Annotated in this window: 61 protein-coding genes and 2 tRNA genes (1 of these 63 cut by a window edge); 32 read left to right on the top strand and 31 right to left on the bottom strand. The window is 57.3% G+C overall.

Going from position 1 to position 55,363, the window contains the following annotated elements:
- Nucleotides 1-33: 33 nt before the first annotated feature.
- The 5 genes from CC94_RS21500 to CC94_RS0111355 form a co-directional block, all read right to left on the bottom strand.
- A complete protein-coding gene (locus CC94_RS21500; RefSeq protein ID WP_036303935.1) occupies nucleotides 34-552 on the bottom strand; it encodes a DUF2199 domain-containing protein in 519 nt (172 codons plus the stop codon).
- Nucleotides 553-611: 59 nt separating this feature from the next.
- Nucleotides 612-1,052 carry a PDDEXK-like family protein gene (locus tag CC94_RS0111370; protein ID WP_031430900.1) on the bottom strand — a complete coding sequence of 147 codons (441 nt, stop codon included), beginning with the start codon at nucleotides 1,050-1,052 and terminating at the stop codon, nucleotides 612-614.
- 240 nt (nucleotides 1,053-1,292) lie between these two features.
- Nucleotides 1,293-1,865 carry a UbiX family flavin prenyltransferase gene (locus tag CC94_RS0111365; RefSeq protein WP_031430898.1) on the bottom strand — a complete coding sequence of 191 codons (573 nt, stop codon included), beginning with the start codon at nucleotides 1,863-1,865 and terminating at the stop codon, nucleotides 1,293-1,295.
- Between the two features lie 11 nt (nucleotides 1,866-1,876).
- Nucleotides 1,877-2,845, bottom strand: coding sequence for a prolyl aminopeptidase (pip, locus tag CC94_RS0111360; protein WP_031430896.1), 969 nt, complete (start codon nucleotides 2,843-2,845; stop codon nucleotides 1,877-1,879).
- A gap of 111 nt (nucleotides 2,846-2,956) precedes the next feature.
- Complete coding sequence (locus CC94_RS0111355; RefSeq protein ID WP_005369924.1) at nucleotides 2,957-4,429, bottom strand: helicase HerA-like domain-containing protein; 1,473 nt, start codon at nucleotides 4,427-4,429, stop codon at nucleotides 2,957-2,959.
- Nucleotides 4,430-4,668: 239 nt separating this feature from the next.
- Between CC94_RS0111355 and CC94_RS0111350 the strand changes: the two genes are divergently transcribed.
- The 6 genes from CC94_RS0111350 (at nucleotide 4,669) to CC94_RS0111325 (ending at nucleotide 8,668) form a co-directional block, all read left to right on the top strand.
- Entirely contained in the window at nucleotides 4,669-4,968 is a 300-nt protein-coding gene (locus tag CC94_RS0111350) for a DUF6763 family protein (RefSeq protein WP_005369922.1), read from the top strand.
- Between the two features lie 18 nt (nucleotides 4,969-4,986).
- Nucleotides 4,987-5,832 carry a P-loop NTPase family protein gene (locus CC94_RS0111345; RefSeq protein ID WP_005369920.1) on the top strand — a complete coding sequence of 282 codons (846 nt, stop codon included), beginning with the start codon at nucleotides 4,987-4,989 and terminating at the stop codon, nucleotides 5,830-5,832.
- A 12-nt stretch (nucleotides 5,833-5,844) separates the two neighbouring features.
- The gene (gene metA / locus CC94_RS0111340; RefSeq protein ID WP_005369917.1) at nucleotides 5,845-6,909 is read left to right on the top strand and encodes a homoserine O-succinyltransferase MetA; all 1,065 of its coding nucleotides are present in this window, start codon (nucleotides 5,845-5,847) and stop codon (nucleotides 6,907-6,909) included.
- The gene (locus CC94_RS0111335; RefSeq protein ID WP_005369915.1) at nucleotides 6,906-7,376 is read left to right on the top strand and encodes a nucleoside deaminase; all 471 of its coding nucleotides are present in this window, start codon (nucleotides 6,906-6,908) and stop codon (nucleotides 7,374-7,376) included. The genes metA and CC94_RS0111335 overlap by 4 nt, the downstream gene beginning before the upstream one ends.
- Before the next feature lie 81 nt (nucleotides 7,377-7,457).
- The gene (locus CC94_RS0111330; RefSeq protein ID WP_005369913.1) at nucleotides 7,458-8,066 is read left to right on the top strand and encodes a hypothetical protein; all 609 of its coding nucleotides are present in this window, start codon (nucleotides 7,458-7,460) and stop codon (nucleotides 8,064-8,066) included.
- Nucleotides 8,067-8,266: 200 nt separating this feature from the next.
- Nucleotides 8,267-8,668, top strand: a complete 402-nt coding sequence (locus tag CC94_RS0111325) for a C40 family peptidase (RefSeq protein ID WP_245549464.1) — start codon at nucleotides 8,267-8,269, stop codon at nucleotides 8,666-8,668.
- 61 nt (nucleotides 8,669-8,729) lie between these two features.
- On the opposite strand, the gene CC94_RS0111320 is transcribed toward CC94_RS0111325, so the two are convergent.
- Nucleotides 8,730-9,476, bottom strand: coding sequence for a phosphate/phosphite/phosphonate ABC transporter substrate-binding protein (locus tag CC94_RS0111320; protein WP_005369909.1), 747 nt, complete (start codon nucleotides 9,474-9,476; stop codon nucleotides 8,730-8,732).
- Nucleotides 9,477-9,488: 12 nt separating this feature from the next.
- Complete coding sequence (locus tag CC94_RS0111315; RefSeq protein WP_005369907.1) at nucleotides 9,489-9,965, bottom strand: PAS domain-containing protein; 477 nt, start codon at nucleotides 9,963-9,965, stop codon at nucleotides 9,489-9,491.
- A gap of 292 nt (nucleotides 9,966-10,257) precedes the next feature.
- Here CC94_RS0111315 and CC94_RS22360 point away from each other — a divergent pair, with 292 nt between their 5' ends.
- The 4 genes from CC94_RS22360 (at nucleotide 10,258) to CC94_RS0111295 (ending at nucleotide 13,125) form a co-directional block, all read left to right on the top strand.
- Complete coding sequence (locus tag CC94_RS22360) at nucleotides 10,258-10,704, top strand: hypothetical protein (protein WP_157203425.1); 447 nt, start codon at nucleotides 10,258-10,260, stop codon at nucleotides 10,702-10,704.
- A gap of 128 nt (nucleotides 10,705-10,832) precedes the next feature.
- Nucleotides 10,833-11,777, top strand: a complete 945-nt coding sequence (gene miaA / locus CC94_RS0111305) for a tRNA (adenosine(37)-N6)-dimethylallyltransferase MiaA (protein ID WP_031430891.1) — start codon at nucleotides 10,833-10,835, stop codon at nucleotides 11,775-11,777.
- Nucleotides 11,778-11,860: 83 nt separating this feature from the next.
- Nucleotides 11,861-12,430: a DUF447 domain-containing protein gene (locus CC94_RS0111300; protein ID WP_031430890.1), complete on the top strand. Its 570-nt coding sequence runs from the start codon at nucleotides 11,861-11,863 to the stop codon at nucleotides 12,428-12,430.
- Nucleotides 12,427-13,125: a (5-formylfuran-3-yl)methyl phosphate synthase gene (locus CC94_RS0111295; RefSeq protein ID WP_031430889.1), complete on the top strand. Its 699-nt coding sequence runs from the start codon at nucleotides 12,427-12,429 to the stop codon at nucleotides 13,123-13,125. Before CC94_RS0111300 ends, CC94_RS0111295 begins: the two co-directional genes overlap by 4 nt.
- A 32-nt stretch (nucleotides 13,126-13,157) precedes the next feature.
- Here the strand turns inward: CC94_RS0111295 and CC94_RS0111290 are convergent, their stop codons facing one another.
- Nucleotides 13,158-15,206 (bottom strand): sensor domain-containing diguanylate cyclase, encoded by a 2,049-nt coding sequence (locus CC94_RS0111290; RefSeq protein ID WP_051911474.1) that lies wholly within the window; start codon nucleotides 15,204-15,206, stop codon nucleotides 13,158-13,160.
- Nucleotides 15,207-15,439: 233 nt separating this feature from the next.
- Here CC94_RS0111290 and CC94_RS0111285 point away from each other — a divergent pair.
- The 5 genes from CC94_RS0111285 (at nucleotide 15,440) to CC94_RS0111265 (ending at nucleotide 20,725) form a co-directional block, all read left to right on the top strand.
- Nucleotides 15,440-15,517 (top strand) — tRNA-Arg (locus CC94_RS0111285).
- A 164-nt stretch (nucleotides 15,518-15,681) separates the two neighbouring features.
- A complete protein-coding gene (gene purE, locus CC94_RS0111280) occupies nucleotides 15,682-16,191 on the top strand; it encodes a 5-(carboxyamino)imidazole ribonucleotide mutase (protein WP_005369894.1) in 510 nt (169 codons plus the stop codon).
- Nucleotides 16,188-17,282, top strand: coding sequence for a 5-(carboxyamino)imidazole ribonucleotide synthase (locus CC94_RS0111275; RefSeq protein WP_005369892.1), 1,095 nt, complete (start codon nucleotides 16,188-16,190; stop codon nucleotides 17,280-17,282). The genes purE and CC94_RS0111275 overlap by 4 nt, the downstream gene beginning before the upstream one ends.
- Nucleotides 17,283-17,480: 198 nt before the next feature.
- Nucleotides 17,481-18,869, top strand: a complete 1,389-nt coding sequence (locus CC94_RS0111270) for an MFS transporter (RefSeq protein ID WP_084675335.1) — start codon at nucleotides 17,481-17,483, stop codon at nucleotides 18,867-18,869.
- Between the two features lie 281 nt (nucleotides 18,870-19,150).
- Nucleotides 19,151-20,725: a carbon starvation CstA family protein gene (locus tag CC94_RS0111265; protein WP_031430885.1), complete on the top strand. Its 1,575-nt coding sequence runs from the start codon at nucleotides 19,151-19,153 to the stop codon at nucleotides 20,723-20,725.
- A gap of 150 nt (nucleotides 20,726-20,875) precedes the next feature.
- On the opposite strand, the gene CC94_RS0111260 is transcribed toward CC94_RS0111265, so the two are convergent.
- On the bottom strand, nucleotides 20,876-21,832 hold the full coding sequence (locus CC94_RS0111260) for an IS5 family transposase (protein WP_005369238.1): 957 nt from the start codon (nucleotides 21,830-21,832) through the stop codon (nucleotides 20,876-20,878).
- Nucleotides 21,833-21,913: 81 nt separating this feature from the next.
- Between CC94_RS0111260 and CC94_RS0111255 the strand changes: the two genes are divergently transcribed.
- Nucleotides 21,914-22,393, top strand: coding sequence for a carbon starvation CstA family protein (locus CC94_RS0111255; RefSeq protein ID WP_031430884.1), 480 nt, complete (start codon nucleotides 21,914-21,916; stop codon nucleotides 22,391-22,393).
- A complete protein-coding gene (locus CC94_RS0111250) occupies nucleotides 22,393-22,590 on the top strand; it encodes a CstA-like transporter-associated (seleno)protein (RefSeq protein WP_005369875.1) in 198 nt (65 codons plus the stop codon). Before CC94_RS0111255 ends, CC94_RS0111250 begins: the two co-directional genes overlap by 1 nt.
- Before the next feature lie 73 nt (nucleotides 22,591-22,663).
- On the opposite strand, the gene CC94_RS0111245 is transcribed toward CC94_RS0111250, so the two are convergent.
- The 7 genes from CC94_RS0111245 to CC94_RS0111210 form a co-directional block, all read right to left on the bottom strand.
- Nucleotides 22,664-23,392 carry an esterase family protein gene (locus tag CC94_RS0111245; RefSeq protein ID WP_031430882.1) on the bottom strand — a complete coding sequence of 243 codons (729 nt, stop codon included), beginning with the start codon at nucleotides 23,390-23,392 and terminating at the stop codon, nucleotides 22,664-22,666.
- A complete protein-coding gene (locus tag CC94_RS0111240; protein ID WP_031430880.1) occupies nucleotides 23,389-24,330 on the bottom strand; it encodes an acetylxylan esterase in 942 nt (313 codons plus the stop codon). Before CC94_RS0111240 ends, CC94_RS0111245 begins: the two co-directional genes overlap by 4 nt.
- A 96-nt stretch (nucleotides 24,331-24,426) precedes the next feature.
- A complete protein-coding gene (locus CC94_RS0111230) occupies nucleotides 24,427-25,014 on the bottom strand; it encodes an NADPH-dependent FMN reductase (protein WP_031430879.1) in 588 nt (195 codons plus the stop codon).
- A 42-nt stretch (nucleotides 25,015-25,056) separates the two neighbouring features.
- Nucleotides 25,057-25,653 carry a DUF502 domain-containing protein gene (locus CC94_RS0111225; protein ID WP_005369870.1) on the bottom strand — a complete coding sequence of 199 codons (597 nt, stop codon included), beginning with the start codon at nucleotides 25,651-25,653 and terminating at the stop codon, nucleotides 25,057-25,059.
- A 156-nt stretch (nucleotides 25,654-25,809) separates the two neighbouring features.
- Complete coding sequence (phoR, locus tag CC94_RS0111220; protein WP_031430876.1) at nucleotides 25,810-27,087, bottom strand: phosphate regulon sensor histidine kinase PhoR; 1,278 nt, start codon at nucleotides 27,085-27,087, stop codon at nucleotides 25,810-25,812.
- A 12-nt stretch (nucleotides 27,088-27,099) separates the two neighbouring features.
- A complete protein-coding gene (gene phoB / locus CC94_RS0111215; RefSeq protein ID WP_031430874.1) occupies nucleotides 27,100-27,792 on the bottom strand; it encodes a phosphate regulon transcriptional regulator PhoB in 693 nt (230 codons plus the stop codon).
- A 124-nt stretch (nucleotides 27,793-27,916) separates the two neighbouring features.
- Entirely contained in the window at nucleotides 27,917-28,384 is a 468-nt protein-coding gene (locus tag CC94_RS0111210; RefSeq protein ID WP_031430873.1) for a nucleoside deaminase, read from the bottom strand.
- Between the two features lie 105 nt (nucleotides 28,385-28,489).
- Between CC94_RS0111210 and mscL the strand changes: the two genes are divergently transcribed.
- From mscL to CC94_RS0111160, 9 genes are all read left to right on the top strand, one after another.
- Entirely contained in the window at nucleotides 28,490-28,897 is a 408-nt protein-coding gene (gene mscL / locus CC94_RS0111205) for a large-conductance mechanosensitive channel protein MscL (RefSeq protein ID WP_031430871.1), read from the top strand.
- Nucleotides 28,898-29,202: 305 nt separating this feature from the next.
- Nucleotides 29,203-29,289, top strand: a tRNA-Leu gene (locus CC94_RS0111200).
- A gap of 651 nt (nucleotides 29,290-29,940) precedes the next feature.
- A complete protein-coding gene (locus tag CC94_RS0111195; protein WP_051040461.1) occupies nucleotides 29,941-30,399 on the top strand; it encodes a C40 family peptidase in 459 nt (152 codons plus the stop codon).
- Between the two features lie 312 nt (nucleotides 30,400-30,711).
- A complete protein-coding gene (locus CC94_RS23745; protein ID WP_169740953.1) occupies nucleotides 30,712-30,894 on the top strand; it encodes a hypothetical protein in 183 nt (60 codons plus the stop codon).
- A 76-nt stretch (nucleotides 30,895-30,970) separates the two neighbouring features.
- Entirely contained in the window at nucleotides 30,971-31,306 is a 336-nt protein-coding gene (locus CC94_RS0111185) for a phage holin family protein (protein WP_005369856.1), read from the top strand.
- 252 nt (nucleotides 31,307-31,558) lie between these two features.
- A complete protein-coding gene (locus CC94_RS0111175; protein WP_005369854.1) occupies nucleotides 31,559-31,738 on the top strand; it encodes a hypothetical protein in 180 nt (59 codons plus the stop codon).
- A 57-nt stretch (nucleotides 31,739-31,795) separates the two neighbouring features.
- Nucleotides 31,796-32,104, top strand: a complete 309-nt coding sequence (locus tag CC94_RS0111170; protein WP_005369853.1) for a hypothetical protein — start codon at nucleotides 31,796-31,798, stop codon at nucleotides 32,102-32,104.
- 29 nt (nucleotides 32,105-32,133) lie between these two features.
- Nucleotides 32,134-32,733 (top strand): c-type cytochrome, encoded by a 600-nt coding sequence (locus tag CC94_RS0111165; protein WP_005369852.1) that lies wholly within the window; start codon nucleotides 32,134-32,136, stop codon nucleotides 32,731-32,733.
- A 2-nt stretch (nucleotides 32,734-32,735) separates the two neighbouring features.
- Nucleotides 32,736-34,229: a cbb3-type cytochrome c oxidase subunit I gene (locus tag CC94_RS0111160; protein ID WP_005369851.1), complete on the top strand. Its 1,494-nt coding sequence runs from the start codon at nucleotides 32,736-32,738 to the stop codon at nucleotides 34,227-34,229.
- A gap of 353 nt (nucleotides 34,230-34,582) precedes the next feature.
- Here CC94_RS0111160 and CC94_RS0111150 read toward each other — a convergent pair whose 3' ends face one another.
- The 12 genes from CC94_RS0111150 to CC94_RS0111095 all read right to left on the bottom strand — a co-directional run bounded on the left by CC94_RS0111150 (nucleotide 34,583) and on the right by CC94_RS0111095 (nucleotide 46,853).
- On the bottom strand, nucleotides 34,583-35,425 hold the full coding sequence (locus CC94_RS0111150; protein WP_005369850.1) for a sulfite exporter TauE/SafE family protein: 843 nt from the start codon (nucleotides 35,423-35,425) through the stop codon (nucleotides 34,583-34,585).
- Between the two features lie 9 nt (nucleotides 35,426-35,434).
- The gene (locus CC94_RS0111145; protein ID WP_005369849.1) at nucleotides 35,435-37,888 is read right to left on the bottom strand and encodes a heavy metal translocating P-type ATPase; all 2,454 of its coding nucleotides are present in this window, start codon (nucleotides 37,886-37,888) and stop codon (nucleotides 35,435-35,437) included.
- A 248-nt stretch (nucleotides 37,889-38,136) separates the two neighbouring features.
- Nucleotides 38,137-38,742, bottom strand: a complete 606-nt coding sequence (locus CC94_RS0111140) for a hypothetical protein (RefSeq protein WP_005369848.1) — start codon at nucleotides 38,740-38,742, stop codon at nucleotides 38,137-38,139.
- 95 nt (nucleotides 38,743-38,837) lie between these two features.
- The gene (locus tag CC94_RS24735; protein WP_236994373.1) at nucleotides 38,838-39,026 is read right to left on the bottom strand and encodes a hypothetical protein; all 189 of its coding nucleotides are present in this window, start codon (nucleotides 39,024-39,026) and stop codon (nucleotides 38,838-38,840) included.
- A 345-nt stretch (nucleotides 39,027-39,371) separates the two neighbouring features.
- Nucleotides 39,372-39,551: a heavy metal translocating P-type ATPase metal-binding domain-containing protein gene (locus CC94_RS23075; RefSeq protein WP_005369835.1), complete on the bottom strand. Its 180-nt coding sequence runs from the start codon at nucleotides 39,549-39,551 to the stop codon at nucleotides 39,372-39,374.
- A 331-nt stretch (nucleotides 39,552-39,882) separates the two neighbouring features.
- A complete protein-coding gene (locus tag CC94_RS0111120) occupies nucleotides 39,883-40,080 on the bottom strand; it encodes a hypothetical protein (RefSeq protein WP_005369833.1) in 198 nt (65 codons plus the stop codon).
- A 298-nt stretch (nucleotides 40,081-40,378) separates the two neighbouring features.
- Nucleotides 40,379-41,419: an ATP-grasp domain-containing protein gene (locus tag CC94_RS0111115; protein ID WP_245619743.1), complete on the bottom strand. Its 1,041-nt coding sequence runs from the start codon at nucleotides 41,417-41,419 to the stop codon at nucleotides 40,379-40,381.
- Nucleotides 41,420-41,619: 200 nt separating this feature from the next.
- A complete protein-coding gene (locus CC94_RS0111110) occupies nucleotides 41,620-41,889 on the bottom strand; it encodes a hypothetical protein (RefSeq protein WP_031430865.1) in 270 nt (89 codons plus the stop codon).
- 386 nt (nucleotides 41,890-42,275) lie between these two features.
- Entirely contained in the window at nucleotides 42,276-43,613 is a 1,338-nt protein-coding gene (gene trhP, locus CC94_RS0111105; protein ID WP_005369828.1) for a prephenate-dependent tRNA uridine(34) hydroxylase TrhP, read from the bottom strand.
- A 137-nt stretch (nucleotides 43,614-43,750) separates the two neighbouring features.
- Nucleotides 43,751-43,948 carry a hypothetical protein gene (locus CC94_RS23740; protein ID WP_157203423.1) on the bottom strand — a complete coding sequence of 66 codons (198 nt, stop codon included), beginning with the start codon at nucleotides 43,946-43,948 and terminating at the stop codon, nucleotides 43,751-43,753.
- Between the two features lie 100 nt (nucleotides 43,949-44,048).
- Entirely contained in the window at nucleotides 44,049-45,704 is a 1,656-nt protein-coding gene (locus CC94_RS22355; RefSeq protein WP_051911472.1) for a TIGR03118 family protein, read from the bottom strand.
- 606 nt (nucleotides 45,705-46,310) lie between these two features.
- The gene (locus CC94_RS0111095) at nucleotides 46,311-46,853 is read right to left on the bottom strand and encodes a flavin reductase family protein (RefSeq protein ID WP_005369819.1); all 543 of its coding nucleotides are present in this window, start codon (nucleotides 46,851-46,853) and stop codon (nucleotides 46,311-46,313) included.
- 308 nt (nucleotides 46,854-47,161) lie between these two features.
- Here CC94_RS0111095 and CC94_RS0111090 point away from each other — a divergent pair, with 308 nt between their 5' ends.
- Nucleotides 47,162-47,554, top strand: a complete 393-nt coding sequence (locus CC94_RS0111090; RefSeq protein ID WP_213069450.1) for a DUF4143 domain-containing protein — start codon at nucleotides 47,162-47,164, stop codon at nucleotides 47,552-47,554.
- Nucleotides 47,555-47,653: 99 nt separating this feature from the next.
- Nucleotides 47,654-48,847 (top strand): CCDC34 family protein, encoded by a 1,194-nt coding sequence (locus CC94_RS0111085; protein WP_005369817.1) that lies wholly within the window; start codon nucleotides 47,654-47,656, stop codon nucleotides 48,845-48,847.
- Nucleotides 48,848-49,118: 271 nt separating this feature from the next.
- Here CC94_RS0111085 and CC94_RS0111080 read toward each other — a convergent pair whose 3' ends face one another.
- From CC94_RS0111080 to CC94_RS21490, 3 genes are all read right to left on the bottom strand, one after another.
- Complete coding sequence (locus CC94_RS0111080) at nucleotides 49,119-49,985, bottom strand: hypothetical protein (protein WP_157203422.1); 867 nt, start codon at nucleotides 49,983-49,985, stop codon at nucleotides 49,119-49,121.
- Nucleotides 49,986-50,094: 109 nt separating this feature from the next.
- Nucleotides 50,095-50,319 carry a hypothetical protein gene (locus tag CC94_RS24300; RefSeq protein WP_051040305.1) on the bottom strand — a complete coding sequence of 75 codons (225 nt, stop codon included), beginning with the start codon at nucleotides 50,317-50,319 and terminating at the stop codon, nucleotides 50,095-50,097.
- Nucleotides 50,316-50,819 (bottom strand): FRG domain-containing protein, encoded by a 504-nt coding sequence (locus tag CC94_RS21490; RefSeq protein ID WP_215731676.1) that lies wholly within the window; start codon nucleotides 50,817-50,819, stop codon nucleotides 50,316-50,318. The genes CC94_RS24300 and CC94_RS21490 overlap by 4 nt, the downstream gene beginning before the upstream one ends.
- An 826-nt stretch (nucleotides 50,820-51,645) precedes the next feature.
- Between CC94_RS21490 and dusA the strand changes: the two genes are divergently transcribed.
- From dusA to CC94_RS0111050, 4 genes are all read left to right on the top strand, one after another.
- Nucleotides 51,646-52,617 carry a tRNA dihydrouridine(20/20a) synthase DusA gene (dusA, locus tag CC94_RS0111065; protein ID WP_051911469.1) on the top strand — a complete coding sequence of 324 codons (972 nt, stop codon included), beginning with the start codon at nucleotides 51,646-51,648 and terminating at the stop codon, nucleotides 52,615-52,617.
- Nucleotides 52,618-52,658: 41 nt separating this feature from the next.
- A complete protein-coding gene (gene folE / locus CC94_RS0111060; protein WP_005369809.1) occupies nucleotides 52,659-53,201 on the top strand; it encodes a GTP cyclohydrolase I FolE in 543 nt (180 codons plus the stop codon).
- 7 nt (nucleotides 53,202-53,208) lie between these two features.
- On the top strand, nucleotides 53,209-54,177 hold the full coding sequence (hemH, locus tag CC94_RS0111055) for a ferrochelatase (RefSeq protein WP_005369807.1): 969 nt from the start codon (nucleotides 53,209-53,211) through the stop codon (nucleotides 54,175-54,177).
- 216 nt (nucleotides 54,178-54,393) lie between these two features.
- A protein-coding gene (locus tag CC94_RS0111050; RefSeq protein ID WP_005369806.1) for a MutS-related protein crosses the window boundary here: on the top strand, nucleotides 54,394-55,363 show its 5' portion. The gene runs 602 nt beyond the window's last position; the window shows 970 of its 1,572 coding nt (coding positions 1-970); the start codon lies at nucleotides 54,394-54,396; its stop codon lies beyond the right edge, outside the window.

Here is a 55,363-nt window from a genome sequence, read left to right as displayed (position 1 = left end):
ACGCCGCGAAGCGGTGTCGGCTTGAACGAATTGTTAGGCACCAGGCTCGTCATGTAATGCGCTATGAATCAATTCATGCGCACGTGCCATGGTGATTCCTTGCTTCTGGTCAACTGTAAGAGGGTGATGCTCTTCGATGATCTCGATTTGAGGCCGATCTCCCACCGGGCGGGTATGCATCATTGCTTTGATGTTGATCGTGTTTGGGTAGCCCGGGATTTGATTGTTGAGCCAGCTAAAGTACGGCGGTTCTGACTCGCGTCCTTCAGTTCTCCACAGATCGCATGCGCGGTCAAAGTTGCTTTGAGAAAGTGAGCCCCAGACAGACCATATGAGCGTCTCATTGCTACCAGTAATTGGCACTTCGATGTTGCCAAGAATGAAGAAATCCTTTCCGTCTACTACGCACTGATCTGAGCCTCGATCCACGTGCGCACTAAATTCTTCAGGGGACAGTCCAGAAATACAGGCTGGCACTGGGGAAATAAAGGCGGTTGGCATTTCATCGTGAAATGCGCCGCAGCAAGAGCAGTGATAGCCATGATCTTTCATCTGGTGCCTAACGCCTACATTAAGCCGCGCCGCGTAGCGGCGTCGGCTTGAATGAATTGTTAGCGCTCAGCAAAGAGATGCCAAGCGTTCTCAAAGCCTTGTTCTTGCAAGATGCGCCAATTAAACCCTGGGAACTTTGGATCTAGAAACCAGTGCGTGAATCTCTCAGGCTCATTTGCAAGTGTAGTGCCAGGCACAATGAAGTACTGAACCGCCTCGCCGGGCTGATTGAGGACAACAAAGACGTAAACGTGGGCAGGCTGAATCTTGTTATGCGAAATGGGAAAGACGTTCTTCTTGCGGATTGCCTTGACCTGAATTGTAAAGTTGCGACCCGTGTCCGGGTTGTGCGCAAGCAAATCAATTGCTTTGGCATTGCCGAAAGTGATGGATGTCTGAATCCCCCGCTTCAACAACTCGGCAGCTACAAACAGTTCGCCAGCTAAGCCAGTGATCTGGCCGTCGGCTCGTTTCGGCTTTGGGGTCACGGAATCATTCATATGAGCGCTAACTACAATTAGCCATCCTAAATGACGCAAAACATTGCGTCAAAGGGTTGCCTAAAAAGTTCTCTAAAACTAAAATTCTAGTTAAATCATTCATGTGCAGAAATTTAGCATATTCTAAAAATCATGCAAGATCGATCAAAAACTGTTTCTGGTCAGTCGCCTATAAGTGGCCAGCCCAAATTCTGGCGCCAAGACTTAAAAAACGCGGGATTTAGTAAACGCACCGCGTATCTACAGCCCATCCCAGGGTGTGTACAGGCCATCGACATTCACCCCAAACAGATCAAGCACCCGCCCAACCGTCTCATTTACCATTTCCGCCAACGACTCCGATTTGCTGTAAAACGCAGGCATCGGCGGAAAGATGATGCCGCCCATTTCGGTGACCGTCGCCATGTTTCGAATATGCATCAGGTTCAGCGGCGTTTCGCGGGGCATGATTACCAGGCGCCGCCGCTCTTTCAGCACCACGTCGGCCGAACGCGAGATCAGGTTGTCGCCGAAGCCGTGCGCGACCGCCGCCAGCGTCTTCATCGAGCACGGCGCGATGATCATTCCCTCGGTCTTGAAGCCGCCGCTGGCAATGGTCGCGGCAATGTCGCCGATTCCGTGCGTCACATCGGCCAGCCGGCTCAAATCGGCGCGCTTCATGCCCATCTCGTGCTTCAGGTTCACGACCCCCGCATCCGAGACGACCAGATGCGTTTCCCATTCCGGCTGCGGCTTGAGGTGCTCCAGCATCCTGACCCCGTAAACCGCGCCGGTCGCGCCGGTCATCGCGATGATCAAGCGTTTTTTCGGCATCCGAGCCTCCTTCATGTTCCGGCCGCCGCACCGGCCGCGAGCCGCTCCGCGAACCGGTCGGTAGCGGACAGCAAGGCGTCGATCATCTCGTCGCTCTGGGCGATATGACCGGCGTTGGGCAGTACGGTCATCTCCGCCTCCGGCAATGCCCGGTGCAGGCTGAACGCGGCTTCGATCGGGCAGACCAGATCGTTGCGGCCGTGAATGATCACGGCCGGAATGTCCCGCAGTTGATCGCAATGGTCCAAAATCCGGTTTTCCTCGATGAAATAGCCGTGCTCGGCATAATGCAGTTCCATCGCCGCCTGCAGCACCATCTGTTCGGTCACATGGCCGCTTTCATCCGCCTGAAACGCATTGCCGAGCGCCACCTGCGCGCTCCAGGCCGACCACTCGCGCGCGACCCGGCGCCGGGCAACTTCATCCTCGCCCGTAATCGCATGGCAGAGCCCCTGCAGCAGATTGATGCGGTCGCGCGAAGGAACGCTTTCATAGAGGCGCTGCCATTGTTCGGGATAGATTTTCCCCGCGCCGTTTTTCAGAAACCAGTCCATATCCGTCTGCCGGGCCAGAAAGACGCCGCGCAGGATCATTCCGAGCACGCGCTCCGGATGCTGCTGGGCATACAGCAGCGCCAGCGCGGCGCCCCACGAACCGCCGAACAACAGCCATCGGTCGATGCGCAAATAGGCGCGAATCCGCTCCATGTCATCGATCAGATCCTGCGTGGTGTTGTTGCCGATTTCACCGAACGGCTTGGACTGGCCACAGCCGCGCTGGTCGAACAGGATGATCCGGTAACGCTCGGGATCGAAGAAGCGCCGATGGTCCGGCCTGGTGCCGGAGCACGGACCGCCGTGCAGGAAAATCACCGGAATACCGCTCGGATTGCCGCTTTCCTCGACGTAAACCGAATGCGCACTGCCGGTTTCAAGATAAAAAGTACGGTTGGGATTGATCTCTGAATACAGTGTTTTCATGCAGTAACTGAGCGAATGCCTTTTTGCGTAGGGTACGCTGCGCGTACCTTTTTTCAATATTGAAACGACCATCAATAATGGTACGCGCAGCGTACCCTACTTCGGCTTGAGTCAGCGCCGCCCGCCCAGCAAAGAGCCCAACACGCCGCGCACGATCTGTCGTCCGACCTGGCTGCCGATGCTTCTCGCGGCGCTTTTGAGCAGTGCTTCGGTCGCAGTTTCGCGACTGCGCGGCTGACGCGCGGGAGCGGAACGTTTGCCGCCGATCCGGTCGGAAATGTCCCGCAAATCTTCCGCGCTGGCCACTTGCGCTTTCTGTTTGAGCATTTCGTAAGCGGACTCGCGGTCGACGGCCTGTTCATAGCGCCCCTTGAAGGGCGAGCGGTTCAGCATTTCCTGGCGTTGTTCCTCGGCCACAGGCCCGATCTGCGATTCGGGAGGACGGATCAATACCCGTTCGACCGGCGTCGGAGCGCCGTCCGTATCGAGCACCGACACCAGCGCCTCGCCTTTTTTCAGTTCCAGTATCGCGGTTTGGGTATCGAGGGAGGGATTGGTGCGGAAAGTGCCCGCGACGCTTTTGAGGGCCGCCTGGTCTTTCGGCGTAAACGCCCTGAGCGCATGCTGGATTTTGAGTCCCAGCTGGCCGAGAATTTCCTCCGGGATATCGAGCGGATTCTGGCTGATAAAATAAATCCCCACACCTTTCGAACGGATCAGCCGGACGATCTGCTCGATCTTGTCGACCAGCGCTTTCGGCGCCTGATCGAACATCAGGTGCGCCTCGTCGAAGAACAGCGCCAGCTTCGGCCGGTCGGCATCGCCGGCTTCGGGCAGATTCTCGTACAGTTCGCCCAACAGCCAGAGTAGAAAGGTCGCGTACAGGCGCGGCGACTTGCTGGTCAGTTCGGTGGCATCGAGCAGGCTGATCACACCGTTGCCGGAAAAGTCGGTTTTCATGATGTCTTCGAGATCCAGCGCCGGCTCACCGAAGAAATGCTCGGCGCCCTGCTGTTCCAGCACCAGGAGCTGCCGCTGAATCGTCCCCAGGCTCGCGGAAGCGATCATGCCGTATTCGGCCTGCAATGCCTTCGCATGCTCGCCCATCCAGATCAAAAGCGCGCGCAAGTCTTTCAGATCGAGCAGCAGCATCCCGTTGTCGTCGGCGATTTTGAAGGCGCTGTACAAGACGCCGCTTTGCGTGTCGTTCAGTTCCAGCAGATTGCCGAGCAACAGCGGGCCGATCTCGGCGATGGTCGTACGGACCGGATGGCCGGTCTTGCCGAACACGTCCCAGAACACCGCCGGATTGCCGCGTGGCTGGAAATCTTCCAGGCCGACCTGTTTGACGCGTTCGCCGATCCGCTCGCCGGCCTGGCCGGGCAGCGCAATGCCGGACAGGTCGCCCTTGATGTCGGCCAGAAACACCGGCACGCCGATCCTTGAAAACCCTTCGGCCAGAACCTGTAGGGTCACGGTCTTGCCGGTTCCGGTCGCGCCGGAAATCAGCCCGTGGCGATTACCCATCGCGGCATTCAAGAATACCTTGACGCCGTTCTGCCCACCGATAAATAATTTCTGCATGTGAAACCCGCTGAAGAGTCGTAAGTGTGCGCATCCTAGCACAGCCCCACCTTGCAAGAAAGCAACACTTCCTCTACAGCTGGCGAAAACTGTCGGCCCGGTTGAACTGAAGCCGGGCAGGACGCATCCATATCGTCATCAACGGAACGATGATTGCGCTGTCGGTCAGGAGCGCGATTGAAATCCTGCCGTTTTTCATTCAGATACAGCACAAACTCAATTTATCGGAGGTAACTCGCATGGCAACCGTGGCAGATCCCATCGTCGGAAACTGGTACAAAGATTTGGAAAACAATCTGACTTTCAAGGTCATCAATATCGAGGAAGGCGAAGATTCGATCGAGGTCCAGTATCTCGACGGCGACATCGGCGAATACGACCATGAGAGCTGGTATAATTCGACCTTCGACTATATTGAAGAACCGGAAGACTGGAGCGCCCCTTTCGACGACCTCGAAGACGACGATCTGGGCTATACCGACCTGGACGAACATCGGCGCAACCCCGATGACATCGATTTCGAGGATTATTTGGACTGAAGCGGGAAATAAAACTTTATGAAAATGGACCCCCAGGAATTCCTGGACTGGGAAACGAAGCGGATTACCTTGCTGGCGATGTCCGGCGCCGGTAAGACCACCCTCGCCAACAAACTGCCCAAAGCCAAATGGTTTCATTATTCGGGCGATTACCGGATCGGCACCCGTTATCTCGAAGAACCGATCATGGACAACATCAAGCGCCAGGCGATGCATGTGCCTTTCCTGCGCGACCTGCTGCTCTCCGACTCGATCCGGATCAGCAACAACATCACCGTCGAGAATCTCGCCCCGGTATCGAGTTTCCTCGGCAAACTGGGCAATCCCCAACTCCACGGGCTTCCCCTCGAAGAATTCAAGCGCCGGCAGAAGCTGCATCATCAGGCCGAAATCTGCGCGATGAACGATGTGCCGGACTTCATCCGCAAGGCCGAGGATATCTACGGCTACAAGCATTTCATCAACGACGCCGGCGGCAGCGTTTGCGAGCTCGACCGCCCCGAAGTGCTCGAAACGCTGGCCAAGCATACGCTGATCGTCTATATCGAAATCCCCAAGGATCTCGAACAGACGATCATCCGGCGCTCCAAGACCGACCCGAAGCCGCTCTATTACCGGGAAGCCTTTCTCGACGAGAAACTCGCCGAGTTCATGGCGCTGAAAAACTATCCGTCGACCGAGGCGATGCCTCCCGACGAATTCGTGACCTGGGTATTTCCGGAATTGTACCGGTCCCGCCTCCCGCGCTACCGGGCGATCGCCGACCGGTACGGCTATACGGTCAATGCGCACGATGCGGCCAAGGTGCGGAACGAAGACGATTTTATCCGGCTCGTCGCCGCCGCGATCGCGGCTCGGCAGTGAGGGATTCGGACGATGCCCTTAGTCGCCCATACCGATTTACCGACGTTCGCCCGACTCAGGGAGGAAGGCGAAGAAATCCTGGAAGTCGACCGCGCCAGCCGACAGGACATCCGCGAGATGCACATCGGCCTGCTGAACATCATGCCGGATGCCGCGCTGGAGGCTACCGAACGGCAATTCTTCCGGCTGGTCGGCGCCTGCAACCAGATCGCGCAGTTCCACGTCCATCCGTTTACGATCGACGGCCTGCCGCGAGGCGAAGCGGCGCAGGCGCATATCGCCCGCTATTACGAGCCGTTCGAAAAAATCAAGGAGGACGGCCTGGACGCGCTGATCATCAGCGGCGCGAACGTGACCCATCCGCACCTGCCCGAGGAAAACTTCTGGCAACCGTTGACCGAGGTGTTTACCTGGGCCAAGGAAAACGTCACTTCGGTGCTGTGTTCGTGCCTGGCGACGCATGCCTTGATCGAGTTCTGTTACGGCATCGAGCGCACCCGGCTGCCGGACAAGCGCTGGGGCGTTTTCTCGCATCGACTGGTCAATCGTTCGCATCCTTTGGTCGCCGAGATCAACACCCGCTTCGACGTGCCGCATTCGCGTTTCAATGAAATTTTTCGGAAGGACATGGAGGCAAAGGGACTTAAGGTGCTCGCAGTCAGTCCGGATGCGGGCGTGCATCTGGCGGTCAGCCCGGACGGATTCCGGGTCGTGTTCTTCCAGGGCCATCCCGAGTACGACGATATCAGCCTGCTGAAGGAATACAAGCGCGAGGTCCTGCGTTACTACCGCGCCGAAACCGACGGCTATCCGCCGTTTCCGGTCAATTATTTCACTCCGGAAGCGCAGCGCGTCTTCACCGACTATCGGGAGCATGTGATCGCCGCACGGCAAGCGGGCTCTCCTCTTGACGAGTTTCCGGAAAACCAGGTGCTTGGCACGATCGACAACACCTGGCGCGATACGGCCAGAGCGGTATTCGACAACTGGCTCGGCAAGGTATATCAGCTGACCAATCAGGATCGCCGGCTGCCGTTCATGGACGGGATCGATCCGGACAATCCGCTGGGTCTATGACGCATCAAAAATTTTTACAGCAGGCGATCGATCTGGCGGTAGAGAATGTCGAATCGGGACAGGGAGGCCCTTACGGCGCGCTGATCGTGAAGCGGGGCGAGATCATCGCGCGTAGCGGCAACCGGGTCACCCGCCGCCTCGATCCGACCGCGCACGCCGAAATCATGGCGATTCGGCTTGCCTGCCGGAAACTGCAGGATTTTCAGCTGACCGACTGCATCCTTTATACCAGCTGCGAGCCCTGCCCGATGTGCCTCGGCGCAATTTACTGGTCCAGGCTGCACAAGGTTTACTTCGCCTGCGACCGACACGATGCGGCGGCCGCGGAGTTCGACGACAGCTTCATCTATGACGAGTTGGCCGTTCCGCCCGCCGAGCGAAGGATCGCGATGCTGCGTCTCGACCTGCCGGATGCGTTGCGGCCGTTCGCTGCCTGGACGCAGAAAGGCGACAAGGTGCGTTACTGACCTGGAGGCATTTTTCGTTCGATTCCGCCTCTTGCGCATAAAACCTTGTCGGGGGTTACCGCTATTACCTGGAGGTTTCGAATGATTACGACAACCCTATCGCCGCGGATCTTTCTTTATCCTCTAAAAGAAAATCCGGCCCGCTTCGCGGGCTTGTTCGGTTTGTTGTTCCTATTGAACGGCTGCCAGAGCGGCCCACCGCCGGAAAAAGTAGCCCAGGCGTTCTGGGAAGCGATGGCGCAAGGCAATCCCGAAATCGCCAGAACTTACACGACTCAGGTTTCTCAATACCTGGTCACCCAGCAACCCGAACTGGAACAGGCATCCGTTCGAACCGGGGCCGTCAAGGTCGACGGTGACAACGCCAGGGTGGCGACCGTCCTGACGCTGAAACCACCCGATCACAGGACGGTCGCTTTCGATACCGTACTGGCCGAAGAAGACGATCAATGGAAAGTCGAGTACCTGCAGACGATGAACAACTTTCTTCATCTGCCGTTCGGAGAGATTTTCAAAAGCCTGCAGGGAATCGGCGAGGCGATCAACAGGAACCTGCAACAGCATCTTCCGGAACTTGAAGAGCAGCTGGAAGGCTTCAGCGACGGCTTGCTGCAGCAACTGGAAGACTTTCGCCGCCGTTTGGAAAAGTCCGTTTCGCCCGAACCGCCGCAGCGGGATCGAACGATTTAATCACGCCACGTACCTTTGGGAGTATTTATGCGTCATTTTAATCAACGGGTCTATTTTTAAAGTGCATAAAAATACGAGCGGGTACGGTGAAACATCAGACTGACTTCCTTCCAATCGCCCTCCCTCCCCAGCCGGCGCTCGCGGCAGTTTTCGCCTTGCTGGCCGCCTGCTCGAGCGCGCCGAAGATGCCCCCCGCCCCGATGCCCTCACCGGCTGCGCAGGCGCATCTTCCGCCGGTTACCCGCTATGCGCTGAGCCTGGTCGGAGCGCCCTACCGCTACGGTGCGGCATCACCGGGTGAGGGCTTCGATTGCAGCGGCTTCGTGCGCCATGTCTATCAGCGGCACGGCATCCTGTTGCCGCGCACGGCCGGAGAGATGGCCGGAGCCCTGCCCCGCGCCGATGACTTGCGCTCGGGCGACCTGGTCTTCTTCAACACCGACGGCGGCGCGTTTTCGCACGTCGGCCTGTTCGTCAGCGGCGACCGGTTCGTGCACGCCGCCAGCCGCCGAACCGGAAAGGTGCTGGTTTCGAGCCTGAACAATCCCTACTGGCGCAAACATTTCACCGGCATCCGCCGGCCGGCTGCCGGTGCGCATTGAGCCTCCCGGCCGGAAGGCTGCCGGTCCTCGGGAAAAATCCTCCGGAGAACCTCTCAAGCGCTCAGAGGGTGAGCGTATCCATCAGGTCGATCATGAACTCCATTTCTTCGTCATCGACCTTTTCCCAGGCCCTGAAACCGAGGCTTTCCAGCACGCCCCGCCCTTTTTCGTCTCCGGTCATGCCGAGCAGGCATTGCTGAAACTGTTCGCGCTTGTCCAAAAGCCCGGGGCCGATCATCAACGAGTGATGGATCACGCTGATCTGGCTGCGCACCAGGATTTTCAACTGTTTCTTGATCATCTCGGAGAGGCCGTCGTAAGCCTCGGCCAGGAAGATCCCGACATCGGCCTCGCCCCGTAGCAAATGCTTGGCGACCTGGACATAGGCGTCGCACGGCATGCTTTGCATATTGCCCACATCCAGATCGCCCGGTTCGAGCATGATCATTCCCATCATCTTGACATCCGGATCGTCGGTAAACGCCAGCCGGATACCCGGCGTCAACTCCGCCGCGTCACTGACCGGATTGCTCGCGGAAACCGCAATGATCGCCTCGTCGGATTCGCCTACCGGCTTGGCCAGCGGCAGAAAACCTTTCTCTCTGACCAGCATTGCCGCGTCGTAAGGATTCGCATAAATCAGGTTGACCTTGTCCTGGCTGATCGCCTCGCGTTGGGCGTTGAAACCGTTGTACATCTCCAGATGGATCGCGACGCCGGTTTGCTTTTGCAGCCACGTGTTGAAAATATACCAGCCGGACAAGTGGTCGGGCGTAAAATCAGGACTGACGGTAAACAGAAACGACATAGGATTTCCTGATCAAAAAAGTGTCGGATAAAGCGCGATGCATTCTTCCACCTTCGTGCGGGAAGGCTTCCGGCGCACGGACGTATAACCGACGACCACGCCTTTGCGGATATTCGGAACCACGGTCGCCTTAACCCAGTAATAGCCGCCGTCCTTGCGCAGGTTTTTGACGAAACCCTGCCATTTTTCACCTCTTTCGACCGTATCCCACAAATCTTTAAAGGCGGCGGAAGGCATGTCGGGATGCCGCAGTATCGAATGCGGCGCCCCGATCAGTTCTGCCTCGGTATAGCCGGACATATCGATAAATGCCTGGTTCACATGGGTGATGATGCCGGTCGGATCGGTTGTCGATACGATCAGTTTGCCGTCCGGATAAGGGGTTTCGATCCCGGTATAAAACACTTTACGCTGCATGCCGCCGTACAGATTCAGTACGGTTTCCCGGAATTCGCCGACAATGTCCCGCGGATTCATATCATTGATCATAATAGTCTCCCAACCACGACCTCCATTTGATAAAATGACGAAAAAACCGCCGGCTCTCTGTACCCGCTGCCTATCGGGCCGGCATCCGGCGCAGCCTGCCGGGTTCGAACAAAACGAATAGGACCCGCTATAAACTCTATCGTTCATAGGGTTATTGATACGCAAGTATAGCAGCCGATAAAAATTTGGCTGACGCGAAGCAATTTTTTTCAAACCGTGCGGAACCGGCTTGACACCGGCAGCGAACTCCACTACCTTCGGAAATTCATTGCAAAACAGGGTTTATAACATGATGAAGCTTGTTCATGGCGCCATTATCGCGCTATCGGTAGCGGCCAGCTTGCCCCTGCGCGCCGAGGAGGTTACGGCGCAGCAAAACAATCCGCCGCCCGCCGCGTACCGGCCCACAGCCCCCGCTGCGGCTCCGTATTATGCTCCGCCGCCGTCCGGCTACCCGCCTCCGCAAATGCCGGCCTACAGGCTGCGCCCGTTCAAGGCGGACCCGGCCTTTACGCTGCTGGACGTCCTGATTTACAGGCCGATCGGTCTGGCGGTAACCCTGGCCGGCATGGGCTTGTTCGTGGGCATGTCGCCACTAACCGCACTGGCGTCGATCCCGAGACCGCACGATGCGTTCCCGCAAGCGTTCGACATTCTGGTCAATACGCCGGCCGCTTATACCTTTGCCCGGCCGCTGGGGGACAGATCGGTTCCTTACCAATACCTGCAGCACTACTGATACCCGCGCTGTTGGCTTCACAACAAACCCGATTCGCATAGCTTCCGCACAGCCGCTGCGATAAGTCTTCGCCACGCGGAGCCTTACCGCAACCCTGCCGTCCTCCTGTTTCCGATTTCCTGTCACGCATGCCCGACCGTTCCTCCCTGCCTCCCGCCGTTTTGTTGATGGGGCCTACCGCGTCGGGAAAATCCGCGCTGGCCGTCGAGCTGGCCGCCGCGCTCGGCGGTGAAATCATCAGCGTCGATTCGGTACTGGTATACCGGGGCATGGACATCGGCACCGCCAAACCGACCCTAGAGGAACGCCGCGGCATTCCGCACCGCCTGATCGACATCCTCGACCCGGCCGAAGCGTTTTCGACCGGACAGTTCAGGGCGCAGGCGCTGAAACTGATGGAAGAAATGACCGAGCGCGGGAAACTGCCGATCCTAGTCGGCGGCACGATGCTGTATTTTAACGCCTTGACGCAAGGGCTGGCCGCGCTGCCGAAGGCCGACCCGGCCATTCGGGCCCGCCTCGATAAAGACCTCGCCCGGCTCGGATCAGGCGCCCTGCATCAACGGCTCCTAGAAATCGATCCCGAAGCCGCCGCCCGAATTCACCCGAATGACCCGCAGCGCATCCAGCGCGCCCTGGAAGTTTTCGAAGTTAGCGGCATGCCGTTGTCTTCGTTTTTCGATAAAACGCCGGCGGAAACCATGCCCTACCGCCTGATCAAGCTGATCATCGCGCCGGAACAGCGCGCCGCGCTGCACGATCTGATCGCCGCACGCTTCCGGCAAATGCTCAAAGCCGGCCTGATCGAGGAAGTGGAAGCGTTATACCGGCGCGGCGATCTGAGCGAGAAAATGCCGTCGATCCGTGCAGTGGGCTACCGGCAAGTCTGGGCCTATCTCGCCGGCGAATACGACCGGGAAACGATGACCGAAAAAGGCATCATCGCGACCCGGCAGCTGGCCAAACGCCAGTTTACCTGGCTGCGCCGGGAAACGGACGCCTTGCGCTACCCGGCCGGCCGGCCGGACCTGCTGCGGCAGGCACTCGCCGACATTCGCCGCCGGCTGGAGTAACCGGCATCCTGCTCGGTATTTTTAATGACTCGGACCCGATCTTGCTCTAGGATGGGTTCCCCTTTGCATCGATTTATTGATTCATGATTCTGGAAACGATTGTCACAACCCGAAACCGCGCCGGAAACCCGCATATCGCGCCGATGGGCATTCACGCGCAAGGCGAAGAACTGGCGATATTGCCTTTTCATCCCTCCGCAACGCTCGACAATCTGGCCGCAACCAAAACGGCCGTGATCAATTACTGCGACGACGTGCGCATCTTTGCGGGCTGCCTGACCGGCCGGCGCGACTGGCCGCTCAAACCGGCCGAAAAGATTGCCGGCCACGTGCTGGCCTCGGCGCTTGCGCACACCGAGGTCGAAGTCGTGCGGATCGAAGCAGACCCGCTCCGCCCGAAATTTTTCTGCCGCCCGGTAACCGAAGTCAATCATGCGCCGTTCAGAGGTTTCAACCGCGCCCAGTATGCGGTGCTCGAAGCGGCCATCCTGGTCAGCCGCCTGAGCAGGCTGCCGCTCGAACGGATCGAACTGGAGATCGGCTATCTGCGGATAGGCATCGAAAAAACCGCCGGTCCCCGGGAGCTGGAAGCCTGGAACTGGCTGATGGCGCACATCGAATCGTTCAAGGCGAAAGGAGAACCCCGCTCATGACCCGAATGCTGGCCAGCGTCAACAGCCTCGCGGAGGCGCAACTCGCCTATCGGGCGGGCGCCGACATCATCGACCTGAAACAGCCGGCTGCCGGCGCACTCGGCGCGCTGCCCTCGGAACAAGTCGCCCGGATTCGCGCCTGGTGCGCGGACAAAATCCCGGTCAGCGCCACGGTCGGCGACCTGCCGATGCTGCCTGACTTGGTCTTCGATGCGGTGCAGGCAATGGCGGCAACCGGGGTCGATTATGTGAAAATCGGCTTCTTTCCGGGCGGAGATTGGTCCGGCGTCGCCCACCGCCTGACGGTGCTGACAGAACGAGGGCATGCCTTGATTGCAGTGTTGTTCGGCGACGCGTCGCCCGATTCGGCTTTCATCCCCACCTTGCAGCAGGCCGGCTTCGCGGGCGTGATGCTGGATACGATGGATAAAAGCCGGGGCTCGTTGCCCGAGATCCTGACGTCCGCCGAAATCGAACGCTTCGTCGAGGCAGCCAGGGCCCGCCATCTGCTCTGCGGACTCGCCGGCTCGCTGCGCTTGAAGGATATTCCAACGCTGCTGCGCTACAGGCCGAATTACCTGGGTTTCAGAGGCGCCTTATGCGTTCGGCACCATAGAACCGCCGAGCTGGACGGCGAGGCGGCCGCACTCATCAAACAGGCTATCCGGAACGGCACCGCGCTGGAAACCACCTGAAAGTCTACCGGCAGCGAAGCGGAAAGTCTCTCTCATGCCTCCTGTTTCGGCGAGCTGGCCGGCGCCCCATCGCCAGCCGGAAGATCGTCGAATAAAACGACACGGTTGCGGCCGGCCATTTTCGCGCGGTACATCGCCCGATCGGCAGCGTCGATCAATTCGTGATAACTCCCGAAGTTCGGCCGATACAGCACCACGCCGATGCTCACCGTCAGTTCCAGTTGCCGAAACCTCGGCTTCAGGGTTTTCCCGCGACGCTCGATTTCCGAACGGATGCGCTCGGCATAAGCGCGCACATCGTTTTCGTCGGTATCGGTCAGCACGAACAAAAATTCCTCGCCGCCGAAACGGCCGACCAAATCGCCCGGCCGGGTCAGGCGCTTCAGCATATCGGCGACCAGCCGGATGATTTCATCGCCTTTTTGATGCCCGCACCGGTCGTTGAACAGCTTGAACCGGTCGATATCGACAAAACCCAGCGCCACGTTTTGCAGTTCCCCGGCAGGGCGGCGGCAAATCCGGTTCAACGAGAACTCGAGCATACCTCGGTTGTAAATCCGGGTCAGGGGGTCCAGTTGCGCCTGATGCTTCTGTATTTCGTAATGCCTGGCATTGGCCAGCGCGACGCCCAATTGAGCGGCAACCGCGACGATCTCCTCGAGAACCCGGGCGTTTATCGGTTTACGGCTGAGCCCGTAATCCGCGTAAATGATCCCGGCGAGCCGGCAGTGGCTGAGTACCGGCACCGCGATGAACTCCGCCGCACCGAACTGCCCGACCAGCGGATTTTCCGGTTCGAGCGCCGCAGGGATCAGCACCGCCGTCTTCTCGCGAAAACAATGCAGCAATTTGCCCGATACGCGGCCGATGTCGATTTCCAGTCCCGTTTCGCCAGCTTCCGGACAAGCATGGGAAACGACCAGACTACGGCGCTGCGGATCGATTCTGAACAGAAGCACGCGGTCGAAATCGAAATCATGCCTGATCGATTCCAGTGTCCAGGGCACGAAATCCGCCGGTTCCAGACTTTGATGCGGCGCCGTCAAACTGGCCGAAATATTGCGTACGACCGCCGGAGAAACAGGTTTCTCCGAAGTGTGATGACTCCGGCTCATCGCGATGCTCGCCTGCAGAAGCTTGGCCCTGAGGCGGTTGACGTCCGGAAATTCGATGCGGTAAAACTGGCGCGCGGCGCGCATTTCCTTGTCGGTTTCTTCCATCAGGCCGTCCAATTCGAGCTCATCGACCGGCAGCCACTCGAATACCTGAGGAGGCAATTGCGGCGGGCCGGTATGGCGGGTCGAGGAAATCCCCTGCAGCGAAGCGATATAGTTGGCAAAAGCGACGATCGCGATTTCGGTCCGGTAGGGATAAAAAGGCGAACCGGGGTCCGGCAATACGTGATGATGCGAAACCACGCCGGTAATCGGCATTGGCAATTGCCATTCCAAGCACAACGCCAACCCCATTTCGGCATGAGTGATGCCGAAAAAATGTTTTTCCTCTTCAAGCGGCGGGTGGGAACTGTTATGCAGGGAACCGATAAACTGGCTGTAAGTCAGCTTGCCGTGAACTTCAAAGGCCAGCTTGCCGATATCGTGCAGCAGCCCCGCCGCATACACCATTTCCGGGTCGGGATGCCGCAGGGTGGAGGCAATCCGCCGGCTCAGCTCGGCGACGAACAGGCAGTGCTGCCAAAAGAACAGACAATCGAACCGGCCGGATTTGCGCTGGATCATCTTGCTGAACAACAGCATGGTCAACGCGATCCGCCGAACTTCATCCACTCCCAAAAGATTCACCGAACGGCTGATCGAAGTCACCTTGGCGGGCAGACAAAAAGCCGCGGAATTGATCGTCTGCAAAACTTTCACGGCCAGGGCGGGGTCGGTTTCGATAATTTTCGCCAGCGCCTCGATACGTACATCCGGATCGTAAGTCAAATTGACCAGTTTGACGGCGATCACCGGCACCAGTTGCAGATTCAGCGATTCGTTTTTGAGGATCGCTCGCGTTGCTTTCTTGATGTGTTCCAGTTTATTGTCCATTTCGATCATACTCAGTCCGCTTTCAGCTTTCATCCCACCGTCTCTATCATTCATTGTATTGCATGACACAATCATATTTTCCGAGATGCATTACAAAGTTTTCGAATCAGGCAAGTTCGGCTCGCTCTTCCCTAAAGCCGGCTCCCGGCAAACGTGTAACCCGGCCATTTCGCCGGTAAGAATATACACATTTTCTCCATAGCTTGAGAGCCAGTCTCCGTCGTCGGCTTGTTATGAGCGAGCCAGTCTTGTTAGAATGGGCCGATGTCCCCGTAGCATAAGCCGGATAATGCACCTTCCTCCTAAGAAGGCGACTGGGTGTTCGAATCACCCCGGGGACGCCACTTCTTACAAGGCGGATTCTCCGATTCCGCATCTTCCCGGCCTCCCGTTCTTTTTCACTTTAAACGCTACATCGCCCGGTATTTATGCGATAATTTTCCGCTTCATTTATCGACCGGACCGGGAGCGCTGGCCGCATCCCGCTTTTTATCTTCAGGAGTACGACATGACAGCACTGGTTGGCATCATAATGGGCTCGACCTCTGACTGGGAAACGATGCGCTTCGCCGCGGAAACGCTGCAGGAACTGGGCATTCCGCACGAAGTCGAGGTCGTCTCGGCGCATCGGACGCCGGACAAACTGTTCCATTATGCCGAAACCGCCGAAACCAAAGGCCTGGAAGTGATCATCGCGGGCGCGGGCGGCGCGGCGCATCTGCCGGGCATGACCGCCGCCAAAACGGCGGTTCCGGTGTTAGGCGTCCCGGTGCAGTCGAAAACCCTGAATGGTCTGGATTCCTTGCTGTCGATCGTGCAAATGCCGGCCGGCATTCCGGTCGGCACGCTGGCGATCGGCAAGGCGGGCGCGATCAACGCCGCCCTGCTCGCCGCTTCGATCGTCGGAAACAAGCACAACACCTACCGTTCCGCGTTGAACGGCTATCGGCAGAAGCAGACCGAATCGGTCCTGGCCGGCTCGGATCCGCGCGGCACTGGCGAAGGCAGCCTCCTATGAAAGTCGGCATCCTCGGCGCGGGCCAATTGGCCCGCATGATCGCGCTGGCGGGTTATCCCCTGGGCATCGACTTCATTTTCCTCGACCCGGCCAAAGATGCCTGCGCCAATACGCTCGGCACGCATCTGCACGGCGATTACGACGACCCGGCGCTGCTCGCCCGGCTGGCCGAAATGTCCGATGTGGTGACTTACGAATTCGAAAACGTGCCGGCCGATGTCGCGCATTTTCTGGCGACCCACACCGAAGTGCATCCGTCGCCCAATGCGCTGGCGGTCGCGCAGGACCGGCTGGTCGAAAAGAACTACTTCAACTCGATCGGCATTCCGACGCCGAAGTTTGCGCCGATCGAGAGCCTGGACGAATTGTCCCGGGCAATGGAAACGATCGGCTGGCCTGCGATCGTCAAAAGCCGGCGGATGGGCTACGACGGCAAAGGCCAAGCTTTCGTCAGAACCCCCGAGGATCTGCCAAAGGCTTGGGAGTCCATGACGGGCGTCCCGGCCATCGTCGAAGCGTTCGTCCCGTTCGACCGCGAAGTCTCGATCATCGCCGCGCGCAGCCCGCAAGGCGAGATCGCCTTTTATCCGTTATCGGAAAACCTGCACAAAGGCGGCATCCTGCGCGTTTCCGAATGCCGCGAAGCCGATCCGATGCAGGCGCAGGCGGAAGATTATGTGACGCGCCTGCTCGAAGGGCTGGATTATGCCGGCGTGCTCGCGCTCGAGCTGTTCCAGGTCGGCGGCCGGCTGGTCGCAAACGAATTCGCGCCGCGCGTGCACAACTCCGGCCATTGGACCATCGAAGGCGCCGAAACCAGCCAGTTCGAAAACCACTTGCGTGCGATTCTGTCGCTGCCGCTGGGCTCCACCCGGCCGGTCGGGCATCCGGCCATGGTCAACTTCATCGGCGGCCTGCCGGCAACGGCCGAAGCGCTGGCGGTCGAACATGCGCATCTGCATCTGTACGGCAAGGCGCCCCGCAAAGGCCGCAAGGTCGCGCATGCGACTATCCGGGCGGAATCGCGCGCGCAGTTGTCCGCGCAGTTGAAAAAGCTGAGCGATTTGGCGGAACGCGTCGACGATTCCTGAGTTCCAGATTCAAGCATAAACGCAGGCCTGCTCCCCACGCGCCTCGGCGCGCGCCGGGAAACAGCCGTGCGATGACAATCATTCGCTCCCGCCGAGCCGAGCCCCTTCCGGCGAACCCTGCCGGAAAGCGCCCGGCCGCTCCATGCACGGCGGCATCAAAGGTAGACCTTATCACGACATCATGAGGAGATTCCGGTTGTGAACCCGATACAGGACATCGCCAGCCCGATGACGCGGCCCGAAAAACGCGCCACTTGGTCGCTGGCCAGCATTTATGCATTCCGGATGCTCGGCCTGTTTTTGGTCATGCCTGTTCTTTCCCTGTTTGCCGAACAGATCGAGGGCGCTACCCCCGCGCTGATCGGCCTGGCGATAGGCATCTACGGCATCGTGCAATCCGTTTTGCAAATCCCGTTCGGACTGGTCTCGGACCGCTTCGGCCGCAAGAAAGTGATCGTCGCGGGCCTCCTGCTGTTCTTTGCCGGCAGCGTGATCGCCGCGCTGTCGACCGACATTTACGGGATCATCATCGGACGCGCGATCCAGGGCTCCGGCGCGATCGCCGCCGCGGTGATGGCACTGGTCGCCGACCTGACCCAGGAAGTGCACCGCACCAAAGCGATGGCGCTGATCGGCGCGAGCATCGGCGTTTCTTTCGGCGTCGCGATTACGGCAGGGCCGGTGATCGCCTCATTCATCGGCGTACACGGCATTTTCTGGCTGATTGCGGGGCTGGCGCTGCTGGCGATCCTGATCGTTCTACTGCTGGTCCCGAATCCTCGGCTGTCCAGAAAGCACCGCGAAGCGCAGGTGATTCCGAGCCATTTCAGCGAGGTACTCACCCATCCCGAACTCTTGAGGCTCGATTACGGCATTTTCATCCTGCATTTGGTGATGACCGCAAGCTTCGTAGTCGTGCCGCTTCTGATGCGCGATGCGGGCCTTATTCCCGCACGGCACTGGATGGTGTACCTGCCGGTTTTCGTGCTGTCGCTGGCCTTCATGATTCCTTTCATCATCCTGGCCGAAAAGAAACAAAAAATGAAAGGCGTGTTTCTCGGCGCCGTGTCGATCTTGATCCTGGCCTTTCTGGGCCTGTCGCTGTTCCATGCTTCCTTGTTCCAGGTGATCGGCTTGCTGCTGCTATTCTTCAGCGGCTTCAACCTGCTCGAAGCCACTCTGCCGTCGCTGATTTCGAAAACTGCGCCGGGCGACCTGCGCGGCACCGCGATGGGCATCTACTCGACCTGCCAGTTCATGGGGGCCGGCATCGGCGGCGCGGCCGGCGGCTGGTGTTACGGCCATTACGGCGCCGGCGGCTTATTCATGGCCTGCGCCGCGCTGGCAGCAACTTGGCTGCTGCTCGCGTTCGGGATGAAAACGCCCCGGCATTGGACCAATCTGCTATTGTCTCTGGAACGGATCGAATTACAAAAATTCGACGAATTCGAACAGGAGATACTGGCAATCGACGGCGTCGAAGACGTGACCCTGCATCCCGAAGAAGCGGTGGCTTACCTGAAAGTCGACAAGCAGCAGTTGAATACCGACGCGTTGCAGAATCTGATTGTGCAGTACAGCAGATAAGAGGCATCCCTTCGGGAAAGTCTGCTGTACCGTCCCCGGCGCTTTGGCCGCCTTGAGTTTTGCACGCCGCTTAACAGGCAGGAACACGATCCGCTCGGCCAGATCCGCCTTGCCGATTCGGTTTCCGAACGCCGATCGATTGTTTTTGCCCCGCACTCCACGGCGTTTTGCTATGAAACCGACTTTTTAGCCAGCTCGCTGTGCATTCATGATTTTTTTCGCGTATAACTACGCCGGGGAAACCGGCATACCTTACTTTTCAATTCGACACGGGCAAAGTCATGCTTAAAATTCTACTCTGGATACTGGTCGGAGGGCTCGGTGCGTCGGCGGTCGGCGGCATCGCCCTGCAGCGCGGCGAAACGGTCAATTCGCTCTGGTTCATCATCGCGGCGGTCTGCGTCTACGCGCTGGCCTACCGCTTCTATGCGGCCTGGATTGCGGCCAAGGTGCTGGCCGTCAATCCGACCCGCGCAACCCCCGCCGAACGCCTCGACAACGGCCGCGATTTCGTGCCGACAAATAAATGGATCGTGTTCGGTCATCACTTCGCGGCAATCGCCGGTCCCGGCCCGCTGGTCGGCCCGACGCTCGCGGCGCAATTCGGCTACCTGCCCGGCACGCTCTGGATATTGATCGGCGCGGTGCTCGGCGGCTGCGTGCAGGACATGGTCACGCTGTTTTTCTCGACCCGACGCAACGCGCGCAGCCTCGGGCAGATGGCCCGCGACGAGATCGGCGTACTGGGCGGCACCGCCGCCCTGGTTGCAACCTTCGCGATCATGATCATCCTGATCGCGGTGCTCGGGCTGGTGGTCGTGAATGCGATGAAGCATAGCCCGTGGGCGACCTCGACCGTCGCCGCGACGATTCCGGTCGCGATGATCGTCGGCCTGTACATGCGCAGCATCCGTCCCGGCCGCGTGCTCGAAGCGTCGATATTCGGCGTGGCCTTACTGCTCGCCTCGGTCGCTTACGGCGGCTTCGTCGACCGCAGCGAAACCTGGCGCGTGGTGTTCGATCACGACGGCCTGACCCTGGCCTGGGCCGTGATCGCCTACGGCTTCGCGGCGGCGGTGTTTCCGGTCTGGCTGCTGCTCGCGCCGCGCGATTACCTGTCCACTTTCGTCAAGCTCGGCACGATCACGCTGCTCGCGATCGCGATCGTGATTCTGCGGCCCGACGTGAAGATGCCCGCGCTCACCCCGTTCATCGACGGCACCGGCCCGATCTTCGGCGGCAAGCTGTTTCCGTTCGTGTTCATCACCATCGCCTGCGGCGCGATTTCAGGTTTCCATGCGCTGATTTCCTCCGGCACCACGCCGAAGCTCTTGACCAGCGAGCGCGACATCCGGATGATCGGCTACGGCGGCATGCTGCTCGAATCGTTCGTCGCACTGATGGCGATGATCGCCGCGACCGTACTCGATCCCGGCGTGTTTTTCGCGATCAACAGCCCCGCCGGCGTGGTCGGGGCGGACGCGGCCGCCGCGGTCGCGAAGATTTCTTCCTGGGGCTTTCCTGTGACGGCCGAGCAGATGCAGGCCCTGGCCGCGCAAATGGGCGAAGCGAGCCTGTTCGCGCGCACCGGCGGCGCGCCGTCGCTGGCGGTAGGCATGGCCAGCCTCTTCGGCAGCGCGTTCGGCAACGGCTTCCTGGCCCTCTGGTATCACTTCGCGATCATGTTCGAAGCGATCTTCATCCTGACCACGCTCGACGCCGGCACCCGCGTCGGCCGCTTCATGCTGCAGGACATGCTCGGCAATTTCTGGCCGAAGCTCGGCGAAACTTCCTGGACGCCGTCGGTGATGCTGAGCAGCGGAATCGTCGTGGCCGGCTGGGGTTATTTCCTTTAGGAAGCTCTGAATAAGTGGTTTTTATAAGCGACACCGTGCGACATCCGTGGCACCTCGCCGAAAATGGGCAAATCCTTCCCGGCAGCGCCCGCTATCGGGGTGATTTCACTCAGTGTTCTCGGTTTTCCAGGGCGAAGGACAAAGGTCTCCCTAGGTCGGCTGCAGCGCCTGCCGAACGTGATAAAGATTGCCCAGGGCAAACAGCAAGTAGAGTTGTTGGGCATTCTTGAACAGCCCCCGGTAACGCACTTTGGTATAGCCGAACTGGCGCTTGACGATCCGGAACGGATGTTCGACCATGGCGCGTAACGGCGCCAGCATGTGGTTGTGAAGGGCTTGCTCTACCGGCAACTCCTCACCCTTCCCCCGCTTGAACGGAAAGGCCCAAACCGGCTCACCTTCCAGGCGATCCGCCGCCAGATTCCGGTCCTTGCGGGTATAGGCCCGATCGCCCAGCACGACCCGTTCCTCGCCGTGCAGCAACGCCTCCGTCATGACCCCATCCGCCACCTTGGCGGTGGTCATCTCCACAGTATGCACTAACCCCGACTCGGCATCGACCCCAATGTGCGCCTTCATCCCAAAGTGGTAATTGTTCCCTTTCTTGGTCGAACTCATCTCGGCATCCCGTTTGCGCGCCCGGTTCTTGGTGGACGGCGGGGCAGCGATTAATGTCGCATCGACGATCGTGCCTTGCCGTAGCAACAGGCCTTTTTCGGCCAACAGCGCCGCCGTTTCATCAAATAGGGTTTGTGCCAACTGATGGCGTTCCAGCAGATGCCGGAACTTGAGGATCGTGGTTTCATCCGGCAGGGCGTCCTCGCCCGCATCGAGCCCGGCAAACTCGCGCAGCAGCGGCATGTCGTGCAATACTTCCTCCATCGCCGGATCGGAATAGCCGAACCACTGCTGCATCAGGTGAATGCGCAACATCGTCGCCAAGGGAAAGGGGCGGCGGCCTCGGCCCGCTGTCGGGTAGTGCGGCGCTATCCGGCTCGTCCACAAACTCCAAGGCACTACCTGCTCCATCTCTTGGAGAAATTGCTGCCGCCGAGTCTGTTTCGGTTTCTTCACAAACAGTGGGGCACTGAGTCCGAGTTGCTTCATGGCGGGCACCTATCGAAAATGGCAAGCTGCGGATATTTTATCCCAGGCGTAGGACTTATTCAGAGTTTCCTTTACATCGGCGTGATCGATCCGAACGGCGGCGTGAACATCCTCTGGCCTTTGTTCGGGATCGCAAACCAGATGCTCGCCGCGATCGCGCTCTGTGTCGCGACCGGCATCCTGGTCAAGTCGAACAAACTCCGCCATGCCTGGATCAGCGGCGCGCCGCTGGCCTGGCTGGTCACGATCACCTCGACGGCGGCCTGGGAAAAACTGGTCAGCCCGGACGTTCGGATCGGCTTCTTCGCCGCCGCGAATGACCTGAGCGCAAAACTGGAAGGCGGCTTGCTGCCCCCGGAAAAAGCCCATATCGCGCCGCAGCTGATCCTCAATCTGCACCTGGACGCGGCGATCACGCTGAGCTTCGTCGTGCTGCTCTGGCTGATCGTACTGGACATGTTGAGGGCCGTCTACCGGCATTTGTCCGGCAGGCCGGCGCTGCCGCTATCCGAAGCGCCGCACTGTCCGAGCCAACTGATCGAGAACTGGGTACGGGACTGATGCTCAAACACCTGAAAACCTTCTGGCAGGCCGTCCGCCGCCTGAGCGGCGACGACGCTTACGAACGCTACCTTGAGCATTATGCGCACTGCCACACGCATGAAGACCCCCACGAATGCGAGGGTCCCTTGAGCCGGGCCGAGTTTTTCAAACAGTGGCAGGATCAAAAATGGAACGGGATCAAACGTTGCTGCTGAAAATGATCCTGGGCGGCTCTCCAGACCTGCCAGGTTTTTAAAACCCGGCAGGTCCATATCGCTCAAGTCCGCCTCAGACATAAAGACTCGACATCCGCCGCCAGTACCGGCCGCGATGCGCGCGCCCGTCCCATTCGTGCAGTTCGTGCCGGATGCCTTTGGACCACAGGATGCGGCTCAAATGGCGATTGTTGTCGAGAAAGGGATCGTCCCGGCCGATCGCGAAGATCATGTCCATCTGCCGCAACTGTTCTAGTCTCCGTTCACAGTCGAGCTGGGGCAGAAAATGCGTGGGCGTATGAAAATAAATGTCGTCGTCGTAGTAGCCGTCGAACAGGTTGCCAAAATGCTCGACCGCCAGCGTCAGATCGTACCGGCCCGAAAACGCGCACAATTTTTGAAACAGATGGGGATGGCGGAAGGCGAGCGTGGCAGCTTTATACGCGCCGAGGCTGCAGCCGTAGGCGATCGTGCAGGGATACGGATTCTTTTTTTCCATAAACGGCAGCACGTCTTTCAGAATATAGTCCTCGTACTGGATGTGCCGCCGGATCCGCCCGGAAGGATGGCACCAGCCGCAATAAAAACTCTCGCCGGCAATACTGTCCACGCAATACAATTGCAGATGGCCGGCTTCGATTTTGTGCTGCAGCGTTTTTACGACCCCGATGTTTTCATATTCGTAAAAACGGCCCTCGCGGGTCGGAAACATCAGCACTTTCGCTCCCTCACCGCCGAATACCAGGAGTTCCATCTCGCGTCCCAGCTCGGGACTGTACCAACAGTGATATTCCCGCTTCATAAGTTGCCGAAAAACTCTCCCAACTCCGCGATCAACGCGTTTTCCTGCATTGCCTTGTCCGGATAGTCCGCGTGTCCCCAGTCGAGAACGAACAGGCGCTTTTCCCCGGCTAACGCGTTGTAAATACTGAACTGGCCGGGCGGCGCCACCACCGGATCGGCCAGCGCCGCGGCCACATGGGCCGGCGCCCGGATATACCGCGCCGCGACGGCCGCATCATAGTAGCGCAATGTTTCGAGAACATGACCGTCATGGTCGCGCTGGTAGTTTTGCACCGCCGCCGCGCTGCCCCAGGTCGGCAGCTTCAGGCGCAGCGGATGGTCGCCGAAACTCGGCACGTTGAAATGGGCGCGCCGGATGCGCCCGTCCCAGGGCATCGCCAGCGCCCCGATCCCGCCGCCGAAGCTGATGCCGAGATAGCCGACACGGCCTTCTACCCCGGGAAACAACGCCAGCAAGGCGGATACCGCCAGCCACAGGTCTTCGACGCAGCCGCCCAGGATATAACGGTCTTTCCGGTCGATGTCGTGCAGAACGTGGTAAGCCGGATTATCCGAAATCGGCCAGCGCCGGCTGCGGGACAAGCCGCGGAAACACGGAAACAAAAGCACCGCATTCGGGATCGGCAAATGGAAATCCGGCCCTTCGCGCCCGCCGTAACCGTGGCCGACGATCACTCCCCGTTCCACCGGCTGGTGCTTCGGAATCAACGCCCAGCCCCGGATATCGAAGTCATCGGTGGAACGGTAATAGAGATCGCAACACTCGAAATCGGGATGCGGCCAGCCGCACGGCCTGAGGCGCTGGCGCGGGTCCAGCGCCAGCGCCCGCCGGTAGCGTTCCTCCCAGAATGAGGCAAAATCATCCGGCGGCAACGGCGGCATGATCCGCAGTAACTGATCCAGTGAATAGCCGTAGGAAGGGTCAAAGTCAGGCATCGAAAAAGCGGGTTATCGATTCGGGCGGAGAATAGTATTTCATCGGCCTGCCCGGTTCAATCATCCCGTGCAGGCAACGAAATGGCAGGAAAATCGTCAACCCCCGCTGTTTTGGAGCTTCTGCAGGACATCGGCCAGCCGGCCGCCGATCTTCACGACGGCATCCTGCAATTGCGCATCGTTCAGATAGCCTTCCGGATGGAACGCCTTGTCCGCCTGCGCGATGCCCTGCTGCTCGGCCAAAACGGTCACCCCGATATTGCTGAGCATCAGCCGTAGAAATACCAACCCCCGGAGCCCTCCTAACGCGCCCGGCGAAGCGGCCATAATGCCGGCGACCTTGCCCCGGTAAGCCAGGAGCGGCGCCTCGTCGCCTTCGCGCCGGGAAGCCCAGTCGAGCGCATTTTTCAGCAGCGGGCTGAACGCGCTGTTATATTCGGGGGAGGCGATCAAAAAGCCGTCATGCGCGATCAACAGCTTTTTGAAGGCCCGCGCGGCTTCGGGAAGTCCGTAGGCCGCTTCGTCGTCCTGATTGAAGATCGGCATCGGATAATCGGCCAGATCGACAAGCGTCACCTCCGCTCCGGCCTGCTCCGCTCCCTGGGCCGCAATCCGCACCAGCCGTTGATTGTAAGAGTCTTTCCGGGCGCTGCCGGAAAACGCGAGAATGCTGGGCTTGACCATCAGGCTGGCTCCGGCTTAGCGGTTGGAATAAAGGCTGTCAAGTTAGTCTTTCGGTAAAGCCGCGATCTCGGAAACCTTGCTGAAATCGACCCCGACACTGATAATCAGGCTGCTGGCTTCCTCGATATTCATCGTCGATCTGACCACTTTCGATTTGCTCACGATGGTGGTATAGCCGGAGGTCGGGTTCGGCGAGGTCGGGATAAACAGTACGTATTTGTCATCGAAGCGGTTCGTGACATAAGCCGCCATCCAGGCGCCTTCCTTCGGCCATTCGACATAAACGACCTCTTTCGCGGCCGCCTTATCGTGCCCGGAAAACATATTGATGACTTTCTTGATGACCCGGTAAATGGTATTTAAAACCGGAATTCTGCCGATAAAGTTGTCGAAAGTCGCAATCACCCAGTAGCGGCCGTCCTTCACGATTTTATGGCCGATCCAGACCAGAATCGCGATACTGACGCCGAACACCATCAGGGTATAAAGGTAATTGTCGGCCACCGCATACACGGTGCCGATCAGATCGGATAGGCGGTCCTTGATAAAGATCATGATTTCCAGCGTAATCACGATCGGGATCACCGCCAGCACGCCGATCATGAAATAGTTGAACATCTTTTTTAACGTGTCGCTCATTATCGCTCCTCTGCCTTCACCAGCGGACTTTCGCCGAGGCCGTTACTTTATCGGGTTATTATTATCGAACGCCGTGCCCCGCTGCCTTTCGGTTTTCGCCGCAGAGGCGGGACCGGGCCGGCTCCCCATTATAAGCCAAATCGAAAAACTTACCGATCAATCGCACTTGCGGTTCGGCGGGAAGTGACAGCTGAAGCAGCTGCCCTTGCCGAGCTCGCTGATGATGTTCAAACGGCCGTCATGGCGCATCAGCACATGCTTGACGATCGCCAGGCCAAGGCCGGTGCCAGGAATTTTCCGGCCATGAAGGGAGTCGGCCCGGTAAAAGCGCTCGGTTACCCGGGGGATGTCCTCGGGCGCTATTCCGATGCCGCGATCCTCGACTTCGAACACAACCGTGCCGCCCTCTTCAAACCAGCGCACCTTCACCACCGAATCGGCGGATGAATATTTCAGCGCATTGCCGACCAGGTTGGTGAAGGCGCTGCGCAATTCCTGCTCGTCGCCATCGAGATTCGCAACGGACGCCAGGACCAATTCGAGGCGCCCGGCCGAATTCTCGACCATTCCCCTTTCGTTGCAGATCTGCTTCAGCAAGGCCGGCACATCGACGCAAACCGTCCGCCTTTGCTGCGTTTCGAGGCGGGTCAACATCAACAGGTCGTCGACCAGGTGCTGCATGCGCTCGGTCTGTCCGCGCATTTGCTCCAGCGAACCGGCCAATAGCGGCGAGCTGCCGTCGTCCATGTCCTGTAAGGTTTCGAGATAGCCTTTCAATACCGTCAGCGGCGTCCTGAGCTCGTGCGAAACGTTCGCGACGAAGTCCTTGCGCATTCTTTCCATCTGCTTCAATTGCGTCACGTCCTGCGCCAAGAGCAGCCTGAGGCCGGCGCCGTAGCTGACGATCCTGACCGCCAACGTGATCTGTCCGTTCACCGGCGAAGGCAGAATGATGCCGTCCCGGTAATCCCGCGACTTGAGATAGCGGACGAATTCGGGATAGCGTATCAGGTTGGGGATGCGCTGGCCCTTGTCTCCCGGCTGCAACCCCAAAACTTTCAGCGCGGCTTTGTTGGCCCACTCGATCACGTCGTCCTGGCCGAGAATCACGGCGGCATCGGGCAATGCGCCGGTAAATTCCCGGAACTGTTCGAGCAGTTTTCTAAGCTTCTTCTTACGCCGCTTTTCGCTTTTTTTAAGCCGATAGACGTGGTAATAAATGTCCTCCCAAATCCCTTTGGTGTTGGGATAATCGCCCTTGCCGCCTCTGCCGATCCAGTATTCGAAACGGCTGATTTGCTGAATCTGCCGAAACAGAAAGATCAAGGTCGCCGCCAGCAGCAAGGGCAACAGATGGCCGGACAGAAAGCCGGCAATCGCTATCGCCGGCAGAGACAGTAAAGCGATAGTGATTTCCCTTTTCCAAACTCCCATAAAGCCTTTTGTCTATGCGGTCAATGAAAAGCGATAGCCGAAACCGCGCACCGTCTGCAACAGTTCCTCTCTGCCGTACTCGGCCAGAATCTTCCGGAGCCGGCGGATATGCACGTCGACCGTACGCTCTTCGATATACACGCTGCGCCCCCAGACCTGATCCAGCAATTGCGTGCGCGTGTAGACCTTGTCCGGATGCGTCATGAAAAACTGTATCAGCCTGAACTCGGTCGGACTGACCTCGAGCTGACGCTCGCCGATGCTGAGCCGGTGCTGCTCGGCATCGAGCATCATATCGCCGAGCACGATCTGCCCGGCGTCCGAAAGTTTGCCGCTGCGGCGCAGCACCGCGCGAATTCTGGCGATCAGTTCCTTCGGAGAAAACGGCTTGGTCATATAATCGTCTACCCCCACGTCGAAACCGCGCACTTTATCTTCTTCCTCGCCGCGCGCAGTCAACAGGATGATCGGCAAATCCTGGTAAGCCGTTTCCTTCCGGAGGCGGCGCCCCCATTCCGCCCCGCTGATGCCGGGCAACATCCAGTCCAGCAAAATCAGATCCACCGGCGTCTGATCGAGCACGGCCTGGGCCTCCCTGGCATCTCCTGCCGCATACGCCGTAAAGCCGGCCTTTTCGAGCACCAGCAGCAGCATCGCGCGGATCGCCTCTTCATCTTCTACCACGAGAATGGTCGATTTAGTCATAGATTACGAAAGCAAAAATTAAAGCCCGGATTGTAATCCCGAATTTATGACAGTTTTATGACACCTCCCGACTGAAGGCAAACCTGGAACGGTAGGGACGATAAATCCTCCCCATAAAACCGGACTATTCGGAACCTGTACCGAAACAGCCTCGGCGGGCGGCGGCAAATAAGGCATTGCATTCAGTTTCGAGAATTCCGCCGACAATCAGCGTATCGTGAAAAACGGCTCGCGCGCTGACCTCGGCCGCGCGTAAATCGATCTGCCACCAACCGAGCTTCTGCAGGTAAGGGATCGAAGTGCCGTAAAAAACCCGGCCGATTCCCGCCCATTCGATCGCACCCTGGCACATCGCGCAAGGCTCCGCCGTCGTATAAAGATCGAAACCGCGCCAGTCTTCCGCACGATGCCGGACGGCACAATCGTTGATTGCGACCATCTCGCCGTGATAAGTCGGATTCAAATCCGAGCGGTTGAAACCCTGGCCGACGCATTGTCCATCATCGCGCCGGACGATTACCGCGCCGAAAGGATATTGCGGCGCCTGCCTGGCGAGTTCGATCGCACGCCGCATGAAATGTTCATGATTCATAAGCGCGAATTATATTAGAATTGGCGCCGGGCAGCTCAGTTTTTGCCCGACATGGCGTTTTTCAGGCGATACGGCAAATCATGATCAATCACGAGGAGATCCTTCATGAATGTGTTAAAAGAATTCAAAGAATTTGCAGTTAAAGGCAACGCGGTGGACATGGCCGTCGGTATCATCATCGGCGCGGCTTTCGGCAAGATCGTCTCGTCGCTGGTCGCCGATGTGATCATGCCGCCGATCGGCGTCCTGGTCGGGGGCGTGGATTTTACCGATCTGGCAGTCAAAATCAAGGATGCCTCCGGCGATACTCCGGCGGTCATGCTGAAATACGGCAACTTTCTGCAAACGGTCGTCGATTTTACGATTATCGCCTTTGCGATATTTCTGCTGGTCAAATTGATCAACAAACTGAAAAAGGCCGAGCCCGAAGCCCCTGCCCCGGACCTCGAACCGACCCGCGAAGAACTGTTGCTGACCGAGATCCGCGATCTGCTGAAAGAAAGAAAACCCTAATTCCAGCCGGATGCTCCGGAGAGAACACGGCCAGGATATCAGAACCGCCCCGCTCTCCAGTCTCCAATGCCGTCAAGTTAAGGTATTAGGCCGAGTAACCCTGAAAAGTTGACCATTTGCAGGTACTTAGCTCAGGCGGAACCAGCCTGCCGGGTTCCGCCGAACGATTCGTCGAAACTCGTAAACGGTTCCGACTTACAGGTTGAATCTCCATTTGCCCACAGCTGGCGTCCTCCCAGAAAAAATACCGTCCTGCCCTAGTTTATTTTCGCAATTCTTATATAATACCCCGCTCATCAAGCGATGCCTCGGTGGCGAAATTGGTAGACGCAAGGGACTTAAAATCCCTCGGTGGAAACACCGTGCCGGTTCGACTCCGGCCCGAGGCACCAAATCGCAATTTCAGGCCGTCTCATACGGCCCCAGAACCCGCAAGCCACAAGGCTTAGCGGGTTTTTTATTGGCTTGTGTTGCATTATAGCGTTTCACCGAATGCCAACAAATTGTTGGTAGATTTGTTGGTATCATGACTTACCCCGTACGCCGATACCAACAAAACCGCCCCGAACCGAAAGATGACGGGAGATGAAACCATGCTAACCGACACCCAAATCCGAAACCCATAAGGCGGAACCGGCTTGCCGGGTTCCGCCGGATGAGATTCTGCTGCAGAAGGGTGGAGTGCTCGGCATGGCGGCGGTCGCCTCGGCAACTGCTCCTGCATTGCCCTCGATCGTTGGTTCCATACGCGATCTATCTCCCTCATCCGTGGGGTCGTACCTCCTGCCTTCATGCAGCCGTGACGGCATCGGCCCTACGCAAGCTAACCGGATCATTCTTGCGCCCAACCGATAGCCGTAGCGTTCTTTCTCAGGTAAACTATTGATCCAGCGAAGCTATTCTGACGGACTGATGAAATCAGCTCAAGCGCATGAAGCCCGCTTTTACCGTTTTGCAATGACGGAAAAAGCGATTGCCCCCGTTTAACGATCCGTTCAATCATCCGCCTGCCGGAAAATATTGTGCCCTATCGTGCGTTTTTGATGCCCATTTACAATACGGTCGAAAGCATTATCGACGGATGCCGCAACAGAGTCGCTCCCGAAATTGGCAGCGTGCTCTATTGCGATCTGGCTTTTGGCTATATGGATCATTCCGGTATTTATATCGGCGATAACAAAATCGTCCATTTGAATCGACATGGAAAAATTCAGGTCACCACGCCCAGAGGTTTCATCAACGGCGGCACGGCGATCCATATCTATGTGTCGTGCCGCAACGGCGTTTCGATCGGCTCTTATCTTTCCGCGGAACGGGCCATCTCGATGGTCGGCGCCTCTAGAAGGTACCATGTGCTGCTGAACAACTGCCATCAGTTCAGCTGCGGCTGCCTGACCGGCAATTTCGATAATACCGACAACTATCTGTGGATGCTGAAGAAAAGGTCCGGCGAACACTTAAGGGCCAATACCTGGAGATATTGGGACATTGACCTTTTCTAAGGGTAAGCGGGCGTTTTCGGGCTGGCGAACCGGATCTTCGCCCGTATTCGAGCGAGCCGCCAACCGCTTGGCCCATCCCTTTCAAAGTCTCCATCCTCCGCTGGGTGCGTTAACGCACCGACCTGGCAGGGTTTTACGTTCAGAGTGTTTCCAGATTGCGGTCCGCCCTATTTAAAGGCATGCTCGCCAAGCCTGCGCATTAGCCCAGGTAGTTCTCCCATCTACACGAACCGGATTTCAGGCTTTTTGTCCTTGAAAAGGTAATGGATATGAATAGGATTTTTTTCTTCATTGTTACCCGGAAAATCGATATTGGCGGCTCCGATCGTTTTATCCTTATCAGGCTGTCCGCTCACGGTAAACCTGAACGTGGCGACGGATAAACCCATTGCGCTGAACATGACTGTCGACAAACCGATCGATGTAAAACTCGATGCCGGGGTTGCCGTCACTAAACTGCCGCCCGTAAGAGTCACGATGGGTAAAAAAGATTGAATAGTTATAGAAGCATATCGGTAAAGAGAGTGATTTTTTCTGCCGATTTCCTGTTCGAACCTAAACGGAGGTCGTTATGATGGCGTTTCTGGCACACCTGATCCTGACGGCAGCCTTGCTGCTGCTTGTCGCCCACTTCGTCCGCGGCGTTCAAGTGGAAGGCTGGGGCTCGGCGCTGATCGGCGCGCTCGTTCTCGGCATCGTGAATGCCGTCGTACGGCCGCTGATGGTCGTGCTGACCCTGCCCTTTACGATTCTCACCTTCGGGCTTTTCCTCCTGGTGATCAACGCGTTGATGCTATGGCTGGTTGCCGGACTCGTGCCCGGTATCCGCATCGAAAGTTTTTGGGCCGCTCTGATGGGAAGCGTGCTGCTGACGCTGCTCAATCTCGCGGTTGAAATCCTCGTGTAGAGGAACGGACGGAACGGCCGAAGTGATGGGTTAATTTCCCCTTCATCCCGCTCCGCCTTGCTCGCCCGAACACCGGACTAACCGCTCACTCCGGCGCCGCCGCATCCAATAGCGATCTTCACGGGCCCGTAAAACAACTTAAACCCCATTATAGCCTTTAGCGCTTGCCCTCGTTGCGTCGATTCCTGAGTTGTCGATCGGGAAAGCATGCTCGCGTAAATCGAGTCGATGAAGCGAAGGAAGCCAAGCTTCATGCCGCCGATCGGCAGCCGCAGCAAGATCGTCAAGCGGCCCATGATCCATTATCACGACGAATTGCCGAACGATACGGCGATCGATCCGCGCAGAAAACCCAATAGATTCACCGAATTCCTGCAAGACTACCGGCCGATCGACGACAGGAAAATCTTAAATTCGATCGGTAACACTTAACTTTTTGTGGTTATTAGTGTTAAATAGCCGCTGCCGACTGACTGGGAGAAACGAAGCATGATCGAACCGGTGGCCTTGTCCGATTTTTTTATCGTGTTTTTCAGCGGTGCGCTGATTATCTTACTGGCGGCACTTTATGCGGCGCTGTTCGCCTGGGGAAAACTGCAGGGCGGCGCAGGATTCCGCTACGGTTCCTGGCTGACCTACGGGCTCTTGCTGGCCTGCGTGGCGATCTTCGCGAAAGTTCTGCATCTGGAAGGGCACTGGAAAATCCTGGCCGTATTGATGGTCGTCGGCTATTGGTGGATGCCGCGTTTGATATGGCGCTTATGTACGGCCACGCACGCACATGAATCCGGACGATAACTCTAAAAAAATAAAAAATCGGAGGCGTTATGAACGAACCACTTCCCTTCTGGGCTTCGGAAACGTTTTGGAAAAAAACCGCTATCTGGGTCACCTCGGGCTCTTTCGTCCTGTTGATCCTGCTGACTTTCGACTCGCTGGCAAAAATTTCCGCCGGCGGTTCGAGAGTGCCGGCCTATAGCGTCATCAACAAGGACATCAGTTACCGCTTCGACAAACAGTTGCAGCGCTACCAGCCGGTAATCCTCGGCGATGCGCCGCTGTTCGGCAAAATGCTGAGCGAGACCGAAGCGGAGCAGCTAGTGGCGCTCGGCAAAAAAACCACCCAAGCGAAAAACTGTATGAATTGCCATACCCTGCTCGGCAACGGCGCCTATTACGCGCCGGACCTGACCAAGGCTTGGCTGGATCAGGCGTGGGGCGGAGCCGGCCGTGAAACGGCGATGGCGCAGTTTCTGCTCGATCCGGAAAAATACGCCCACACTTACGGCTCCAACCGGAAAATGCCGAATCTGGGCATCACCGAAGAAGAAGCGCGCGGCGTCGTAGCCTTTTTGAAATGGATGTCGGCCATCGACACCAATGGGTTCCCGCACAACTTTAAAGCCATCGGCGCAGAGGAGGAATGATCATGGCGATTCAAGCGTATCAAGACAAAGCCGCGGCATTATATGCCGGTTTACGTTCCCGCTACTCGGTCTTCATGGCCAATCCCCATTTGACCGGAGGACAGAAACTGGCGGTGCACTATTTTACGGCCGCCGTCGTCCTGTTCATGGCGCAGTTGCTGTTCGGCCTGTTGGCCGGCCTGCAGTTCATCTGGCCGGGATTCCTGTATGAAGTCCTCGATTTCAACGTCAACCGGATGGTTCACATCAACGCGATGATCGTATGGATGCTGTACGGCTTCATCGGCTCGGTCTACTGGTTTCTGGAAGACGAAAGCGGCGTGCCGGTCGTCGGCCTGAAATGGGGCCAACTGGCATTCTGGGTGCTGACCGGGGCGGTCGCGCTGGTGGTGCTGGTATATCTCCTGGTGCAGGTCGGCAGCGGCAACGACACCTCGCTCTGGTTCATCAACGAAGGCCGCGAATATATCGAGGCGCCGCGCTGGGCCGACATCGGCATCGTGGCAGTGATGCTGGTGTTCTTCTACAACGTCGCGGCGACCTTCGCCCAGGGTAAATGGTCCGGCATCGCCGGCGTGCTGACGCTGGACCTGGTCGCCCTGGCCGGCCTGTACCTGGCCGGAATGTTCTACGCCACCAATATCAGCGTCGACCAATACTGGTGGTGGTGGGTGATTCATCTCTGGGTCGAGGCCACCTGGGAAGTGCTGGTCGGCTGCATCATGGCCTGGAGCCTGATGAAACTGCTCGGCGTGCGCCGGCAGATCGTACAGACCTGGCTGTATATCGAGGTCGCGCTGATGTTCGGCTCCGGCATTTTGGGCTTGGGTCATCACTATTTCTGGATCGGCACGCCGGAATACTGGTTCACGATCGGCGGCTTTTTCTCCGCGCTGGAGCCGATTCCGCTGGTCGCGATGGTGGTGCATTCGGTTTACGATTCCGGCGTACATAACTTCAAAAACGGCAATCATCCGGCGCTGGCCTGGATCATCGCGCATACCTTCGGTAACTTTTTGGGGGCCGGCGTCTGGGGATTCATGCACACGCTACCGCAAATCAATCTTTACACGCACGGCACGCAATGGTCCGCTTCGCACGGCCATCTGGCCTTCTTCGGCGCCTATGCGACGATCAATATCGCCTTTTTCTATCTGGCCGCCCAGCAGGCGCGCGGCAACTGCTGGATGGGCGGCGGGCTGGCGAACGGCTGGCGCTGGAAATGGTCGCTGGCTTTGCTCAATCTGGGCGTGATGGGCATGACCGTCGCGCTGCTGATCGCCGGCTACGAGCAATCCTTCATCGAACGCGCGATCGAAGGCTCGACCTGGACGGCTTATTTCGACGCGCAAAACCATCCCTGGTTCGTGCAGGCGATGGTATGGCGGGTGATCTTCGGATTGATGACGATCGCCGGCGGCGGCTTGCTGTTCTGGGATTTGCTGGCGATCGGCAAAGCCGAGACGAGAAAAGCCGCGGTGATTAATCTTGCGTGACCGTTTTTATGGGAGATTCGGCCGGCAACCGCGCCGGCCGCTTCTTTCCGGACTCCGGCAGAACTTTCCGCTTCCGGAACTATTTGCAGGATTTCCGAAAAACCGGCAGGAAAAACCGCATAACGCGTGGATAGTCCGATACAGCTACCGATCATCGTCCGACGGCCGTTCAGAACCATCCTCCATCGCGGCGCCTCCGCGTTAGACGCCCTTTGCCCAGCGACGGGAAAACGCTCCACGAAGGTAGGGTTCATGCGTCGGTTGCCCCCCAGAGCACAAGCTGTTGTAGGGTACGCTGTGCGTACCATTGGAGGGTGAAAAGGTACGCACAGCGTACCCTACAGTTGATACAACTACATGTTCTGAATATTGCCGACCAGATCGCCGAAATACGCGACCAACTGATACAGATAAGCCATCAACTCGTTCACCCAGGCCTGCAGCATGACATAGTGGTTATGATGCTTGAAATTCTGGTCCAGATAAAAGCTCAAGCCCCGGTAAAAAGTGTTGATACCCATCACCACCATGACCATCGCGGCGGCTCTGTACATCCTCCCGCGAAGGTCTGCCTGGATTCTGCCGAAAGCAAGGCTGATAAACAGCATCATGGGCAGGGTGCCGGCGCCGAACGCGAGCATCAGCGTGCCGCCGCCGAGAACGTTCGGGGCGGTGACCGCTTTTACCGCCATCGCAAAGGTCAACGGGCACGGCATCATGCCGTTCAATAAGCCCGCCAGGAGCGCACCGCCGAGGGGGCCTTGCCGCCGGGAGGCCGCATAGCCTTTGCGCAGCCATTGCACGGGCAACAGGCGCAACGCGCCTTGCCGGGGCAGCCAGCCCAAAATGCCGAGCGCGAGGCCGATCACCACAAGACCGATCAGCATCTGTAAAATGCTCTGGATTTTGCCGAATACTCCGCCCGACACCAGCACCACGCCGAGCAGCGCGGCGGCGATGCCGATCAGGCCGTAAACCGAGATGCGCGCAGCCTGATACAACAGATACGGCCAATACGAGCGCTGTTTGCCGGCGTTCATGAAATAGCCGGACACCAGTGCGCCGCACATGCCGAGGCAATGGCCACTGCCCAAAAAACCCGCGACGAAGGCGAGTGTGTAATCGAAGCCGCCGGCTGCAGCAGCGGCCTCCGCCATGCCCTGCATCGCGGCGTGATCCATCATCGAATGATCCATGCCGAAAACCTACTTTTTACTCAAGCGCAGCGAATTGAGCACCACCGAGAGCGAGCTCAACGCCATCGCCAGGGAGGCGATCATCGGATTCAGCTTGCCGACCGCCGCGACCGGAATCGCCACGGTGTTGTAGCCGAAGGCCCAGAACAGGTTCTGCTTAATGATACGGATCGTATCGGTGCTCAATTCGATCGCATCGGTCACTTTGCCGATGTCGCCACGGGTCAGCGTCATGTCGGCCGACTCGATCGCAATGTCGGTGCCGCTGCCGACCGCAAAGCCGACGTTCGCGGCGGCCAGCGCCGGCGCATCGTTGATGCCGTCGCCGATCATGCCGACCTGCTTGCCTTCGTCCTGCAGGCGCCGGATGATCGCAAGCTTCTCCTCCGGCTTCGCATTCGCGACGATGTCGGCGATGCCGACTTTGCGGGCAATGAACGCGGCGGTCTTTTCGGTGTCGCCTGTCGCCATCACGGTTTCCACGCCGAGCCGGTGCAGGCGCGCGATCGCCTCGGCCGCATGCTCGCGCGGCCGATCGGCGATCCCGAATACGGCTGCTTCCTGATGATCGACCGCCATGTACACCGGCGTCTTGCCCTGCTCGGCGAAGTCCCCGGCCGCCGCTTCCAGATTCCGCACATCGACCTCGCGCTGGCGCATCCAGGCCAGATTGCCGAGCAGCAGGGATTTGCCGTCGACGTCAGCTTCGATGCCGCGGCCCGGCTCGCTGTAAAAGTGCGAACATTCGGCCGGGCCGATGCCCCGTTCGTGAGCGTATTCGACAATTGCCTTGCCGAGAAAATGTTCGGAGTTGTGCTCGGCGGAGGCGGCCAGCATCACGATCGTTTCCTCGCCGAGGCGCGAGACGTTCGACAGATCGCTGACTTTCGGCCTGCCTTCGGTGATCGTGCCGGTCTTGTCGAACACGATCACGTTCAGTTTCGCCGCCACCTCCAGACTTTCGCCGTTGCGGATGTAAATGCCTTTCTTTGCGGCTTGGCCCGTGCCGACCATGATCGACGCCGGCGTCGCAAGACCCAGCGCACACGGGCAGGCAATCAGCAGCACCGTAATCGCATTGCCGAGTGCAAAGCCGAACGGCGCACCCAAGGCCAGCCAGCCGGCAAAGGCCAGCCCGGACACCGCCATCACTGCCGGCACGAATACCGCCGAAATTTGATCGACCTGTTTCTGGATCGGCAGTTTGGCCGACTGCGCCTGATCGACCATATGCACGATGCCGGCCAGCACCGTATCCCTGCCGACCGCGGTCGCGCGAATGCGCAGCACGCCGTTGCCGTTCACGCAGCCGCCGATCACTTGATGGCCCACGTCTTTGATCACCGGCAGGCTTTCGCCCGTTACCATCGATTCGTCGACCGTCGAGATGCCCTGTACGACCTCGCCGTCCGTCGGGATTCTTTCGCCGGGCCGCACCAGAAGTATGTCGCCGACCTGAATGTTCTCGACATCGACGATGATTTCCTGATCGTCCCGGAGCAGAGTCGCGGTCTGCGGCTGCAGATCGACCAGTTGCCGGATCGCCTCGCCGGCCTTGCCTTTGGCGCGTTCTTCGAGATAACGGCCGAGCAGCACGAACACGATGATCGCTGCGGCTGCTTCGAAATACATGTGGCCGCGGCGCTTCAGGAATGACGACAAACTGAAGGCATAGGCCGCACCGACGCCCAGTGCGATCAACGTATCCATATTCGCCGCCCGGTGCCGGGCGAGCCGGAAAGCCTTGTCGAAAAACGGCTTGCCGGCGCCGAACACGACCGGCGTCGCGAGCGCGAATTGCAACCAGTGCAGCGGGCGCGACTTGGCCATCGCCATGCCCAGAATGACCACCGGCGTACTCAACGCCGCCGACCACAAAAAACGCCGCCAGGCCGACCGGATGCGGGCTTGCTCCTTTTCGATCAGCTTCTTGCGCTGTGCCAGGGTATCCATCGGATAGGCTTTGTAGCCCAGACCCTCTATTTTTGCCGAAACCTCGTCCCGGTCCAATTGTCCCTGCACAACCAGCGTTTCGGTCGCAAAATTCACGCTGGCCTGCTTGATTTTCGGGTCGCGGTTAAGCACCATTTCGATCAGCAGCGCGCAGGAGGCGCAGGTCATGCCCTCGATCGCCAGATCGACTTCCCTCATTTCGTTCGAGAAATCGCTCTTTCGACGCGGGCCGGCCGAGCGGGGCCTGCTGACCAGATTGCCGAGCACCGTATCCAGCATCAGCAAGAGATTCGCCTTCGGCAGACGGTTCGAATCGAACTCGATCACGACCGTGCCCAGCGCGGGAGTGGAACGCGTCTTTTTGATTTCGGCGCGCTTTTTGAGCAGAATTTCGAGGATGTAACAGCGCTCGCCGTCCTTTCTCAGCATGGGCGCTTCGATGCGAACCCGTCTTTGCAGTTGATGCGCTACTCGAAAATGTTTATAGGCTGGCGATGCGTCAGAGCTCATGAGTCACTCCCGTACTTGTTTTCAGTTACTTAGGATTGGGTCGGTCATCACTTTCCCCCTGTTTCCCCCGCCAGGTGCTCAGCGTGATATACCTTTTGCCCACTTGGGTTATCCTCAAAAGGGCACAAGCCGATGTAGGGTACGCTGTGCGTACCTTTTCAACTCCCGTGGTACGCACAGCGTACCCTACAGCTGAAAATCATTACAGAGAAAGGGATTTTTAGCCACATCCTCAGGAAAAAGCGCCCTTACCTCGGCCGGCGCGAGCGCATCAACAGATAAATCATATAAAACACCGCCATCCATTCGTAACGGTACTTCAGCGGCCGGGGAATCCACTCCTTGGTGATGTGATCCCAGTGCAGCCGGATCAGAAACAGCACCAGTACGTCATTCAGAAAATCGATGACCATTTTTTCCGGATCCTTGAAAAACTTACCGGGCTGAGTGAGTCCCTTGCCGACGATCTTCGCCGCCTGCAAAGTTTCCCTGGCATCGTCGTATTTGCGGCCGAACCAGCGGAAGGCCTGCAAATTTTTGAACCGATCGCCGACTCGCTGCCTGGCGGCCTGAAGGATTTTGGGCTTGACGGCGGCCAACACGTCTTTCTCCAGGTCGCCGACGATCCGGAATAACAATCGGCACAAACCCACGAAATCATGCACCGTTTCCTGATAACGGATGGCCAATTTTTTCTGGCTGCGATAGACCTTGACCCGGTAAATGCCGTCCACCGCCAGCAATTTTCCTGTCAACGCATCCGCGGCCCCTGCCGTACAGAACGCCGAGGGTATTTCAAAACGAACGTGTTCCGAGCCCCGATAGCGCAAAATAAACTCTTTTTGAATAGTCATAGTCAAAAATACCCGGATAAAAAACGGGTGATTTCCGAACCCGAAGAAATCACCCGTTTCTGCGAAAATGGGGAAGAAAAAAGCCCTGCGCCGGCTCAGCTCTCTTCTTTGGTTTCGGCGACGATGTCTTCCAGGTTTTCTTTTTGCTGCAATACAAAATCCTTGCCGGAATCGAGCGCCTTGTTAGCGGACGCGATGATTTGCTTGCGGTATTTGTATACATAAACACCGGCCACGACGCCGGCGCCGAATACCAGAACGGGATATTTCGCTAATTTGCTCATCAGTTTTGCTCCTGTGTGAACGGTAACGGAAGCCATTGAGCCTTTCATAATTTCCTTGCCCATGGAATTCTTTGTTTTACTCATTTCCTTCATCATGTCCTTGCCATGTACATGCGCCATCACGAGACTCCTCTTGAATTGAATCCAGCCTCACCGCTCAGGTAATGCCGCGCGGCAGGGTGACAAACGGTTTAAATTTTGTTTTTGCTAAAAAACCTGTGTTAGGGATAAAAAGCCTTGAATTCCGGTCTAGCGCTGATGTTTATCCTGAGAACCTGAACACGAAGGGTCTCGCCAATCCAAATCCGGAATTTCGCCAGACCGGACTCTACCTTAAAGAGCGTTTCAAACGTTGGGATCGGGCTCGTCGGCAACGGTGAGTGCTTCGTCTTCATGCAGTACTTGGTAGATACCCCTACACCCTTCGCAGCAAAACGCTTTGTCCCCTTCTTTCGTGCGCCACTTGAAATCTTGGTTCAATACCGGCAACCCGCAAAGATCGCAGGCCTTATCGTTTTCGCTCATGATAATATCAATTTATTATTGGATATGAAAATGCTACTAAACTCGGCAACAAGGCGCAATGTATTTATAAAAATTCCGAGGGGAAATAATAAAAAACCGATTCACTGAAACCGTTGCGGAGGGCGAATCGGGCGAGTATGTATGACGATAAATAGCTGCGGATAATTCGTTACGCGGGCTGTAACTTCCCCTCCTATCCGGATAGCCTACCTAATCAACCAACGCAGGGGCTCTTTTCAAACGTTAGCGGCATGGCCCGGCCGCCCGATTTGGCCTGCGAAGCGATTGCGCCGTTCCTAAATCGACGATTTCGACCTCCGCAGCCCGAATACTAACGTCTAATCGCCTGATTCCCGGCTTTCATCAGCGCCATCCTGAGCGCACCGGTCAGACTTGCGCCCAAGCCGATGCGGGTTGCCAGAGCGGGAATCAAAATCATCGATGCCAATGCGAGCCCCGTTCCTACCAATAAGGCGCCGTTGCCGCCGGAAGACTGGGAGAGGGTGTGTTGTGCTAATTGTTGGTTCATTGCTGCAACCTCCAGGGAGTGGTTCTTCCTTAACTAGAAGCACAATCAATGCCAAAACTTCAAGGAAATTCCAAATTTTCGCGCCGTTTGGTACAAACACCGTAATACATTGATTTTACTGCGCATGATGCCGCTCTATCCGGACCGGATCCTTACCGCCGTCCGTTATCGTTGCCGGATGCCCGTTTCCCATTGCCTGCTTTTCCGCTGCCGTTATGTGATCTGACCTATTCGGGCCGCGTTAAATAACATAGTTTATTTAACCCTTGAAAAGTCAGAGTTAAAGACTGTTATCCGTTCAAACAGTTAACCGGATTTTTGCAAAACCGCCGTTTTCGGTCCGCAAGTTGGTTACCTGCCCTTGATAAATCCGCGCGGCCGCGCCGAGGATGCGGTCGCGGTATACGAACAGCCGGTAATCGGTCTTGAATGCCTGTTGAGGCGCGCCCGGTGTCATCGACGGGTGAATCCGGCGCTGGATCAACGTGTTCTCCGGATCAAGCTCGGCCAGTTTATGCCGGGTCAGCTTTTCGCCCACATACACCCCCCGGCTTGCATAGCCGGTATCGGGTTTGAACACCCATTGCTTACGGGTCCGCCAAGCCTCATCGGCCGTCAGTTCCCTTAACAGCAAGGTTTCAGGTATCGTTTCCGCCAGGATGGAAAGCTCCGCATCCGCAAGCCCGAAGCCGCGCATGAGGACGGGCCGACACCACAGCATCATCCGGCGCTTGTCCGCCAGCAAGCCGTAAGCGCGGGGATTCGGGCTCAGGCACACCTGCCTTTTCAGATAGGCCTCGCGTATGTGATCCAGCGGGGAAGCGTTCAAGTAAAAATCGCAGTGCCGGTTATAGATCATCTCGACCGGCTTGCCGCCGAGAGAGAGTCCGGATGCTTGCGTTTCGATCGCTTCGGGCGGGGCGATCACCGCCTCGATGCCGGCTTTTTCAAACATTAAGACGAAAATCCGCATTTCGGAATACAGCGGTTGCCCGGTCGGATTTTCGTCGAGGATCACAATCCTTTCGGGGCGCGCCGCCGCATTCCTCCGAAAAAGGCCATAGTCGTCACAAAAGGTTTTGAGCAGCTTCGAGCCCACCCGCGCGGAAAATTCGACTGCCATAGGGTCATGACTCAGGTTTGCGTACCATATCCCGCCGGCATTGGTGTTCACTTCGATCAGCTTCGGCCCCGTTTCGGATACATGAAAGTCATACCCCATCATGACCGCCTGATTGCCCGGATCGAAGCGGGCGCTGGCCGGCAGCAGGCTTTCCAGATAATTTCGATAGCCGGCATTTTCGCTCAACTTGTATAACAGGCGGACAACGTCGATCATGCGCCTTAAATCCCGGCGGGATAAATCGGCGGGATAAGGACTGATAGGCAATGATGAGGGGGACATACCTGTCGGCAGGATGGCGATCAAAAATGAAGAAAGGTGCGCATTCTATCGGAAAATGCGCGAACGGGCTCGGGAAGTTGATGCCGGCCGGATTCAATCCGGGGCAGACAAAATGTTAGAAAAAAAGCCTGCCCTCATGGATCCTCGGACTGGAAAGGCAACAGGTTTTTAGTCTGATGCTGAATCTGTCTGGCCGTGCGGATAATTTTTTTACGGTGCCGGTGCGCATACGCGCCTGCCGCCATCCCGAGGCCAAAGACCAGCAGCGGGTAGCGGGCGGCGCGATGGAGCACCTCGGTGGCGATCTGGGTGCCGACCGTAATCAGGCCCAACTTGATCAGGGCGTCGGTTTTGGTGCCGGAATCTTCCTCAGTGAATGTCTTATTTTTGTGTTCGCTTTGCATGCGGTTTCCCGTGATTGATGATTGCCAAAAGGTACGCGGCAGAAGGCGCTTAGCCGGCAAGCCGCTTGATCTGCGCCAGCAAGGCCTCGCTGTCCATATAGCCGACGATCCGCAATGATTTTCTTTCCCGCCGGTCCGGGTCGAAGAAAACGCCGGACTGCCTAGCCGGTGCGCCCTACAAGAGCCGTCGGGCTGAACGAAGTGAAGCGCATCCCTCCGCTCATCCTATGCTCCTTTGTCAATTGGTTGAGGCACCGGTAGAGCCGGCTTTGCAATTCCCCGGCGCTTGACTTAACGGGATGATGCTCCCTCAAAGGATGCATGCCGAGCGGCCGGCAACCTGGCGCGGCCCCACCCTGCAAATTGCGGAGATACCGGACGGATATTCAAAAATATCTGGCCATCAGCCCATACCCTGCGCTCGCCGCCGGGATCGGTATTCTTACTTCATAGCCAGCCCCCGGCGCTTCCTGCATCTCCTGGCCGTGCAGGTCCTGCATCCGTTCGATCGCAATATCGCGGTTGCCTTCGGGCAGAATCAGTTCGACCCGGTCGCCGACCGCGAACTTGTTTTTCACCTCGATTTCCGCAAGGCCGGTGGCGCTGTCGTAACCGCGGATTTCGCCGCAAAATTGCTGTTGGTGGCTTTTCGAATAGCCGGTAATGTAGTTCTGGTATTCCTGGGTATGGTGGCGCTGATAGAAACCGTCGGTGTAGCCGCGGTTCGCAAGGTTTTCGAGCACGCCGAGCAGTTCCGGACGGAACGGGCGCCCCGCCAGCGCATCGCCGATCGCTTGCCGGTAGGTTTGCGCGGTGCGCGCGACATAATAGTGCGACTTGGTGCGGCCTTCGATTTTCAGGCTGTCGACGCCGATTTCGACCAGCCGCTGTACGTGCTCGATCGCGCGCAGATCCTTCGAGTTCATGATATAGGTGCCGTGCTCGTCCTCCATCACCGGCATCAACTCGCCCGGACGGTTTTCTTCTTGCAGGAAATAGATATTGTCGGCCAGCGGATGCCGCTCGCCGCCGCAGCCTCCGCTACTCAGATCGTGCATCGACAGCAAACCGCCGGCCGGCAGGTAATCGCCTTCGGCGTTTTCTTGGGCCGGCATCGTGTCGTATTTCCAGCGGCAGGAATTCGAACAGGTTCCCTGGTTCGGGTCGCGCCGGTTGAAGTAGCCGGACAGAAGGCAACGTCCGGAATAGGCGATGCAGAGCGCGCCGTGCACAAATACTTCCAGTTCCATATCCGGGCATTGCTGGCGGATTTCGGCGATCTCGTCCAGCGACAGCTCGCGCGACAGGATGATGCGCTCGACGCCGAAACGCTGCCAGAACTTGATCGTCGCGTAATTGACCGTATTCGCCTGCACCGACAGATGCACCGGCATCTCCGGCCAGGCTTCCCGGACCATCATGATCAGGCCGGGGTCGGCCATGATCAGGGCGTCCGGCCGCATCGCAACGATCGGCTCCATGTCCTTGAGGAAGGTCTTGATTTTCGCGTTGTGCGGAATCACGTTCGTCGCCAGGAAAAATTTCTTGCCAAGCCGGTGCGCTTCGGCGATCCCGATGCCGAGATTTTCGGCAAGAAAATCGTTGTTGCGCACCCGAAGGCTGTAGCGCGGCAGTCCGGCATACACCGCGTCGGCACCGTACGCGAATGCGTAGCGCATGTTTTTCAGGGTGCCGGCGGGAGAAAGAAGTTCGATTTTTTTCATGGAGTTAAAACAGGATTGGGCAATCGGCTATTTTAACTTATCGGCCGGCGTTCAGCTGGAAATTATAGGAATTTCAAGGTCAAAGACATCGATTTGGAACCGTTCGGAAGATGAAGGCAGGCAATCCGGCCATTCACTCAGAAATAGGCCGGATTGCTTAAAATCACAAAGATAGCAATATCAATGCGCAGCTCGGCCGCCGGGTACCGAGCTTCTTCAGGCGAATACCCGAAAACGGCAATTGCTTCCGAATCACCCCAGGAAACCGCCTTTCTTAAATTTAAGAAAGGCGGTCGCTTGCGAACAGGTATTGATGGCAAATGATCCGGCTGCACCGGGCGTTTCGGCCAGCGCCGAATTCGAGAGCCGTCGTCCCTGTGTTTTTAACTCGCTACGCCACCTGTGCTCCCCGAGCCGGCAGGGACTGTACCCAACTTACGCCGTTTGACCGGTTGCGCCTGTTTCACCGACAGCTCCACCCGTGGCGCCTGTTTCACCGGTAGCTCCACCCGTAGCGCCTGTTTCACCGGTAGCGCCGCCCGTAGCGCCTGTCTCACCGGTAGCGCCGCCCGTAGCGCCTGTCTCACCGGTAGCGCCGCCCGTGGCGCCTGTCTCACCGGTAGCGCCGCCCGTGGCGCCTGTCTCACCGGTAGCGCCGCCCGTGGCGCCTGTCTCACCGGTAGCGCCGCCCGTGGCGCCTGTCTCACCGGTAGCGCCGCCCGTGGCGCCTGTCGCTCCGGTAGCGCCGCCCGTGGCACCTGTCGCTCCTGTCTGACCCGTCCGGCTGACCGGTTCGATCTTTCCGTAAACGCCATTCGCTTCGCCATTCGGGCCTGCGGTAAAGAACAGGGTATTGGTTGGCTGATTCAGCACCCCGTTCCCGAATGCAATCCCCCACAAACCGTCGAGCGAGACTCTGTTGTTTCCGCCCTGGGTTCCTGTATTGGCTACATTAAGCAATGTACCGCGGAAACGGCCGGTCACCGGGTCGTAAGCATTGATGGAACCGTCGCCGAAGTTGGCTATCAGCAACGTGTTGCTGTAAATCCCGAAATTGGCGGGCGCCAGCGCCATTCCCCAAGGAGAGTTCAATCGTCCGCGGGCTGCAAAACGGCGAATCAGACAGCCATTCGCATCGTAAACATCCACATAACCCGCGCCGCGCCCGGGCATATCGTCCACCCGGTCCTGATCCTGCCTCGCATAAGTGACGTACAACACGCCACGGATATTCTGAATGCCGAACGGGGCAAATCCGGCAGGAATTCTCGCATCGGTAAAATTGCATCCCAGTTCCGTCTGCGGATCCACCCAATTGAAATCGCTGTCGAACACCTGGATTTTGCCATTATGGAAATCCGTGACATATAAATAATGGTCCTGCCCGTTGCTGGCCAGGGCAAGCCCTTTATAAACGGGCGCATCCTCGTCCGGCGGCACGGCGTTTTCGAGCACAACCGCATTATTTACATCGGTTTGATCGGACCACCCTGCCAAGTTGCCGCTTTCTGTCGCAAAAATAAAGCGGGCCGGATTGTTTTCCGTACCGTTGTTGGCGGCTGTCGGAAGATCAAAATCGACGGTATGATTGACAACAATGCCGGTAGGATCGCCGGCTGAGGGCGGCATCGTGATGAAAGGCAGGCCGGTAAACGCAGCCCCATTGCCGTCGTAAAGCGACGCCGTCCCGGTAGCGTTATTGGCGATCCAGGCCGGGCTATCGTGATTGAATGCCAGTCCCCAGGGATTTACCAGGCGTGAATCGGATTGATTGGTTACCAGATTCGTCACGCGATAACGGTTCAGCCGATTTTGCGGGATACCGATATTTTGGCCGGCAACACCCGCTGCACCGGCAGCTCCTGTGGCATTCAGGGCGCCTGCAGCGGTTGTATTGCCTTGGCTTGCGGCATTCTGTCCGGTGGTACTCTGGCTTCCCGCGGCCGTCGCGGTGTTGCCGCTCTGACCGGTGTTTTGCGCTTGCGCCGCGCCGGCGATAGCCCCGAGCGCAGAAAACTGAATACAGGTGAGCATGACTGCCCGCGTCAAAGGTTTAAACTGGAAAGGCGAATTTCGTTTATCGATCTTCATGATTCTTTCTCCTCTTAGGAGTTGCAGCCAAGCCGCAGCATATTCAAGATAAAGTTTTTATGATCCACAGCTTCCACGGGCATCAAATGTCCCTTTACTCTGGTAAATCCCAAAATTTTTGTGGAAGAGCGGAAGAAAAAATTTAATCGTTTGAGCCCTTGAGGTCTGTCTTATGCCCCACATAGAGGATCGTTATCGCTCTTGAATAAAGAGGCGGGCGATATACTTTGATTGATTTCCAACGCAAGACAACTGAATAGCAAGCTCCCGAACCGGGTGCCGCGCCATTTTGAAAGGACCAATGCCACGAATGCGCCAACCCGGCCGGACGATTGATGATACCTTATGAGTGAGTACCCGTTTCGGCATTGGATAAGGCTGCGCCGGACGCATTCGCCCTGCGATCGCAGTGCGGCGCGCAATCCGGTTTTAGCGATGCTTTCGACGTAACGCCCACGGCATGATCACTGGTATTGAGGCTTTAATGACGATTCGGGTAAGTTCGAACGCTTTTTTTGCTAATCGGCGAGTATCGGCTAAAAGCGGGTTATCGACCCTGTTCAAGGAACGGCGGTACACATTCGAAAACAGCCCGTCTTTTCCGCGTCAGAACCCCGCCGGAAGCTTCGAGCGCATCATTTCCCTCCGGTCCAATTTGTATCCGTCGACGACGAAGGTACCGTCCCCGACGGCGTGAAGGGTGCGCTTTTCTTCCCGTGATCGATCGAAGTACGCGGCGACACCTTCAAGCACAACGATGTGGTGCCTTTCGACGATATCGATCACTTTACATTCAATATTTGCCAGGCATTCCTTGACCAGGGGCGCTCCGACATATTTTCCCCGGAGGGGCGTCAGCCCGAACTTTTCAAATTTGTCCGTATCGGCGCCCGAACAGGTCCCCACCCCAACGACCTGATCGATCAGATCCAGAGTAGGAATAGCCACAACGCATTCTTTGGAATCCCGAAGCGCACGGTAAGAATAGTTCCAGGAACCCGTCGTGATAGCAAATTTCGGCGTAAAATCCATCACCATGGTCCAGGAAATGGTCATGAGGTTATGCTTCCCGCCATCCTGGGTCGTAATGAAGACAACCGGACCCGGTTCCAGCAGCGTGAAGGCTTTATTGATCGGCATCGTTTTCATGGCCGTCCCCCTACGGTTTACCACAGACTCAGACGGCTTAAACGCGCGATCTTGAAAGGGCTCGCAGCCGATAACGGCCAGAGTGATAACCGGCAAAAGCAATAAAATTGAAAATGGTTGTTTTTATCAAGCATCGCATGACCTCGCCGATTTATGCAACAAAACCCAGTAAAAATAGGAAAGTGCTTGCCAGAGTAATATGGCACCATTCGAACCAGCACCTTACCCGTTTTACGAATGAGTCACCGGTATAGTTTTCAATTTCATCGAACATTACAATTACGGAATTAAATGCCACAATTACAATGATGATTAGACGAAGATTACAAACCGAGCTCGAACAACTGTTGGCTGCTTATCCGGCCGTGGCGCTGCTGGGCCACCCGGTCTGCGGGCAAAGCTGGGAAGGCTTCGTGATCGAAAATTGCCTGGCCGTAGCGCCACCGCATTGCAAAGCCAGTTTTTATCGAACCAGTGCCGGCGCCGAATGCGATTTGCTGATTACCTTTCCCGATCAGAAGACTTGGACGATCGAAATCAAGCGCAATCTGGCGCCAACTTTGTCGAAAGGCTTCTATTTCGCGCAAAGCGATATCAAGCCGGAGGCCAGCTTTGTGGCCTATCCCGGACAAGAAACCTATCCCATGAATGAAACGGTGCAAGCCATCGGTTTGATCAATTTGATAGACCAAGAAAAATAAAATTACGATGAAAGCCGAATACCATTTGGCGGCAAATTATTTTGAAAGGCTCTGTCAGAAATGCGCCATGCCGCCCAAACCATTACTGAATAACATCTCATGAGTGAATACCAATATTACGAATTCAGAGCGGTCGATAAACCGCTCACGCCACAACAACAAGCGGAACTGCGCAGCCGCTCCTCGCGCGCGACCATCACAGCGACCAGCTTCATCAACGAATACCATTGGGGCGATCTCAAAGGCGACCCTCTCGACTGGGTGCAGCGTTATTTTGACGCACACGTTTATTCGGCCAGTTGGGGAACGTGCAGTTTGATGTTGCGTTTACCCCTTTCGGCCTTGGATAAGGATATGCTGGACCCATTCACTCAGTCTTCGCGATGCGGCGCGCAATCCGGCTTCCGTGATGCTTTCGGCGTAACGCCCACGGCCGATCACAGGATAGTGTATTGGGGCTTTAATGACGACTCGGGCGAATTCGAACGTTTTTGGAGTCAAGAAGACGGCCCGGGCTGGATGAGCAGTTTATTGCCGCTACGGGACGAGTTATTGCGGGGCGATACGCGGCCGCTCTACTTGGGCTGGCTGGCGCGAGTGTGTAACGAGGAAGTGGGCGATGACGATATCGAGCCACCCGTCCCGGCGGGCTTGCAAACATTGACCCCCGCGCAAACCGCCTTGACGGAATTTCTCCTGATCGATCCCGACTGGCTCGCCGCCGCGGCCGGCGCCAGCCCCACGTTACCCGATCGGGATACGATCGATCCGGAACGGGACGACTGGCTTGCATTGCAAACCCAGGAGGCCATGCGAGAAACGCTGCGTCTGCTGTTGGAAGGACGCAGCCAGGAAGCCGAGCGCGCATTGCGGCAGCGTTATCTGGCCTGGCAACGGGAACGTTCATCCCACCCCAAATCCTCTTCGCGCCGCACGGTGGCCGAAATCGATGCCGCATGTGAATGGGTCAGGAACCAGCGCCTTGAGATCGAACGACGGAAGCGCGAAGCCGAGGAAGCCAAGCGCCATGCCGAACGCAAGCAACGGTTGGAACGCCTGGCGGCCCATTCCGACAGGGTTTGGGCCGACATCGACCAAACGTTGCAACGCGGCACGGGTCATGCCTATGATCAGGCCCTGCAAACCATGAAGGATCTGGCCGAAGCCATGACCCAAGCCGGACGCGAAGCCGAATTTCAAGCCGGCCTCGTCAAGTTGCTCGGCGCCCACGGCAAACGCGGCGCCTGGATGAGGCGGCTGACCAAGGAAGGAATCCTGAAAGGAGAAATTTGACGGTGCAACAAACACCATCCCGCTTTATTTAGGCCCGGCACCTATGGGAAATGAAAGCCGAGGATACTGATGATTTCGATGGGGAAAAACCGGCTTGGCTCTCCAATCATCAAGGTCAGGGCCGTAGGATGTGCTGAACGAAGTGAGGCGCATCGTTCGCGTGAGAAGAATTCCCTCGATCGATGCTCATCGTGCCTCGGCACATCCTACGCTTGGCGCATCTTACGGGTTTGCGAGGAAGCCCGAGGTCAGGTTCCGGTTGGACGAATGGTTATGCTTTTTTCTCTTTTATGAAACTCCTGAACACAGTCTTAGCCCTTTCGTGCATGTCCTTCCAATTCGAAAGATCCGATGGCATGTGATGGAAGTAATATGAGAATTCGCCGTCAAAGAACATATGAGTACATTGATACCCCATACTGTCAAAACAGCGAATTAAAGTCTGCGTGGATCCATCTTTTTCTTCCACATAGTACTGGACTGTGGTCGAATCACTCTTTCCACGTACCTTCTCAACTATTAGACCATTTTGCAGTGCTTGCCCTTCTACTTGATGATCTTTATCTGCTCGTAATCTCCATGACTGGATTAGGGGACTGTATCCAAAGCCTACATCCAGGCCAACGGTAGGCACTTTTCGAAAGTCCGGTTCCAAGACCGGCTCAAATCGAGGAACAGCTGCCGAAAGAATCAACATCTGAATTCCCGCAAATGATGGGATATTGAAAGTCGGACTGTACTCCTTTGGAATTTTGAATTTGTAGCCTGCGTAACTGAACGAAACCCTACTTTCGTCTTTGTATTCAATCTCTCCCAGCGAGTCCAAAAAATTCTCCCTAGGATTGCAGAAGATAGGCGGATTTCCATAGGCGCCTTCTTCGAAAAAATTGCTCTTGTATGACCAGTGGTATAGCTCCTGACCGCCCATATCATCAACAACGAGCTCCGCGTGATTCAGCGGGCCATTGCCTTTCATGCGGAAGCCAGCCAAATCAACGGAGCTGGAGATTTCCCTATATGCGGTTGATGTCGTCGCGATCTGTATGCAATACGGATTGTCATTGGCGATAGTCTTGGCGCTATTTCTTGCCGAATACATCACGGTAGCCGAGAACACCACCAACAAGGCGATTGCCAAAAACGCAACAGTCAGCAATTTACTAAACAGACGCTCTCCAAAATGCTTAACGAACGTGGAAGCCGCCGAAGACGGCTGTAGCGTTTCCGGTGCAGCGAAGGGTTAGCCGTCACTTGGGTGGCTCTATTGGTACGAGGCCAATGAGATCTTCGAGGGCCTTCTTGCACACAGCCTCGACAGAAGGCATCAGCTGCACCGCAGAAATGCCCATGAGGGAGAGCTCCCGGATCACTTTCGGTCTTTCGCGAACATCAAGTTCGTACTTCGTCAGGAATTTACGCCCTTCAGATTCATTGAGGCGGATGTGCTGTTCGATATCTAGAACGTTGGTCACCGTAAAGCAACCTTGTTGAACAGCGAGCTTGTGATTGCCCACCTGGCGCGGCCGCAGTACTGAGACGTGCGGCGTGAAGTCGGCGAAATCGTAGACTTGACCTCCTGATTGAAGGCAAAGATGGCAACGCGCTCGGACTGTGGCTTGAAATGATTCACGCCCTCGAACGCGAAATACGCGGCGATGTACGGTGACGCGGTCCAATCCAGCAGCGGAGTCGGAAAGCCGTTGTGCTGAGCGAACGCAAGAAACTCTGCCAAGCCCAAAGAATGCTTTAAATCCCATGAGCGTCCGACCCATGCCTCAAGCGCGTCATGCACGCGTGGGAGCATGTAGTCCGCATACCCTTTCAAATCGGGAATGGAGCGAACCAACGCGGTTCGGTGCACAGAGGAAACCAGACCCCAGCTCGCAAGTCGCTGTCCGCGATAGATGACCGCGCCATCGAGCTCGAGATCGGATGTGGCGATCGCTTTATACTCGGCCCAGGAGATCTTCATTTGGCAGTTCGCAGTCGTGACGGCTAACGTTTGAGTTCACCGGTTGCCATAGGCAATCCAGTGCAACGAAGGGTTAGGGGGCTTTTCCTGTCATGTGAGATTGAGACCACCGTCTGCAACTATGACTTCGCCAGTCAGATAGTCTGAACGTACGATCATGGCGGCAAGGTCAGCGATATCTTCTGGTCCTGATTTCATTGCAAACTAAAATTGAAAGAAAAGTCTGGAATCCATGGATTGACTAGGCGGGATAGCATGCATTTTTCTCATGATAAACTGATTAGGATAATTCCAAAATTCAAACTTAAAATGACTAAGATAGCGATTTTTACAGACATTCAAAGATCAACATCAATAGACCGGTATGGGTCGTTAATCCCCTTTGAGGAATACGGATTTCATGCCAATGCAGCGTCCCCTTTTGTTTCAAGGCGTGATGCCTATACCGAGAGTTTGAGGGCAAAAAAACGTCAGCACGAGAACTCGTACATTCTTTATGAAAGCCAGTTGCCGATATGGGTAACATTGGCTCAAATCAGCAGAGTGTTTAAAATACCGTGACAGCTAATGATCCGGCTAAACGAAATGCCGCCTGATCGTTCCCTCGCTCGACGCTATATATGATCCGTCATTCCGGCAGGAATTGCCGGAATCCAGGCCGCATGGATAGCTTAAGACTCGTCATCCTTGGCACCGGATACCCACTTCCCGGCGAGCATGACGCTACTCGCGCATAATGATGAGCGCTTGGCGTGGAAACCATGAGGGAAGTGATGATTGACCAATATCCTAATTTACCAAGTCAAGAATATTCAAGATTTTCTTAATGAATAAATCACATAGGTTCTGCGTTGCCCCGATGCTGGACTGGACCGACCGCTACTGCCGCTTTTTTCACCGCCTGATAACGAAACGGGCGCTGCTCTATACCGAAATGATCACGACCGGGGCGCTGCTGCACGGCGACCGGCAACGGTTTTTACAATTCGATTCGAGCGAGCATCCTCTGGCATTGCAATTGGGCGGCAGCGATCCGGCCGATTTGGCCGCCTGCGCGAAAATGGCCGAAGACTTCGGCTACGACGAGGTGAATCTGAACGTCGGCTGCCCCAGCGACCGGGTGCAGAACGGCCGCTTCGGCGCCTGTCTGATGGCGGAGCCGGAACTGGTGGCCGAGTGCGTTGCGGCGATGCGGAACGCGGTGTCGATTCCGGTGACCGTGAAGTCGCGGATCGGAATCGACGACCGGGACTCCTACGAGGAGCTGGCCCATTTTATCGGCACGGTCGCCGATGCCGGCTGCCGGACCTTCATCGTGCATGCCCGCAAGGCCTGGCTGAAAGGGCTGTCCCCCAAACAAAACCGGGAAGTGCCGCCCTTGCGCTACGAGATGGTTTACCGCCTGAAGCAGGATTTTCCGCCGCTTCGGATCGTGCTGAACGGCGGCATTACCACGCTGGAACAAGCGGAAGAAGCATTGCGGAATGGCGTCGACGGCGTGATGATGGGGCGGGAGACGTATCACAATCCTTATATTCTGGCCGAAGTCGACCGGCGCCTGTTCGGCATGCCGGCCGATGCCGTCCCGCGCAGCGAGATCGTCAACCGGCTGATGCCCTACATCGAGCGGCAACTGGCCGAAGGCGTGCGCCTGCACAGCATCACCCGGCATATCCTCGGCCTGTTCCACGGCGAGCCGGGCGCGCGTTCCTGGCGCAGGCATTTGAGCGAAGAGGCGGTCAAATATGGCGCGGGCGCCTCCGTTGTCCGCGAAGCATTAAAATTCACCGCACAATGATGTTATACTGCGGAGATCCTGTATTTATTGAGAACTGAATCGTGGAAGAATATTTCTCGAAGATTATCGCCGCGGTGGGCGAGGACTTGACCCGCGAGGGGCTGATCGATACCCCGAAACGTGCCGCCAAGGCGTTCAAATTTTTGAACAACGGTTACCAAAAAAACCTCGACGAGGTGCTGAACAATGCGGTGTTCACGGCCGATACCGAAGACATGGTGATCGTGAAGGACATCGAGCTGTATTCGTTGTGCGAGCACCATCTGCTGCCGTTCATCGGCAAATGCCATGTCGGCTACCTGCCGCGCGGCAAGGTGCTGGGACTCTCCAAAATCGCCCGGATCGTCGATATGTACGCCCGCCGCCTGCAAATCCAGGAAAAACTGACCAAGCAGATCGCCGACGCGATCGAGTATGCGGTCGATGCGAAAGGCGTCGCGGTCGTGATCGAAGCGAAGCATCTGTGCATGATGATGCGCGGCGTCGAAAAACAGAATTCGGTGATGACGACCTCGGTGATGACCGGCATCTTCCGTAAAGAAATGAATACGCGTTCGGAATTCCTGAACCTGATCAACCGCTAGCCCTAGCATGCCCCCGAAAAAAACCGGCGTCTTGCTGGTCAATCTGGGCTCGCCTGCGGAACCGACCGTCGCGGCGGTCCGCCGGTTTTTGGGCGAATTTCTCCGGGACCCGCGCGTCGTCAATCTGCCCCGGCCGTTATGGTGGCTGATCCTGAACCTGTTCGTGCTGCCGCTTCGGCCGCGCCGGTCTTTTCTGGCTTACCGCAAGATCTGGGATAAAAAAGGCTCGCCGCTGATTTATCTGACCCGGCGGCTTGCCGAAAAAATCGCCTCCGCACTGGCGGCGAAAAATATCGCGGTACGCGAGGCGATGCGCTACGGCGAACCCTCGATTGCGAGCCAATTGCGGGCTTTCAGGAAAGCCGGCGTCGACCGCGTATCGATACTGCCGCTGTATCCCCAATATTCGTCGACCACGACCGCCTCGGTCTTCGACGCGGCGGCCGCCGAACTGATGCAGTGGCGCCACATTCCGGAAATCCGCTTCATCGGCGATTATCATCGGGACCCCGGCTATATTGCCGCGGTAGCGAATTCGATCCGGCAATACTGGCATCTGCACGGCAAACACGAACGGCTGCTGATGTCGTTCCACGGCCTGCCGGAAATGTTGACCAAGCTGGGCGATCCGTACTTCACGCATTGCGAACGGACGGCCGCCGCGATCGCCGAACAGCTTTCGCTGCAGGATCACGAGTGGCAAATAGTATTCCAGTCGCGCTTCGGCAAGGCCGAGTGGCTGAAGCCGTATTGCCTGGACACGCTGCAGGAATTGCCGAAACGCGGCGTCAAAACAGTCGATATCGTCTGCCCCGGATTCGCGGTCGATTGCCTGGAGACGCTGGAAGAGATCGCGATCGCGAACAAGCAAGCCTTCTTGAAGGCCGGCGGCAGCGCTTATCATTATATTCCGGCGCTGAACGACTCGGATGCGCATGCGGACGTACTCGTCAATTTACTGCTGTCGAGCGATTGAAGAAAAGCGCCGGGCACTTGCCGAGCTTGCAAAGCGGCTCGTGATTTGACAAATTCTCCGCAAACGGCTTACTTATACCCGAAATATTTGAAGTGGTCGTAGCCTCGATGAAGCTTTGCGGAATCGAAGGTGCCGGACTTCGAGATTTCCCGGTTCGGCTTTGCCGCATCGCGGCTACGGGTATTGTTCCACAAAACCGACAACGAGAGATCACCGATGACGGAAACGATATTACAAAGCTGGCAGAATGCCTGGCCCGAAATCAAATCCACCCGGCCCCCGGAAACCGGCGCCGGCGTAATCGACCCGAGTGCTTTCAACACGATCGAAGTCGACAACCTTTTCGACGCGGTCAATCATTGCTCGACCACGGTCGGACAGGCGTTTTTGTACCGTTCGCTGTCCCGCCCGCTGGACGACATCCGGCTTCTCAAAGCGAAACAGGAGGCCGCCGCTGAAATCGGCCGCAATCCGGCGCTCCGGGAAGCAATCGAACGTATCGTGCAACATGCGGCCGATACCGAAAAAAACCTGTACATGCTGCTCTACGCCGAATTCATCGGTTCGTTCGGCGCCGCGCGCGGCGAGCATGAAATCGAAGGCTACGGCTATGCCCAGTACAAGCGCGGCGTGCGCTTCATGCTCGATCTGGTCGAGCGGATTCGGCAGACCGAAGCGCCTCAAAGTCCTTTCCTGGACGCGGTGTTCGATAAAATCCGCCGTTTCGCGGCCAGCCGGGATTATTCGCTGATGGCGGGACCGGTTTACGTGACCGAAGGCGTGATCCAATCGAAGGAAGAAAAGAAGGGCTGGTTTCCGGTTTCGGTGATCTTCAAGCCGCGCCTGTTCAAGCCGCTGATTTTCGCCGCGCTGGCTTTCATCCTGGGGCTGCTGCCGATGGCGATGAACATCACCACGCCCGCGCAGATCATTTTCTTCGCGCCTTTGCTCCTGGTTTATTTCCCGATCGTCGGCGGCTACGACCGCGACAATTGCATCATCCCGCTGCGCAACCGGTTCCGGAGCTCCCAGGAGGTCGGCGAGGCGCTGGACGCGCTCGGTCAGTTGGATGAACTGTTGTCCTTCGTCAAATTCTCCGAAGCGTTCGGCAGCGAAACGACATTGCCTACGCTGATTGACGCGCCGCATCACCGGATCAATCTGACCGCCGCCAAAAACCCGGTGC

This window comes from Methylomicrobium agile, assembly GCF_000733855.1.
GTDB classification, from domain to species: Bacteria; Pseudomonadota; Gammaproteobacteria; order Methylococcales; family Methylomonadaceae; genus Methylomicrobium; species Methylomicrobium agile.
The sequence above is the reverse complement of the archived record's forward strand: the minus strand, read 5'-3'. Positions and strand labels throughout refer to the sequence as shown.

Bases quoted from the DNA above. Each gene is read 5' to 3' on its own strand.
- CC94_RS21500 (WP_036303935.1), bottom strand. From the start codon at position 552: ATGAAAGATCATGGCTATCACTGCTCTTGCTGCGGCGCATTTCACGAT.
- CC94_RS0111370 (WP_031430900.1), bottom strand. From the start codon at position 1,052: ATGAATGATTCCGTGACCCCAAAGCCGAAACGAGCCGACGGCCAGATC.
- CC94_RS0111365 (WP_031430898.1), bottom strand. From the start codon at position 1,865: ATGCCGAAAAAACGCTTGATCATCGCGATGACCGGCGCGACCGGCGCG.
- pip (WP_031430896.1), bottom strand. From the start codon at position 2,845: ATGAAAACACTGTATTCAGAGATCAATCCCAACCGTACTTTTTATCTT.
- CC94_RS0111355 (WP_005369924.1), bottom strand. From the start codon at position 4,429: ATGCAGAAATTATTTATCGGTGGGCAGAACGGCGTCAAGGTATTCTTG.
- CC94_RS0111350 (WP_005369922.1), top strand. From the start codon at position 4,669: ATGGCAACCGTGGCAGATCCCATCGTCGGAAACTGGTACAAAGATTTG.
- CC94_RS0111345 (WP_005369920.1), top strand. From the start codon at position 4,987: ATGAAAATGGACCCCCAGGAATTCCTGGACTGGGAAACGAAGCGGATT.
- metA (WP_005369917.1), top strand. From the start codon at position 5,845: ATGCCCTTAGTCGCCCATACCGATTTACCGACGTTCGCCCGACTCAGG.
- CC94_RS0111335 (WP_005369915.1), top strand. From the start codon at position 6,906: ATGACGCATCAAAAATTTTTACAGCAGGCGATCGATCTGGCGGTAGAG.
- CC94_RS0111330 (WP_005369913.1), top strand. From the start codon at position 7,458: ATGATTACGACAACCCTATCGCCGCGGATCTTTCTTTATCCTCTAAAA.
- CC94_RS0111325 (WP_245549464.1), top strand. From the start codon at position 8,267: ATGCCCTCACCGGCTGCGCAGGCGCATCTTCCGCCGGTTACCCGCTAT.
- CC94_RS0111320 (WP_005369909.1), bottom strand. From the start codon at position 9,476: ATGTCGTTTCTGTTTACCGTCAGTCCTGATTTTACGCCCGACCACTTG.
- CC94_RS0111315 (WP_005369907.1), bottom strand. From the start codon at position 9,965: ATGATCAATGATATGAATCCGCGGGACATTGTCGGCGAATTCCGGGAA.
- CC94_RS22360 (WP_157203425.1), top strand. From the start codon at position 10,258: ATGAAGCTTGTTCATGGCGCCATTATCGCGCTATCGGTAGCGGCCAGC.
- miaA (WP_031430891.1), top strand. From the start codon at position 10,833: ATGCCCGACCGTTCCTCCCTGCCTCCCGCCGTTTTGTTGATGGGGCCT.
- CC94_RS0111300 (WP_031430890.1), top strand. From the start codon at position 11,861: ATGATTCTGGAAACGATTGTCACAACCCGAAACCGCGCCGGAAACCCG.
- CC94_RS0111295 (WP_031430889.1), top strand. From the start codon at position 12,427: ATGACCCGAATGCTGGCCAGCGTCAACAGCCTCGCGGAGGCGCAACTC.
- CC94_RS0111290 (WP_051911474.1), bottom strand. From the start codon at position 15,206: ATGAAAGCTGAAAGCGGACTGAGTATGATCGAAATGGACAATAAACTG.
- purE (WP_005369894.1), top strand. From the start codon at position 15,682: ATGACAGCACTGGTTGGCATCATAATGGGCTCGACCTCTGACTGGGAA.
- CC94_RS0111275 (WP_005369892.1), top strand. From the start codon at position 16,188: ATGAAAGTCGGCATCCTCGGCGCGGGCCAATTGGCCCGCATGATCGCG.
- CC94_RS0111265 (WP_031430885.1), top strand. From the start codon at position 19,151: ATGCTTAAAATTCTACTCTGGATACTGGTCGGAGGGCTCGGTGCGTCG.
- CC94_RS0111260 (WP_005369238.1), bottom strand. From the start codon at position 21,832: ATGAAGCAACTCGGACTCAGTGCCCCACTGTTTGTGAAGAAACCGAAA.
- CC94_RS0111250 (WP_005369875.1), top strand. From the start codon at position 22,393: ATGCTCAAACACCTGAAAACCTTCTGGCAGGCCGTCCGCCGCCTGAGC.
- CC94_RS0111245 (WP_031430882.1), bottom strand. From the start codon at position 23,392: ATGAAGCGGGAATATCACTGTTGGTACAGTCCCGAGCTGGGACGCGAG.
- CC94_RS0111240 (WP_031430880.1), bottom strand. From the start codon at position 24,330: ATGCCTGACTTTGACCCTTCCTACGGCTATTCACTGGATCAGTTACTG.
- CC94_RS0111230 (WP_031430879.1), bottom strand. From the start codon at position 25,014: ATGGTCAAGCCCAGCATTCTCGCGTTTTCCGGCAGCGCCCGGAAAGAC.
- CC94_RS0111225 (WP_005369870.1), bottom strand. From the start codon at position 25,653: ATGAGCGACACGTTAAAAAAGATGTTCAACTATTTCATGATCGGCGTG.
- phoR (WP_031430876.1), bottom strand. From the start codon at position 27,087: ATGGGAGTTTGGAAAAGGGAAATCACTATCGCTTTACTGTCTCTGCCG.
- phoB (WP_031430874.1), bottom strand. From the start codon at position 27,792: ATGACTAAATCGACCATTCTCGTGGTAGAAGATGAAGAGGCGATCCGC.
- CC94_RS0111210 (WP_031430873.1), bottom strand. From the start codon at position 28,384: ATGAATCATGAACATTTCATGCGGCGTGCGATCGAACTCGCCAGGCAG.
- mscL (WP_031430871.1), top strand. From the start codon at position 28,490: ATGAATGTGTTAAAAGAATTCAAAGAATTTGCAGTTAAAGGCAACGCG.
- CC94_RS0111195 (WP_051040461.1), top strand. From the start codon at position 29,941: ATGCCCATTTACAATACGGTCGAAAGCATTATCGACGGATGCCGCAAC.
- CC94_RS0111185 (WP_005369856.1), top strand. From the start codon at position 30,971: ATGATGGCGTTTCTGGCACACCTGATCCTGACGGCAGCCTTGCTGCTG.
- CC94_RS0111175 (WP_005369854.1), top strand. From the start codon at position 31,559: ATGCCGCCGATCGGCAGCCGCAGCAAGATCGTCAAGCGGCCCATGATC.
- CC94_RS0111170 (WP_005369853.1), top strand. From the start codon at position 31,796: ATGATCGAACCGGTGGCCTTGTCCGATTTTTTTATCGTGTTTTTCAGC.
- CC94_RS0111165 (WP_005369852.1), top strand. From the start codon at position 32,134: ATGAACGAACCACTTCCCTTCTGGGCTTCGGAAACGTTTTGGAAAAAA.
- CC94_RS0111160 (WP_005369851.1), top strand. From the start codon at position 32,736: ATGGCGATTCAAGCGTATCAAGACAAAGCCGCGGCATTATATGCCGGT.
- CC94_RS0111150 (WP_005369850.1), bottom strand. From the start codon at position 35,425: ATGGATCATTCGATGATGGATCACGCCGCGATGCAGGGCATGGCGGAG.
- CC94_RS0111145 (WP_005369849.1), bottom strand. From the start codon at position 37,888: ATGAGCTCTGACGCATCGCCAGCCTATAAACATTTTCGAGTAGCGCAT.
- CC94_RS0111140 (WP_005369848.1), bottom strand. From the start codon at position 38,742: ATGACTATTCAAAAAGAGTTTATTTTGCGCTATCGGGGCTCGGAACAC.
- CC94_RS24735 (WP_236994373.1), bottom strand. From the start codon at position 39,026: ATGAGCAAATTAGCGAAATATCCCGTTCTGGTATTCGGCGCCGGCGTC.
- CC94_RS23075 (WP_005369835.1), bottom strand. From the start codon at position 39,551: ATGAGCGAAAACGATAAGGCCTGCGATCTTTGCGGGTTGCCGGTATTG.
- CC94_RS0111120 (WP_005369833.1), bottom strand. From the start codon at position 40,080: ATGAACCAACAATTAGCACAACACACCCTCTCCCAGTCTTCCGGCGGC.
- CC94_RS0111115 (WP_245619743.1), bottom strand. From the start codon at position 41,419: ATGATCGACGTTGTCCGCCTGTTATACAAGTTGAGCGAAAATGCCGGC.
- CC94_RS0111110 (WP_031430865.1), bottom strand. From the start codon at position 41,889: ATGCAAAGCGAACACAAAAATAAGACATTCACTGAGGAAGATTCCGGC.
- trhP (WP_005369828.1), bottom strand. From the start codon at position 43,613: ATGAAAAAAATCGAACTTCTTTCTCCCGCCGGCACCCTGAAAAACATG.
- CC94_RS22355 (WP_051911472.1), bottom strand. From the start codon at position 45,704: ATGAAGATCGATAAACGAAATTCGCCTTTCCAGTTTAAACCTTTGACG.
- CC94_RS0111095 (WP_005369819.1), bottom strand. From the start codon at position 46,853: ATGAAAACGATGCCGATCAATAAAGCCTTCACGCTGCTGGAACCGGGT.
- CC94_RS0111090 (WP_213069450.1), top strand. From the start codon at position 47,162: ATGATTAGACGAAGATTACAAACCGAGCTCGAACAACTGTTGGCTGCT.
- CC94_RS0111085 (WP_005369817.1), top strand. From the start codon at position 47,654: ATGAGTGAATACCAATATTACGAATTCAGAGCGGTCGATAAACCGCTC.
- CC94_RS21490 (WP_215731676.1), bottom strand. From the start codon at position 50,819: ATGAAGATCTCCTGGGCCGAGTATAAAGCGATCGCCACATCCGATCTC.
- dusA (WP_051911469.1), top strand. From the start codon at position 51,646: ATGAATAAATCACATAGGTTCTGCGTTGCCCCGATGCTGGACTGGACC.
- hemH (WP_005369807.1), top strand. From the start codon at position 53,209: ATGCCCCCGAAAAAAACCGGCGTCTTGCTGGTCAATCTGGGCTCGCCT.